Source organism: Flavobacterium sp. ZB4P23 (assembly GCF_003970375.1).
In the GTDB taxonomy this organism is placed as follows: domain Bacteria; phylum Bacteroidota; class Bacteroidia; order Flavobacteriales; family Flavobacteriaceae; genus Flavobacterium.
Map to the genome: position 1 here is coordinate 576714 of NZ_RYDK01000001.1, position 57671 is coordinate 634384.

Annotated in this window: 57 protein-coding genes and 1 pseudogene (2 of these 58 cut by a window edge); 39 read left to right on the forward strand and 19 right to left on the reverse strand. The window is 34.7% G+C overall.

The features are described from left to right. From EKL99_RS02360 to EKL99_RS02375, 4 genes and pseudogenes are all read right to left on the reverse strand, one after another. A protein-coding gene (locus tag EKL99_RS02360) for a DNA translocase FtsK (protein ID WP_126462757.1) crosses the window boundary here: on the reverse strand, nucleotides 1–872 show its beginning. The gene continues 1576 nt to the left of window position 1, outside the view; the window shows 872 of its 2448 coding nt (coding positions 1–872); its start codon is at nucleotides 870–872; its stop codon lies off the left edge, out of view. Nucleotides 873–889: 17 nt separating this feature from the next. Continuing rightward, nucleotides 890–1264 (reverse strand): diacylglycerol kinase family protein, encoded by a 375-nt coding sequence (locus EKL99_RS02365; protein WP_126462760.1) that lies wholly within the window; start codon nucleotides 1262–1264, stop codon nucleotides 890–892. Nucleotides 1265–1274: 10 nt separating this feature from the next. Continuing rightward, complete coding sequence (tpx, locus tag EKL99_RS02370; protein ID WP_126462763.1) at nucleotides 1275–1772, reverse strand: thiol peroxidase; 498 nt, start codon at nucleotides 1770–1772, stop codon at nucleotides 1275–1277. A 186-nt stretch (nucleotides 1773–1958) separates the two neighbouring features. Beyond that, nucleotides 1959–2156 (reverse strand): annotated as a pseudogene (locus EKL99_RS02375) (hypothetical protein). Nucleotides 2157–3166: 1010 nt separating this feature from the next. Between EKL99_RS02375 and EKL99_RS02385 the strand changes: the two are divergent. From EKL99_RS02385 to EKL99_RS02440, 12 genes are all read left to right on the forward strand, one after another. Next, the gene (locus EKL99_RS02385; RefSeq protein ID WP_126462766.1) at nucleotides 3167–3964 is read left to right on the forward strand and encodes a sulfite exporter TauE/SafE family protein; all 798 of its coding nucleotides are present in this window, start codon (nucleotides 3167–3169) and stop codon (nucleotides 3962–3964) included. Nucleotides 3965–4321: 357 nt separating this feature from the next. Next, nucleotides 4322–5722 carry a rhodanese-like domain-containing protein gene (locus EKL99_RS02390; RefSeq protein ID WP_126462769.1) on the forward strand — a complete coding sequence of 467 codons (1401 nt, stop codon included), beginning with the start codon at nucleotides 4322–4324 and terminating at the stop codon, nucleotides 5720–5722. Between the two features lie 11 nt (nucleotides 5723–5733). Next, nucleotides 5734–6051, forward strand: a complete 318-nt coding sequence (locus tag EKL99_RS02395; protein WP_126462772.1) for a rhodanese-like domain-containing protein — start codon at nucleotides 5734–5736, stop codon at nucleotides 6049–6051. Between the two features lie 273 nt (nucleotides 6052–6324). Next, nucleotides 6325–6633 (forward strand): DUF202 domain-containing protein, encoded by a 309-nt coding sequence (locus EKL99_RS02400; RefSeq protein ID WP_126462775.1) that lies wholly within the window; start codon nucleotides 6325–6327, stop codon nucleotides 6631–6633. Between the two features lie 67 nt (nucleotides 6634–6700). Next, nucleotides 6701–7915 (forward strand): MFS transporter, encoded by a 1215-nt coding sequence (locus tag EKL99_RS02405; protein ID WP_126462778.1) that lies wholly within the window; start codon nucleotides 6701–6703, stop codon nucleotides 7913–7915. A 60-nt stretch (nucleotides 7916–7975) separates the two neighbouring features. After that, nucleotides 7976–8545, forward strand: coding sequence for a TlpA disulfide reductase family protein (locus tag EKL99_RS02410; protein WP_126462780.1), 570 nt, complete (start codon nucleotides 7976–7978; stop codon nucleotides 8543–8545). Between the two features lie 102 nt (nucleotides 8546–8647). Beyond that, nucleotides 8648–9211 (forward strand): YeeE/YedE family protein, encoded by a 564-nt coding sequence (locus tag EKL99_RS02415; RefSeq protein WP_126463080.1) that lies wholly within the window; start codon nucleotides 8648–8650, stop codon nucleotides 9209–9211. Nucleotides 9212–9221: 10 nt separating this feature from the next. Continuing rightward, the gene (locus tag EKL99_RS02420) at nucleotides 9222–9719 is read left to right on the forward strand and encodes a DUF6691 family protein (protein ID WP_126462783.1); all 498 of its coding nucleotides are present in this window, start codon (nucleotides 9222–9224) and stop codon (nucleotides 9717–9719) included. A gap of 6 nt (nucleotides 9720–9725) precedes the next feature. Then, entirely contained in the window at nucleotides 9726–10817 is a 1092-nt protein-coding gene (locus EKL99_RS02425; RefSeq protein ID WP_197037197.1) for a c-type cytochrome, read from the forward strand. Next, nucleotides 10814–11239, forward strand: coding sequence for a DsrE family protein (locus tag EKL99_RS02430; RefSeq protein ID WP_126462786.1), 426 nt, complete (start codon nucleotides 10814–10816; stop codon nucleotides 11237–11239). The genes EKL99_RS02425 and EKL99_RS02430 overlap by 4 nt, the downstream gene beginning before the upstream one ends. 85 nt (nucleotides 11240–11324) lie before the next feature. Then, complete coding sequence (locus EKL99_RS02435) at nucleotides 11325–13019, forward strand: bifunctional UDP-sugar hydrolase/5'-nucleotidase (RefSeq protein ID WP_126462789.1); 1695 nt, start codon at nucleotides 11325–11327, stop codon at nucleotides 13017–13019. A 136-nt stretch (nucleotides 13020–13155) separates the two neighbouring features. Continuing rightward, nucleotides 13156–14586 (forward strand): OprD family outer membrane porin, encoded by a 1431-nt coding sequence (locus tag EKL99_RS02440; RefSeq protein ID WP_126462792.1) that lies wholly within the window; start codon nucleotides 13156–13158, stop codon nucleotides 14584–14586. 434 nt (nucleotides 14587–15020) lie between these two features. Here EKL99_RS02440 and EKL99_RS02445 read toward each other — a convergent pair whose 3' ends face one another. Further along, nucleotides 15021–15467: a tellurite resistance TerB family protein gene (locus EKL99_RS02445; protein ID WP_126462796.1), complete on the reverse strand. Its 447-nt coding sequence runs from the start codon at nucleotides 15465–15467 to the stop codon at nucleotides 15021–15023. Between the two features lie 400 nt (nucleotides 15468–15867). Between EKL99_RS02445 and katG the strand changes: the two genes are divergently transcribed. After that, nucleotides 15868–18120, forward strand: a complete 2253-nt coding sequence (gene katG, locus EKL99_RS02450; protein ID WP_126462799.1) for a catalase/peroxidase HPI — start codon at nucleotides 15868–15870, stop codon at nucleotides 18118–18120. 77 nt (nucleotides 18121–18197) lie between these two features. On the opposite strand, the gene EKL99_RS02455 is transcribed toward katG, so the two are convergent. From EKL99_RS02455 to glyA, 7 genes are all read right to left on the reverse strand, one after another. Further along, entirely contained in the window at nucleotides 18198–18626 is a 429-nt protein-coding gene (locus EKL99_RS02455) for a DoxX family protein (RefSeq protein ID WP_126462804.1), read from the reverse strand. A 319-nt stretch (nucleotides 18627–18945) separates the two neighbouring features. Next, complete coding sequence (locus tag EKL99_RS02460; protein ID WP_126462807.1) at nucleotides 18946–19443, reverse strand: GNAT family N-acetyltransferase; 498 nt, start codon at nucleotides 19441–19443, stop codon at nucleotides 18946–18948. Between the two features lie 20 nt (nucleotides 19444–19463). Further along, entirely contained in the window at nucleotides 19464–21260 is a 1797-nt protein-coding gene (locus EKL99_RS02465) for an ATP-binding protein (protein WP_126462809.1), read from the reverse strand. Nucleotides 21261–21270: 10 nt separating this feature from the next. Next, nucleotides 21271–21723 carry a response regulator gene (locus EKL99_RS02470; protein ID WP_231507360.1) on the reverse strand — a complete coding sequence of 151 codons (453 nt, stop codon included), beginning with the start codon at nucleotides 21721–21723 and terminating at the stop codon, nucleotides 21271–21273. Between the two features lie 29 nt (nucleotides 21724–21752). Further along, complete coding sequence (locus EKL99_RS02475) at nucleotides 21753–22313, reverse strand: AraC family transcriptional regulator (protein WP_126462812.1); 561 nt, start codon at nucleotides 22311–22313, stop codon at nucleotides 21753–21755. A 195-nt stretch (nucleotides 22314–22508) separates the two neighbouring features. Then, nucleotides 22509–23102, reverse strand: coding sequence for a tRNA-(ms[2]io[6]A)-hydroxylase (locus EKL99_RS02480; RefSeq protein WP_126462815.1), 594 nt, complete (start codon nucleotides 23100–23102; stop codon nucleotides 22509–22511). Between the two features lie 124 nt (nucleotides 23103–23226). Continuing rightward, nucleotides 23227–24501: a serine hydroxymethyltransferase gene (glyA, locus tag EKL99_RS02485; protein ID WP_126553685.1), complete on the reverse strand. Its 1275-nt coding sequence runs from the start codon at nucleotides 24499–24501 to the stop codon at nucleotides 23227–23229. A gap of 109 nt (nucleotides 24502–24610) precedes the next feature. Here glyA and fahA point away from each other — a divergent pair, with 109 nt between their 5' ends. The 13 genes from fahA (at nucleotide 24611) to argH (ending at nucleotide 38054) form a co-directional block, all read left to right on the forward strand. After that, nucleotides 24611–25894 carry a fumarylacetoacetase gene (gene fahA, locus EKL99_RS02490; RefSeq protein WP_126462821.1) on the forward strand — a complete coding sequence of 428 codons (1284 nt, stop codon included), beginning with the start codon at nucleotides 24611–24613 and terminating at the stop codon, nucleotides 25892–25894. A gap of 219 nt (nucleotides 25895–26113) precedes the next feature. Then, nucleotides 26114–26407, forward strand: coding sequence for a hypothetical protein (locus tag EKL99_RS14850; RefSeq protein WP_370453897.1), 294 nt, complete (start codon nucleotides 26114–26116; stop codon nucleotides 26405–26407). Nucleotides 26408–26532: 125 nt separating this feature from the next. Beyond that, a complete protein-coding gene (locus EKL99_RS14855) occupies nucleotides 26533–26721 on the forward strand; it encodes a hypothetical protein (RefSeq protein ID WP_143392182.1) in 189 nt (62 codons plus the stop codon). A 471-nt stretch (nucleotides 26722–27192) separates the two neighbouring features. Continuing rightward, nucleotides 27193–27810, forward strand: a complete 618-nt coding sequence (locus EKL99_RS02500; protein WP_126576337.1) for a GNAT family N-acetyltransferase — start codon at nucleotides 27193–27195, stop codon at nucleotides 27808–27810. A 132-nt stretch (nucleotides 27811–27942) separates the two neighbouring features. Continuing rightward, a complete protein-coding gene (locus tag EKL99_RS02505; RefSeq protein ID WP_126576338.1) occupies nucleotides 27943–29136 on the forward strand; it encodes an argininosuccinate synthase in 1194 nt (397 codons plus the stop codon). A 223-nt stretch (nucleotides 29137–29359) separates the two neighbouring features. After that, on the forward strand, nucleotides 29360–30337 hold the full coding sequence (gene argC / locus EKL99_RS02510) for an N-acetyl-gamma-glutamyl-phosphate reductase (RefSeq protein ID WP_126576339.1): 978 nt from the start codon (nucleotides 29360–29362) through the stop codon (nucleotides 30335–30337). Between the two features lie 128 nt (nucleotides 30338–30465). Beyond that, the gene (locus EKL99_RS02515; RefSeq protein ID WP_126576340.1) at nucleotides 30466–31602 is read left to right on the forward strand and encodes an aspartate aminotransferase family protein; all 1137 of its coding nucleotides are present in this window, start codon (nucleotides 30466–30468) and stop codon (nucleotides 31600–31602) included. An 85-nt stretch (nucleotides 31603–31687) separates the two neighbouring features. Beyond that, nucleotides 31688–32884, forward strand: a complete 1197-nt coding sequence (locus tag EKL99_RS02520; RefSeq protein ID WP_126576341.1) for a glutamate-5-semialdehyde dehydrogenase — start codon at nucleotides 31688–31690, stop codon at nucleotides 32882–32884. A gap of 45 nt (nucleotides 32885–32929) precedes the next feature. Continuing rightward, entirely contained in the window at nucleotides 32930–33691 is a 762-nt protein-coding gene (gene proB / locus EKL99_RS02525) for a glutamate 5-kinase (RefSeq protein ID WP_126564238.1), read from the forward strand. Nucleotides 33692–33786: 95 nt separating this feature from the next. Continuing rightward, nucleotides 33787–34734 carry an N-acetylornithine carbamoyltransferase gene (locus tag EKL99_RS02530; RefSeq protein WP_126564237.1) on the forward strand — a complete coding sequence of 316 codons (948 nt, stop codon included), beginning with the start codon at nucleotides 33787–33789 and terminating at the stop codon, nucleotides 34732–34734. Nucleotides 34735–34759: 25 nt separating this feature from the next. Further along, nucleotides 34760–35563 carry an acetylglutamate kinase gene (argB, locus tag EKL99_RS02535; RefSeq protein ID WP_126564236.1) on the forward strand — a complete coding sequence of 268 codons (804 nt, stop codon included), beginning with the start codon at nucleotides 34760–34762 and terminating at the stop codon, nucleotides 35561–35563. A gap of 87 nt (nucleotides 35564–35650) precedes the next feature. Next, nucleotides 35651–36718, forward strand: a complete 1068-nt coding sequence (locus tag EKL99_RS02540; protein ID WP_126553672.1) for a M20 family metallo-hydrolase — start codon at nucleotides 35651–35653, stop codon at nucleotides 36716–36718. A 55-nt stretch (nucleotides 36719–36773) separates the two neighbouring features. Then, nucleotides 36774–38054 carry an argininosuccinate lyase gene (gene argH / locus EKL99_RS02545; protein ID WP_126576342.1) on the forward strand — a complete coding sequence of 427 codons (1281 nt, stop codon included), beginning with the start codon at nucleotides 36774–36776 and terminating at the stop codon, nucleotides 38052–38054. A 104-nt stretch (nucleotides 38055–38158) separates the two neighbouring features. Here argH and ytxJ read toward each other — a convergent pair whose 3' ends face one another. Then, complete coding sequence (ytxJ, locus tag EKL99_RS02550) at nucleotides 38159–38548, reverse strand: bacillithiol system redox-active protein YtxJ (protein WP_126553668.1); 390 nt, start codon at nucleotides 38546–38548, stop codon at nucleotides 38159–38161. Nucleotides 38549–38691: 143 nt separating this feature from the next. Here ytxJ and clpB point away from each other — a divergent pair, with 143 nt between their 5' ends. Then, nucleotides 38692–41286: an ATP-dependent chaperone ClpB gene (gene clpB / locus EKL99_RS02555; protein ID WP_126576343.1), complete on the forward strand. Its 2595-nt coding sequence runs from the start codon at nucleotides 38692–38694 to the stop codon at nucleotides 41284–41286. 155 nt (nucleotides 41287–41441) lie between these two features. Here the strand turns inward: clpB and EKL99_RS02560 are convergent, their stop codons facing one another. Beyond that, complete coding sequence (locus EKL99_RS02560) at nucleotides 41442–41909, reverse strand: OsmC family protein (protein ID WP_126462860.1); 468 nt, start codon at nucleotides 41907–41909, stop codon at nucleotides 41442–41444. A gap of 199 nt (nucleotides 41910–42108) precedes the next feature. On the opposite strand from EKL99_RS02560, the gene EKL99_RS02565 reads away from it, so the two are divergent. Then, nucleotides 42109–42978, forward strand: coding sequence for a DUF808 domain-containing protein (locus tag EKL99_RS02565; protein WP_126462863.1), 870 nt, complete (start codon nucleotides 42109–42111; stop codon nucleotides 42976–42978). A 133-nt stretch (nucleotides 42979–43111) separates the two neighbouring features. On the opposite strand, the gene EKL99_RS02570 is transcribed toward EKL99_RS02565, so the two are convergent. Continuing rightward, the gene (locus tag EKL99_RS02570) at nucleotides 43112–43393 is read right to left on the reverse strand and encodes a hypothetical protein (protein WP_126452385.1); all 282 of its coding nucleotides are present in this window, start codon (nucleotides 43391–43393) and stop codon (nucleotides 43112–43114) included. A gap of 325 nt (nucleotides 43394–43718) precedes the next feature. On the opposite strand from EKL99_RS02570, the gene EKL99_RS02575 reads away from it, so the two are divergent. Further along, the gene (locus EKL99_RS02575) at nucleotides 43719–44606 is read left to right on the forward strand and encodes a carbon-nitrogen hydrolase (RefSeq protein WP_126462866.1); all 888 of its coding nucleotides are present in this window, start codon (nucleotides 43719–43721) and stop codon (nucleotides 44604–44606) included. Between the two features lie 74 nt (nucleotides 44607–44680). Here EKL99_RS02575 and EKL99_RS02580 read toward each other — a convergent pair whose 3' ends face one another. Continuing rightward, on the reverse strand, nucleotides 44681–46207 hold the full coding sequence (locus EKL99_RS02580; RefSeq protein ID WP_126576344.1) for a choice-of-anchor I family protein: 1527 nt from the start codon (nucleotides 46205–46207) through the stop codon (nucleotides 44681–44683). A 185-nt stretch (nucleotides 46208–46392) separates the two neighbouring features. Between EKL99_RS02580 and EKL99_RS02585 the strand changes: the two genes are divergently transcribed. Further along, nucleotides 46393–47433 carry an agmatine/peptidylarginine deiminase gene (locus EKL99_RS02585; protein WP_126576345.1) on the forward strand — a complete coding sequence of 347 codons (1041 nt, stop codon included), beginning with the start codon at nucleotides 46393–46395 and terminating at the stop codon, nucleotides 47431–47433. Between the two features lie 210 nt (nucleotides 47434–47643). Here the strand turns inward: EKL99_RS02585 and EKL99_RS02590 are convergent, their stop codons facing one another. Beyond that, complete coding sequence (locus EKL99_RS02590; RefSeq protein WP_126576346.1) at nucleotides 47644–49911, reverse strand: M1 family metallopeptidase; 2268 nt, start codon at nucleotides 49909–49911, stop codon at nucleotides 47644–47646. Nucleotides 49912–50084: 173 nt separating this feature from the next. On the opposite strand from EKL99_RS02590, the gene EKL99_RS02595 reads away from it, so the two are divergent. From EKL99_RS02595 to EKL99_RS02605, 3 genes are all read left to right on the forward strand, one after another. Continuing rightward, nucleotides 50085–50936 carry an aldose 1-epimerase family protein gene (locus tag EKL99_RS02595; protein WP_126553656.1) on the forward strand — a complete coding sequence of 284 codons (852 nt, stop codon included), beginning with the start codon at nucleotides 50085–50087 and terminating at the stop codon, nucleotides 50934–50936. Nucleotides 50937–50946: 10 nt separating this feature from the next. Beyond that, on the forward strand, nucleotides 50947–51498 hold the full coding sequence (locus tag EKL99_RS02600; RefSeq protein ID WP_126568472.1) for a GNAT family N-acetyltransferase: 552 nt from the start codon (nucleotides 50947–50949) through the stop codon (nucleotides 51496–51498). A 138-nt stretch (nucleotides 51499–51636) separates the two neighbouring features. After that, on the forward strand, nucleotides 51637–52188 hold the full coding sequence (locus tag EKL99_RS02605; RefSeq protein WP_126462884.1) for a DUF3575 domain-containing protein: 552 nt from the start codon (nucleotides 51637–51639) through the stop codon (nucleotides 52186–52188). A 2-nt stretch (nucleotides 52189–52190) separates the two neighbouring features. Here EKL99_RS02605 and EKL99_RS02610 read toward each other — a convergent pair whose 3' ends face one another. After that, on the reverse strand, nucleotides 52191–52421 hold the full coding sequence (locus EKL99_RS02610) for a VF530 family DNA-binding protein (protein ID WP_126568471.1): 231 nt from the start codon (nucleotides 52419–52421) through the stop codon (nucleotides 52191–52193). 49 nt (nucleotides 52422–52470) lie between these two features. Here EKL99_RS02610 and EKL99_RS02615 point away from each other — a divergent pair, with 49 nt between their 5' ends. The 3 genes from EKL99_RS02615 (at nucleotide 52471) to EKL99_RS02625 (ending at nucleotide 54578) form a co-directional block, all read left to right on the forward strand. Further along, nucleotides 52471–52950 (forward strand): phosphoglycerate mutase family protein, encoded by a 480-nt coding sequence (locus EKL99_RS02615; RefSeq protein ID WP_126576347.1) that lies wholly within the window; start codon nucleotides 52471–52473, stop codon nucleotides 52948–52950. A gap of 40 nt (nucleotides 52951–52990) precedes the next feature. After that, nucleotides 52991–53443: an SsrA-binding protein SmpB gene (gene smpB, locus EKL99_RS02620; protein ID WP_091204586.1), complete on the forward strand. Its 453-nt coding sequence runs from the start codon at nucleotides 52991–52993 to the stop codon at nucleotides 53441–53443. A gap of 85 nt (nucleotides 53444–53528) precedes the next feature. After that, complete coding sequence (locus EKL99_RS02625) at nucleotides 53529–54578, forward strand: Fic family protein (protein WP_126462893.1); 1050 nt, start codon at nucleotides 53529–53531, stop codon at nucleotides 54576–54578. A 48-nt stretch (nucleotides 54579–54626) separates the two neighbouring features. On the opposite strand, the gene EKL99_RS02630 is transcribed toward EKL99_RS02625, so the two are convergent. Beyond that, a complete protein-coding gene (locus EKL99_RS02630) occupies nucleotides 54627–55268 on the reverse strand; it encodes a protein-L-isoaspartate(D-aspartate) O-methyltransferase (protein ID WP_126462896.1) in 642 nt (213 codons plus the stop codon). A 144-nt stretch (nucleotides 55269–55412) separates the two neighbouring features. Here EKL99_RS02630 and EKL99_RS02635 point away from each other — a divergent pair, with 144 nt between their 5' ends. From EKL99_RS02635 to EKL99_RS02645, 3 genes are all read left to right on the forward strand, one after another. Further along, complete coding sequence (locus tag EKL99_RS02635) at nucleotides 55413–56378, forward strand: Gfo/Idh/MocA family protein (protein WP_126462899.1); 966 nt, start codon at nucleotides 55413–55415, stop codon at nucleotides 56376–56378. A gap of 40 nt (nucleotides 56379–56418) precedes the next feature. Beyond that, entirely contained in the window at nucleotides 56419–57306 is an 888-nt protein-coding gene (locus EKL99_RS02640) for a 3-hydroxyacyl-CoA dehydrogenase family protein (RefSeq protein ID WP_126553648.1), read from the forward strand. A gap of 86 nt (nucleotides 57307–57392) precedes the next feature. Next, nucleotides 57393–57671 carry the beginning of a DUF1015 domain-containing protein gene (locus EKL99_RS02645; protein WP_126462905.1) on the forward strand. It continues 942 nt past the right edge of the window, so 279 of the gene's 1221 nt are visible here — the first part of the coding sequence; the start codon lies at nucleotides 57393–57395; its stop codon lies off the right edge, out of view.

Below are 57671 nucleotides of genomic sequence, written 5' to 3' on the forward strand. Positions count from 1 at the left end.
ATTACAAAAGTATCAATTGGAGCTGCTAATACCTCTGGTTTTGCTATTGGTGTGATTTCCATAGCGAGAGGCTTGGCAACAGGTTCCCGGTTAATATTCGATGCGTTGCTTATTGTAGGTTTTAATGCTTCTTTGTTAATTTCAAATTGATTACCATTGGTTTTCAAATGAATACTGTCCTCTTCTTCGGTTACGGCAAACTCTTCTAAATTATAACCACTGTTCTCCTTTTTGATGGGACTGGCTGTTGCTAAATCAGTCTTTAATTCTTGTTTTGTTTGATCAAAAAAGGATTGGATTTTTTCTGGTGAAATTTTAATTTTGAAAATTACATATATAATTAACCCAAATAATAAAATCAATAAAGTGCCTGTTTTTCCAATGTAATCTTGTGAAAAAGAATTCAATTCATAACCAATTACACCTCCTAATTCAGGTACTGAAGTAGCAAAAAAACCAAACAAAACTGATAAAACGACGCTCACAAATAAATCCCAAAACCAAATGTTTTTTAGTTTTTTTAAAGGTAATCCTACTATTAAATATATTCCAGTTAAGAAAAATAACCGGACAAATATAAATGCAGCAACTCCAAAACCGTTATAAATTAGCAAATCAGCTAAAAAAGCGCCAAATTTCCCCAACCAATTTTGAACAATTTCCGTACGATCCGCAATCGCATGAACTGCGCTTTGATCTTCTTGACCGTAAATGTAAAAGGAAACAAAAGCAAATAATAAAGCAATTGAAAACAATACTAACAGTGAGCCAAAAACAATTTTATGTTGTTTAGTCACCCTCCAAGGACTATTCTCCGGAGTTTTAGAATCATTTTTTTTGTTTAAAGGAGGTATTTTTGTTGTTTTTGCCATTCGAGTTGTACTAATTCTTACAGGAATTTTGGTGTATAAATAATTAAACCGATTGTTATTGCTGTTAAAGCAGCAAAAAAGACCGCTCCTGCGGCAATATCTTTAATAAACCCAATTTTTTCATTATAATTGGGATGGATAAAATCAGCTACTTTTTCTACAGCCGTATTCAATCCCTCAATGCTAAGAATTAATCCTATTGCCAGAGTTTGAAACAGCCATTCTGTTTTAGTAATACTAAAATAAAATCCAGCAATAGTCAACAGTATGGCTATTGAAACCTGAACCATTATACTGTGTTCTGTGCGGATCAATTTTAAAGCGCCCTTAAATGCATAAGTGACGCTTTTTAATCTTCCCGTAATGAAAGTGGTATCTTTTTGAAACTCCATTAAGATGAAATTAAAGTACAGCTAAAGCCGCTTCATAATTTGGCTCGTCTGCAATTTCAGCCACTTGTTCCGTATGGGTAACTATTCCGTTTTGATCAACAACAATGATTACTCTGGAATGCAATCCGGCCAGAGGGCCATCAGTGATTTCTAAACCATTTACTTTGCCAAATTCACCACCTTGAAAATCAGATAAATTAATGACATTTTCAAGTCCTTCAGCACCACAAAAACGTTTTTGGGCAAAAGGCAAATCTCTAGAAACACATAATACAGTTGTATTTTCTAAAGTACTGGCACTTTCGTTAAATTTTCTCACGGAGGCTGCACACGTTCCTGTATCTATACTTGGAAAAATATTTAAAACTAGTTTTTTACCTTGAAAATCACTAAGCGAAGCTACAGAAAGATCTGTTTTAACTAATTTAAAATCAGCTAATTTAGTCCCTATTTTTGGTAATTCTCCTGAAGTGTGTATTGGATTTCCTCCTAATGTTATTAATGCCATAATTTTGTTTTTTTAATAAGGTTCAAAAGTATGAAAATTATTTAAGAATAAGACCTCAAACAGGTGTTTAAAGTTTCCATTTTTACCTCTTATGATAAACCCGCAGGTACTGCTGTATTCTCTTTTATTGAATAAAACACACACACATTGTTAAGTACGTTTTTAAAATATTGAATATGATTTATTTTATTTGTCGATAGAATCTAGTACTCGTTTCATGAAAGTATTTAAAGCTTCTTTTTTATCAGTTCCGGTTTTTACCAGTTTGCTCATCTCTAAAGCACCTTACATAGTAGAAATTAATTCGCCTATCACATCTAGTTCTTTGTATTTCAAGAATGAAATTTCAGTCATTGCCTCAAGAACTTCTATAGTTTCAATGATATAATCTTCATCATTTTCTGAAGCTAATTTTTTAAATTTTGGTAATTAAATCCTGTAATGTATCTTCGGTTAATTCGATTAAAATAAGTTTGTTTTTTAAGGTTGAAAGAGGCAAAGGTTCAAAGCGACAATGCATGAATTTGTGCAACAAAAAACCTTTGTTGCTCTGAATCTCTGAACCTTTATATCTTTATTTGAATTAATTTAGTACACAACAAAAACATATATTATTGAAATTCAACCAAATAAAGGTCCTGTAATTTGCTGAAAATACTGATATTTCGTGCGTTATAGAATTATCACCACATAATTTTTATAGTGAAGAATACCAGTCTTGAGGGTAAAGACACAGAGCTTATTTCAGTTTTACAAGATCATTTCAAAGGAGAACTCAATTTAGCAAGGGTCAAGCTCATTTGTTTATTCATTACGGCTTTATGCAAAATAAAGACAATCAATTATGATAAGTTAGCATCTGGATTTGCGACAACTGCTACTAAAAATAGCTCTTATAGAAGAGTGCAATGATTCCTGAAGGAATTTGTCTTTCCCATGAAAATAGTTTCTTCTTTGATATTCAATTTATTACCAGCTAAATCCGATTTGGTATTGGTGCTAGATAGAACCAATTGGAAGTTCGGATTTTTGATTAATGATTCTTGATTTCAGATGTGGTAGAACCCTTAAGATCAAATTTATCTCTTTTATTTACTTTATAAATAATACCATTTGCTAAACTGTTTTTATTTTCTCCTATTTGAATCATTCAGAGCGCTACCTACATAGAAAACAAGAAAAAAATTGCTCAAGAATAAAGACAGCTATGCTTTTATTTCGTCTGTAGCCTGTTGATACTCTCCCGTTCCGGAACTGTAAACAATCCATAAGAAATTGTCATTATAATTACCCTAAAGGAATTTGAATTTTAGAAAAAAATTTTTTATATGTGATAAATGTTACTGAATGCAAAAATTTAACAGACAATCTTTGCAATCATAAATTTTACAATTATGGAATATATTGGTTATTTTTCGTCAATACTCATTGGAGTTGCATTAGGGCTCATTGGCGGTGGAGGCAGCATTCTTACCGTACCTGTTTTAGTCTATTTATTTACAGTTGAACCCGTGATTGCAACTGCATATTCATTATTTATTGTTGGCTTGACAAGTGCGGTAGGAAGTGTTGGCTATTTCAAAAAAGGTTTGGTTAGCATAAAAACAGCTATTGTTTTTGGTATCCCATCAATTATCTCCGTTTTTACAACAAGAGCAATAATAGTTCCTGCAATTCCTAAAGAGCTGTTTTCTGTGGGAAATTTTATCTTGACTAAAGACCTTTTTTTAATGCTGTTTTTCGCTGTTATAATGATTATTGCTTCTTATAGCATGATTAAAAAAGACAAAAAACTCGCTTCTGAAGAACCACACGAACAAAAATTCAATTATCCGCTTATACTTATAGAAGGAACACTTATAGGAATAATTACCGGACTTGTAGGAGCTGGCGGTGGTTTTTTAATTATACCGGCTTTGGTTATTTTGAGTAAACTTCCTATGAAAGAAGCGGTTGGGACTTCATTAGTAATCATTGCTGCAAAATCTTTAATCGGTTTTTTCGGAGAAGGTGGAGAAAACGTTATTGATTGGCAATTCTTATTTACCATTTCAGCATTTGCAATTGTTGGAATTTCTATTGGCACAGCATTATCCAAAAAAATTAATGGCAACAACCTGAAACCCGCTTTTGGCTGGTTTGTTTTAGTGATGGGGATTTATATTATTACTAAGGAGTTATTTCTAAAATAAAATTATTGTATAACAAAAGTCACGTTGATACAGAAGCAATTTAAATAAATTTATCTTCTTATTACTAAAACAAATCCAAAAACAAATGGCTAATCAATATCAAATATTAATAATCAAAGGTCGAGGTAATTCAGTACTTTTTGTTACTCCACAATTGCTTATTAAAAAAATTTAATCAACCAAAATCAAATTATACAAGAGAAGCGGCAAAAATTGTATCTACGCGCCACGACATTCATATTAATAAAATACTACAATTACAGTTATAAAATACTTGTGTAACATATGTCACCATTTTTAATAAATGTAATCTGTAATTTTGGTTTCAAATGAATAATAAACTTAAAAATAAACGATATGTATTTTCAACACATTTACGACAAGAGTCTTGCTCAGGCAAGTTATTTTATTGGCTGTCAAAAAGCAGGTGTAGCCGCAGTTATCGATCCTAAAAGGGATGTTGACACCTACCTTGAAATTGCCAAGCAGAACAATATGAAAATTACTCATGTTTTAGAAACACACATTCATGCTGATTTCCTCGCTGGTTCCAGAGAATTAGCAGCTTTGACGGGAGCAGAAATGTACCTTTCAGCGGAAGGCGGATCCGATTGGAAATATGAATTCCCTCATGTTGGCATTAAAGATGGTGATGTTCTGAAAGTAGGAAACTTAAAAATAGAAGTAGTTCATACACCAGGACATACTCCGGAAAGCATCAGTTTTCTGCTAACCGATACGCCTGCCAGCGATGAGCCTGTCATGTTGTTCACCGGTGACTTTGTATTTGTGGGAGATGTAGGAAGACCTGATTTACTTGAAAAAGCAGCAGGAATGAAAGGAACACAGGACATTGGTGCTAAACAAATGTATCAATCCATTACTAAATTCGATGCATTACCTGATTATATTCAAGTATGGCCAGGTCATGGAGCAGGCTCTGCTTGTGGAAAAGCACTAGGAGCCGTTCCAAGCACCACTGTAGGATATGAAAAAATAAGAAACTGGGCTTTTCAGCATAAAAATGATGAAACTGGATTTGTAAAATATTTATTGGAAGACCAACCGGAACCGCCAAAATATTTCGCGATGATGAAAAAACTAAATAAAGTAGATCGTCCGCTTCTTACAACTGTTCCAAAATTAAAACAACTGGATTATAGCGAGTTAACAGCAGCTTTAGAAAAAGGAATCAAATTGATTGATGCAAGAGATAAAACGGAATTTTCTACAGGATTTATTCCGGGAAGCATCAACATTCAAGGGAATAATTCATTTGCCACTTGGGCAGGATGGTTTCTTACGTATGAAGAACCTTTTATGTTGCTTGCCGATGAATCACAATTAGATGATTTGACTAGAAAACTAATGCGAATTGGATTAGACAACATTCACGGGTACATTCCTTCTACGAAAATATGGGAAGAAAATGGCGGTTCTTTGGAGAAAGTAAATCAAATTACAATAGAAGAATTTAAAGCCTTACAACAAGAAAAAGATGTTCAAGTTGTTGACCTTCGTGGTGTTGCAGAATACAATGCAGGTCATATCAAAGAAGCTGATAATGTATTTGTAGGTACTTTAGTAAATAATCTGGACAAAATAAGTAAGGATAAAAAAGTATTAATCCATTGCCAAGGTGGTGACAGGGCAGCAATTGCCTATTCATTATTAGCGCGAAATGGGTATAAAAATGTGCTCAACTATTCTCCTGGAATGAATGAGTGGATGAGCCAAAATAATCCTATTGAATACTAAAAACCTCAATTATGTTCGGAATTTTTAAAAATCTGTTTTCAAAAAAAGACACCACACAAATGGAAAAATTAATAAACGAAGGTGCTTTCTTAGTAGATGTTCGCACACCGTCAGAATTCGCAGAAGGTCACGTAAAAGGTTCAACCAATATTCCTTTGGATCAAGTGGCGAGCCAATTGGAAAAATTCAAAGAAAAAGATCATATTATTGTTTTCTGCCGTAGCGGTAATCGCAGCGGTCAAGCCAAAATGATTTTGGAACAAAATGGTTTCAAAAACGTTACAAATGGCGGTACTTGGCAAGATGTAAACGAAGCGATAAGCAAATAAACAGCTGTTGTTTTAAAAATAGTGTATGCAGTTTAAAACAAGAAAAGTAGTTGTTTTAAACTGCATATTTATTTATTCAGCAATGAAAATTAGAGGACAATAAAAACACTTTGATTTTATTCTACTTATAAAATACTGAAAAAACATTTGATTTTTCAAATTCATTTAAATAAAGAAGTAAATTTGATAGTGCTTTTAGAAAAAATTTTCATTTTTACTCTTCTACGAAACAAATACAACTAAACTACTTTTTGCACTTAATTATAAAATAATATGGAAACAAAAAAAGCAGCAAACAAAGACTTAATTTTAAGAGAAAAATTAGCATTGCAACGGACTGTATTGGCCAACCAATCTACTTTTCTTGCCTTTTTGAGAACGTCAATGTATTTTTTGATTGCAGGTTTAAGTTTGAGAAATCTGCTCAAAATTGAAAATAGTTTACTGATTGAAATCGCACTTTTTATCACTTCATTTATCATTTTTGTTTTTGGGACAATCAACTATTTCAAGCATAAAAAATCCATCCTAGAAAATAAAAAACACATAGGTGACTACCAATTAGAATATTACAAATTATAAGAACTTATACTTTTTTATTCCTAACTTCTTTTTCAAACGAAGATTTTAAATTCATAAATTACATCAATTGAAAACAAATACAACCAAACTTGGACTGAAAGAAAATTGGAAACAATTTACTATTTTGGTTATTGTCAATGCCTTTGTCGGCGGGATGATAGGAATGGAACGAACCATTATTCCAAAATTTGCTGAGATTGAATTTGGCATTGCTTCAAAAACGGCTATTCTCTCTTTCATCATTGCCTTTGGAATTACAAAAGCCATTACCAATTATTTTACGGGCAAACTGGCGAACCGTTTCGGAAGAAAAAATTTGCTTTTATTCGGTTGGATTCTAGCCATTCCAATTCCTTTTATTTTAATTTATGCAGAATCTTGGAACTGGGTGATTTTTGCCAATATTTTATTGGGAATTAGTCAAGGACTTACCTGGAGCAGTACAGTGGTGATGAAAATTGATTTGGTTGGAGAAAAAGATCGTGGACTTGCGATGGGACTCAACGAGTTTGCCGGTTATTTTGCCGTTGGATTAGTTGCTTTTCTGTCAGGCTATATTGCACAAAAATATGGCATTACGCCCTACCCTTTTTACTTGGGAATTGGGATTTCGATAATTGGTTTTTTATTGACTTTGTTTTTTGTGAAAGACACCAGAGTATTTGTTCAAAAAGAAAACACAACGAATAAAACTGAAAAATTAGATAATATTTTTCTCGAAACCACTTTCAAAAACAAAACATTAAGCACCATAACACAAGCAGGATTAGTCAATAACCTGAATGACGGCATGATTTGGGGACTTTTACCTATTGTGTTGCTTTCTTTGAATTATGATTCACAGAATATTGGAATTATAACCGCCATTTATCCTACTGTTTGGGGTTTTGGACAATTGGTAACCGGAAAAATGTCTGATGTTTATTCGAAAAAAAAGATGTTGTTTTGGGGAATGTTACTTCAGGGAATAGCGATACTTTTTATTCCTTTTGCTGCAGCATTCTATCAGTTGGCCGCAATTTCAGCATTTTTGGGTTTAGGAACGGCGTTAGTCTACCCCACCTTTTTATCTGCCATCGCACAAGCTACAACTCCACATCAAAGAGCTGAAAGCATTGGCACATTCAGACTTTGGAGGGATTTAGGATATGCGATAGGCGCCATTATTTCAGGAATAACAGCCGATTTATTTGGTGTAAATTATGCCATTGTTCTAATCGGTGTCATCACCATTGTATCATCACTAATTATTGAAATCCGAATGCCGAAAGACTCTTTATAAAAAACAACCCGCTAATTTTAATCTAAAATCATCTCTTTTTAGAGAATAATAATTAAAAAAATGGAGCCAAAAAAATCAAAAAAATCGACTGTTCAAAATATTGTTTTTATCGTATTAATAGCACTACTTCTGTTCAGTCCGTTGGGCACTTTTGTAAAAGTAGAACTGAATCGATTAATTGCTTTTTCGCCTAAAACAATTGCCGTTATGGATCAAAAAGAACTGTCAACTTATCAATGGCAATTAAAAGACGCCACCGGAAAGACGGTGTCATTGGACGCATACAAAGGTAAAATAGTATTCATTAATTTCTGGGCCACCTGGTGTCCACCTTGTATTGCCGAAATGCCAAGCATTCAAAAATTATATGTTGATTATCAAGACAAAATAGTCTTTTTGTTTGTGACAACGGATTCCTTCGAAAAGGCAAATGCTTTTATGATTAAAGAAAATCTGACGCTTCCTGTGTATCAATCGGTAACCAATCCTCCATTAGAAATGGAATCGGCGACAATTCCGGCAACCTATATTATTAATCAATCAGGAAATGTAATCGTAGCCAAAATTGGAACAGCAAATTGGAATAGTGATTCGTTCCGAGAAATGCTAGACGAGTTATTAAAAAAATAAAATTATTGTCATTTTTTACTTTTTTTTTCTTGTGTGACAAAAGTAACACAACTACTCATTTATAAATATAACCTTTGTTGTAATAAAAAAATAAATATGGAAATTTTAGAATTAATCAAAGAACCTTGGCCTTGGTACATTGCAGGTCCATTAGTTGGACTTACGGTTCCGGCTTTGTTAATCATTGGAAACAAATCATTTGGTATTAGCGCCTCTCTACGCCACACTTGCGCCATGTGCTTACCGGCAAATATTACGTTTTTCAAATATGACTGGAAAAAAGAAATTTGGAATATGTTTTTCGTTTTCGGTATTATATTAGGTGGTGTGATCGCGTACAGCTTTTTGTCAAATCCAAATCCAATTACTATTGATGGAAATCTAAAAACCGAATTGGCAGGCTACGGTATAACTGAAATTTATGGAATGTTACCGGAACAATTGTTCTCGTGGGAAAGTTTATTTACACTCAAAGGCTTTTTTATGATGGTTATTGGTGGCTTTTTTATTGGTTTTGGTTCTCGCTATGCGGGAGGTTGCACCAGCGGTCATTCTATTTCTGGTTTGTCTAATTTACAAATGCCATCGCTTATAGCAACATGTTGTTTCTTCATTGGCGGATTGATTATGGCAAATGTTATTTTACCATTTATTCTTTCACTTTAAATTACAAATTATGAACATTAAAGATCAAAATACAGATTTCGAAACGCGTTCTTTAGATACGGTTTGTATCAACGAGAGCCAATTAGAACACAAATGGCATCACAATTTGAAATACTTAATCATAGGTGTTTTGTTTGGTATTGTATTTATAAAATCCGAGGTAATCAGCTGGTATCGCATCCAGGAAATGTTTCGTTTCCAATCTTTTCACATGTATGGTATCATAGGAAGTGCTGTAGTGGTGGGGATAATTTCCGTTTTCATGATAAAAAAATTCAATATTAAAACCATTTATGGCGAAAAAATTGAATTTCATGACAAAACTTTCAACAAAGGCCAAATTTATGGTGGCCTTATCTTTGGATTGGGTTGGGCAGTAACAGGAGCTTGTCCTGGACCATTATTTGCACAAATTGGAACGGGTGCCACAGTGATGATTGTTACTCTGTTTTTTGCAATAGTGGGAACTTGGGTATATGGTTATTTTAGAGACAAACTGCCTCATTAATACCCTATGAATCCAGAAAAACAAAATATCATTCCATTTAAATCGCTCGTAAAAAGGCTAATCTATCTGTTTATAACCATTATCTTCCTGGTAATGGTTTTCTTCGTCGGTTTGTTTTTCAATACCACAATTACCGCTTCGTTTCAAAATAATGATTCAAATCTCGATTCTCTTTATATCGATGCAAAGAAAAAAGTGATTTTGCAAAATGAAACGGCAAAATTCTGGAAAGCGGCTGACATCGCTCTGATTAAAGATTCAACTTTAAAACAGGAAGTAGAATATGGCAAAGATCTAATTGCGCATACGGCAAAATATTTGGGTCCAAATGGCAGTGTCAAACCAATTACTAATGGAATGAATTGCAACAATTGCCATCTGGATGCCGGTACAAAGCCTTGGGGAAACAATTATGGTTCCGTATATTCGATGTATCCAAAAATGAGAGCCCGAAGCGGGCAAGTAGAAGATCTTTATAAAAGAGTCAACGATTGCATCGAGAGAAGTTTGAATGGTCAGCCTCTGGAAAGAGATGAAAAGGAAATGAAAGCCATGATCGCGTACATTGAATATATTGGCAGTAATGTACCTAAAGGGAAAGAATCGAATGCCTCGGGAATTTATGATCTGGAATATTTAAATCGTGCTGCCGATCCCCTAAAAGGAAGCGCATTGTATAATAAAAAATGTGCCAGTTGCCATCAAATGAATGGTCAGGGAATTTTGGCCGAAGATAAAAAGGAATACACCTATCCGCCACTTTGGGGCAAAAATTCATATAATAACGGCGCAGGATTGTTTAGAATCAGTCGGTTTGCCGGCTATATAAAATACAATATGCCATTGGGTGCATCTTATGAAAGACCTCAATTATCCGATGAAGAATCTTGGGATATTGCTGCTTATGTAGAAAATCTGGAAAGACCGTCGAAAGATTTAAGTCAAGACTGGCCCAATATTACCAAAAAACCGGTGGATCATCCTTTTGGTCCATTTTCAGATTCATTTACGGAAACCCAACATAAATTTGGACCTTTCAAACCAATAAAAGCCGAAAAAACGAAAAACAAAAAAAACAATCTTAAAACTCCATTATGAAAAACCTAACGCTTTCATTTATCCTGGTATTTATCATGATTTCCATTGGCACATTGGCACAAAAAAAAGCGCAAAACCACAAAATCGTTTTTCAGTTTACCAATGCTACTGATACTTTGCAACAAAAAGCAATTGTAAACCAACTAAAAAATCTAACGACATATTGGCCAAATGCCAAATACGAAGTAGTAATTCACAGTATGGGTTTACCATTTGTAATGACTGCAAAATCAAAACAATTAGAATCCATAAAAGCGCTACGGGCAAAAGGAGTTCGTTTTTTAGTATGCGAAAACACAATGAAAAGTCAGAAAGTAACCAAAGACCAATTAATCTCCGAAGTAGAATATGTGCCGGTTGGAATTGCTGAAATTGTAGAAAAACAAGAGCAAGGCTGGAGCTATATAAAGGGAGGATTTTAAATACCAGTACCGATTATTTTTAGCAAAATAAAATGAACTACCGTATCAAAATCTGTTAAAAAACAAACCTAAAAACCTAAAAAAGATGAGCAATAACCGAAGAAATTTCCTGAAATCAGTAGGAACTTTAAGTCTAGGCGCAGTGATTATTTCACCTATTTCCGTTATTGCAAATACAACTGAGCCCACAGAAAAAAACTTGAATATAGCAATCGATGGTACTAAACCGCAAACAATTACTATTCTTCAAACCACTGATGTGCATTGTCAGATTCATCCGCATGATGAGTTATTTTGGGAAAATGGGAAAGCTGTTTTTAGAAAAACGGGCGGTTATGCCTACATGGCAACTTTACTGAAACAACTCAAAAAGAAAAACCCAAATACGTATACCATTGACACCGGCGACATGTTTCAAGGTAGCGAATTAAGCGTAGAAACTACCGGTGAAGCTTTTGTTCCCATTTTAAATGCATTGAATTACGACTTATATCTTCCCGGAAATTGGGAGGTGATTTATGGAAAAAGAAAGATGCAAACGTTATTAGGTTCCCTTGATGCACCAAAAATTTGTACCAATATGTATCATGACCTGGGCAATGGAAAACGTGGGGAACTTATTTTTCAACCGTATACTATTTGGCATGTTGCCGGAGCAAAAATTAGTTTTTTAGGATATACTGATCCATTAGTACCGCTAAGACAAAGTCCCAATTACAGCAAAGGTATTATCTATACTGATCCTGAAGAAAATCTGGCGCATTATGTGGATGTCCTTAGAAATCAGGAACAATGCAGCTATGTACTTATAATTGCACACTTGGGCCTGTCCCAACAAATAGCATTGGCAAACCGACCGGAATGTGAGGGTGTAAACTACATTTTGGGTGGCGATACACATGAAAGAGTGCGCAAACCAATTGTTTGTAAGTATTCAAAAGTGGTTGAACCGGGAGCTTTTGGTTCGTTTATTGGAAAATTAGATTTAACCATTCTCAACGGAAAAGTCATTGAGGACAACTATGAACTACTGGAAGTTGACTCTCCAAAAATAAAACCGGATGCAACAATAGAAAAATTATTAATAGAAAAAGAATTCGTTTATCAGGAACAAATTAATACCATTATTGGATACAGCACGATTCCTTTGTACCGCTATTTTGTAGTAGAAAATCCAATTGACACAATGATCCTGAATGCCTTACACTGGAAATTTCCAGATATTGATATTAATCTTTCGAATGGATTTCGCTTTTGTCCACCAAAAACAACACCGGATCAAACCGGAAACATTCCTATTACAAACGGATTTATCTTTGATATGTTACCAGTTGACAGCACAGTAAGAACAGCCAAAGTTACCGGAAAGCAATTGAAAAACTGGCTGGAAAAAGAATTAAACAATGTTTTTGCTGATGACGCTTCTAAACGCTTTGGTGGATGGGTAGTTAAGTTCAAAGGAATGGAAGTCCGCTTTAATGCTTTTGCCGAAATGGACAAAAGAGTTCAAAGTATTACGATGAAAAATACGCCATTAGATCCTGATAAATTGTATTCAATCATGGCCTGTGAGCGTGACGGAGATCCTGTGGACATGCTTTGCAGGATGAAAGGCGTCATGGATGCTAAAAACACTAATGAAACCTTGCATTCGGTGATGAGAGATTATTTAAAACAAAATTCTCCTGTTACACCTACACCGCAAAAAAACGCAATAATTCTTGATGCTCCTGAAACACTCTTAACTCAAGTTACCGGTGTTGATTATACTTTCAGATAATAATTAAGTCGTAAAGTCAAAAGTCATAAAGTCGAATGTTTAAACATTCGGCTTTATTTTTTGAGCCAATGTGATAAAAGTTACCTCCCATTTATAGGACTCCGATTATTTTTGTAAAAAAATTAAAGACTTACAAATGAAATCTTTTTTCGCTATATTAATCTCAACTTTTTTACTTTTAATTAGTTTCCATTCCTCGGCACAATATCAGGAAGTTTCGAATAAGCCAGCCGTTTGGAAAGAGAAAAATAATAAAAAAATTGATTCCACCTCGATTTTAAATGCTTTCAAAAACGGAAACTTCATCGGCCATTTTCGCTATTTTTTTATGAGTACCAACAATGAAAGTGGCTTATCTGATTATTATGCCAATGCTGTTGGTGGCGGTGTAAAGTTTGAAACGGCTAAATTTCATAATTTTCAATTTGGGGTCAGTGGCTATTACATTTATGATATCGGTTCTTCTGATTTTTCTAAAAAAGATCCGGTAACAAATTTATCCAATAGATATGAAGTAGCGCTTTTTGATTTTCAAAACGTATCAAGTAAAGACAATTTAAGCCGGTTAGAAGAATTATTTTTAAAATACAACTACAAAAATTCTAATGTAACCCTTGGAAAACAACTACTGAATACGTCGTTCATAAATCTGCAGGACGGCAGAATGCGGCCTACTGAAGTCGATGGAATATGGATCGATTTTAATGAACTCAAAAAAACTAAAATAAATGTAGGGTACCTATACGGAATTTCGCCACGAAGTACCATGAAATATTTCAGAATTGCAGAATCCATAGGGATTTACCCAACTGGCGTGAATCCCGATGGAACAAAATCCGATTATGCAGGGAATTTAGACAGTAACGGAATTTATATTGTAGGCATACAAAATGAATCGATAAAGAATTTAAAAACACTTATATGGAACCAATATGCTGAGAATATATTCAATTCGGCGCTATTGCAAATGGACTACAAATACAATTTAAATCCAAACTCGAAACTGCTTTTTGGTTTTCAGACGATTTACCAAAATGCCTTGAATTTCGGCGGAAATAAAAATCCACGCAAAACCTATTTTGAAAAAAATGGCAATTCACAAACTTTTGGTGGAAGATTAGGCTGGCAGAATAAAAAAATAGAAATTACTTTAAATTACAATCGAATAACTGCTAAAGGAAGGTATTTAATGCCACGAGAATGGGGACGAGACCCGTTTTACACCTTTATGGCCAGAGAACGGAATGAAGGTTTTGGAGATGTGCATGCGGTAATGACCAAAATACAATATACGAATCCTAAAAAAATATTCAAATCGCATTTGGCTGTAGGTTATTTTGATTTGCCAGACGTGAAAAATGTTTCCTTAAATAAATACGAATTGCCTTCTTATTTGCAGACCAATGCTGATGTTCGCTACCAATTTCAGGGGATGTTAAAAGGGTTTGATGCGCAATTATTGTATGTACACAAGTTCAATGCGGGTGAAACCTATGCTAACAAAAATTATATTTTAAATAAAACGAATATGAGTACTATTAGTTTTATACTCAATTTCAATTTTTAAAATATGGCTTTTTTTTTTAATCCAAATAATAAAATTTCATGATCAGATAGTGCAGCACTAAATACAGTAAAGTTCCCACTATGATTAATGTAACTAGACAACTGATCAAATTGAGTACAACATTAGGGATAAACTTCAGTCTGGGATGCGTGATTATGGGTTCCCTATGAAGTTTTTTGTGAATACTTTCCTTTGCTATTTTGATTTTCTTTTTGATGGTCAATAGTTTTTTTTAAAACAACAGTCGCGAATAATTCTTGTTGTTTTTGGTTCCGTAATTACAGTATTCTAAAGTACATAATAAATTCAACATAAATAACGCATCAAACCAAAAAAGAGTATTGCAATTCAAAATACTCTTCTAATTGTTAGTCTTACAAAATCAGTGTAGATCAAACCTCTTTTATATTATGACACGGTTTACATTGGCCTGTTTATATCTCTTTGTTATTTCCTTTATTTTTCAAGAATATCACTTCAATTATTTTACTGGTCATTGCTGCCTTTATTTGGAGTCGATTAGACAATACTTCAATTATGTTTTTTTCTTCCTTCTCCAATTTTCCATCCGCAAGTAGTACTTCTAATGCAAGTGCAAAAACGGTTTCTTTATCTTCTTTCTGGATCCATTCACAACAGGCAGAAAGATATTTTAATTGCCCCATTTCAATTCTTAAAGTATAGGATTTTGCATAAAGAGGCGCAATATCGATTCCTATAAATTGTTCTTTAGAATGCAATACTCTTGATAATGCTGCTGTTTCCGAATCAGTAATTTGATTGTCCGCAGAAATGCAAGAATATAAAATTCCAACCCAAGCTTCATGAGCTGATACTATCGGATTTTGATCCTTACTTTTTTTATCGTCAAATAAACTCATTTTTTTGTTTTTTGGATTAAAGTTACAGCTAACAGCACCAAGGATGGCTTAGTTTGGGATTAAATTATCATTTATTTTTTAGTTCGCACTAAATTTATCAGTATAAGAAGTGTTATCTCAATTGAGATATTCCATAACCACCTTTGCTATTCCATTTCCTTTATTTAAACATAAATCAGAACTAAAAAAAAGTGGAGCCCAATTCTAGTAAACTAGTGCACTTAAAACCAAAAGAATACCAAGACACAAATGCAGATGACTTTTTAATTGATTATTCTTAATAAATTGATAAATTCAGAATTAATGACAACCACTATAGTTTTTATCTATTAAAAATTAATTTAGGAAAAGTAATTTGTATGTAACTTTGCTTTAAAGAAAATAAAAAACAAATCATACTATGGAAAATAACACAAACCCGAGCTCCAAATCTTACGATGTCAACGGAGAAAACAAATGTCCATTTAATCATGGTGCGAGTGCTGGTACTCCTGCAAAGCATGGTGCTGGTTCAGCTTCCTCAAATCGAGACTGGTGGCCAAATCAGTTAAAATTAAACATTTTACGCCAACACTCTGAACTGTCAAACCCAATGGGGGATTCGTTCAATTATGCGGAAGAGTTCAAGTCTTTAGATTATGCTGCCTTAAAGCAAGATATTATGGATTTATTGAATACTTCACAAGATTGGTGGCCGGCAGATTATGGTTTTTACGGAGGATTCTTTATTAGAATGGCATGGCATAGTGCAGGAACTTATCGTATTGCTGATGGACGCGGTGGTTCTGGAGCTGGTACACAACGATTTGCACCACTAAACAGTTGGCCTGATAATGCGAATCTAGACAAGGCTCGTTTGTTACTATGGCCCATCAAACAAAAATATGGCAGAAAAATTTCTTGGGCTGATTTATTAATTTTAAGTGGTAACTGTGCATTTGAATCCGCAGGATTTAAAACTTTCGGTTTTGCTGGAGGTCGTGAGGATGTTTGGGAACCAAATGAAGATATTTATTGGGGTTCAGAACGGGAATGGTTAGGTGACAATCGTTACAATGAAGAACGCGAATTAGAACAACCGCTAGCCGCAGTTCAAATGGGATTAATCTATGTAAATCCAGAAGGGCCTAATGGAAATCCAGATCCAGTATTGGCCGCTCATGATATTCGTGAAACGTTTGCTCGTATGGCAATGAATGATGAAGAAACCGTAGCGTTAAGTGCCGGTGGACATACATTAGGTAAAACCCACGGTGCTGCAGATCCAAATAAATATGTAGGACGAGAACCGGCTTCAGCCCCTATTGAGGAGCAAAGTAAAGGCTGGAAAAACAGCTTCGGTACCGGAAATGCAGGGGATACAATAACCAGCGGTCTTGAAGGAGCATGGACAACAACACCTGCAAAATGGAGTAATAACTATTTTGAAAATCTCTTTGGATACGAATGGGAATTGACCAAAAGTCCAGCTGGTGCCCATCAGTGGAAACCAAAAGGGGATGCAGGCGCTGGCACGGTGCCAGATGCTCATGATCCTTCCAAAAGTCATCAACCGTTTATGCTGACTACAGATCTTTCATTACGTTTTGATCCTGCTTATGAAAAAATATCAAGACGCTTTCTAGAAAATCCGGCAGAATTTAATGATGTATTTGCCAGAGCATGGTTCAAGCTTACTCACAGAGATATGGGACCAAAAGTACGCTATCTGGGACCAGAAGTTCCTGCTGAAGAACTAATTTGGCAAGATCCAATTCCTGCGGTTACACATCCATTGGTTAATGATCAAGATATAGTTAACCTTAAAACTATTATTCTTGCTTCAGGATTGTCTGTTTCAGAATTAGTTTCAACTGCGTGGGCATCTGCCTCTACTTTCCGTGGTTCTGACAAACGTGGGGGAGCTAATGGGGGTCGCATTCGTCTTGCTCCACAAAAAGACTGGAAAGTGAACAACCCAGCACAACTGGAAAAAGTGCTTAACAAACTTGAGAATATCAAAAAAGAGTTCAATAGTGCTCAATCTGATAGTAAACAAGTTTCAATTGCTGATTTAATTGTTTTAGGTGGTAGTGCAGCGATAGAGAAAGCGACATCAATAGCAGGTCAAACTATCTCAGTACCATTTACACCTGGACGTACAGATGCATCACAAGAACAAACAGATATAGAATCATTTGACGTTCTTGAGCCTCAAGCAGATGGTTTCCGTAACTATGTTAAAACAAAATATACGATATCAGCAGAAGAAATGCTGATTGACAAAGCGCAATTATTGACCTTAACAGCTCCAGAAATGACTGTTCTTGTAGGCGGTATGCGTGCATTAAATTCAAACTTCGATCAGTCTCAAAATGGTGTTTTCACGAAACATCCAGAAACCCTTACAAACGATTTCTTTGTAAACCTACTTGATTTAAGTACCACCTGGAAAGCAGTTTCTGAGTCAGATGACGCATTCGTAGGAAGTGATCGTACAACAGGCGGATTGAAGTGGATAGGAACTCGTGTAGATCTTATTTTTGGTTCTAATACGGAACTAAGAGCCATAGCTGAAGTTTACGGGTATAAAAACGGTCAAGAAAAATTTGTAAAGGACTTTGTAGCAGCATGGACTAAGGTGATGAACCTAGACCGTTTTGACTTACTTTAATTTAGATTTTATAATTTGTTTAAAAAGGTGGTCTGGCAACAGACCATCTTTTTTTATTTGTAATTGGATTTACAAGTTCATTCATTCTTCATCAAAGCTTTATCCACAGACCAAAATCCACTCCCTTTTATTAGTAAATAAAAACTACCTAAAAGCATTGCCCAATCAGTTCTGCTACCATGAAGCAGTTCCCAAAATCCGTTTTCTAAATAAACATCTGATTTTGTTGTTGCAAATGCTACTAGCATAACTATAAGTAAAGGAATACTTGCTAAGCGCGAACACAACCCAATTAAAAGTAAGACGCCACAAATAATTTCAAATGCACCAACAAAACTTCCTAATAAATCAGGTGAAGGCAAACCTATTTTTTCAAATCTCCCAGCTCCGCGAATTGCTGGAAACAAAAACTTTTGAATACCTTCCGATAAAAACACTGCTCCTACTATGAAACGAATGATTATTGTGGTTTTTGAATTGTCTGTATTAATGATTTTTTCTAACATATTATTTTCTTATTAGTGATTCTGTTTGTGGGTGTCTTGATCGTAAAAAAAGGTGCGTTTTCCATTGCATGACATCGGTTACAGTTGATTGTTATATTCTCAAATTCTTTATTAAAGATCAAGGTGTCCTTACTTTGAATACTTTTTTTCATTTCGGGTAAAATAACCGTCAAAAAATGGTCGGCTGATGCTGCTCTTTTGGGACTCCGCTCAAGTCCATTTTTTATGGTGGTGTACTGTCATCTACTTTTATAACTCCGGAAGTATACGCACTCTTCCTAACTTCTCCTGCTGTTGTTCAATAAGCAATTTTTGGTGATTATAGCTTTTTTTCCATTCTGTAGTCTTCCATTTTATACCCGTGCTTTAGTTCAATATCCTCTTCGGAAACAATTTCAAACCCTATTTTTTTATAAAAAGACAATGCGTTGTTGAATTTATTTACGTTCAAAGAGACCGCAACCGAATTATTTTCTCTAGCCAAATTTTCAATTGTATCAATCAATAGCTTCCCTGCTCCTTTTCCTTGTGCTTCTGGAAGCAAATAAATCTTGTGCAGCCGCGTTAGGTTTTGCGCTAAGTAATTATGTGAATAAGAGGCAAAACCAAGGCAAAATTCATCCTGATGTACCAAAAGAAAACGATGTCCTTTTTGGATCAAATTTTCAAGTAATGCGTGTTCTGAATAAAAGAGCTCAAGCATATAGTCAATTTGTTCTTTTGACAATATGGCTCCATAAGTTTGAGGCCAAGTTTTATAGGCAATCTCCTGAATGGTTTTTAAATCTTTCGTAGTAGCTTCTGATATTGTTACCATTCTGTTTTTTAGTAATATAATTAAATCACATCCCCTTTTGGAATAAAAATATAAAATTTAGCCCCTACATTTGGCTTCCCTTTTACTTGTATAAAACCATTGTGGTTGTCTACAATTCTACTGCAAATAGCCAATCCCAACCCGGTTCCTGAATATTTAGAATCAGTTTCCAAACGCTTGAACAAAAGAAATATTTTTTCGGCATATTCCTGTTTAAAACCTATTCCGTTATCAGTAACAACAATCTTATAATACTCGTCTTTATTGCTTATTTTATACTCCCGGACTTCTTTATCCGTAATGTTTTTAGAAGTGATACTTATTTCAGGAGCTGTATCTTCCTTGCTGTATTTAAGTGAATTGGAAATCAAATTAATAAAGAGCTGTTTAATTTGAAAAGGTATTGCAGTAATGGTTGGTAATTTACCTATTTGAATTTCGGCTTTTTTCTCTTCAATATTTGATGATAAATCCTGGAGTATTTCGCCCAAAACTACATTCAAATCCGTTGTTACAAAAACTTTATCGCCTTTTATAGTTCTGGAATAATTGACTAAATCAATTAATAACGTTTGCATTCTGTTAGCTGCCACTCGTACTTTAGAAAAATATTCCTTCCCTTGTCGTGAAATCAAGTCCAATTCTTTTTCTTCCAGTCTGGAAATGAACATTTGAATCTTACGAAGCGGTTCTTGCAAATCATGGCTTACAATGTCATTAAAAGCTTCCAGTTCTGTATTAATATATTTTAGTTCTTTGTTACTTTCTTCTAATTCAAGTGTTTTTTTATATTGATTAGTGATATCATAATTTACCCCAATTTTTATTAAATCTCCTTTTCCATTAGTAGTAAAACTTCCAACACCCATAATATATTTGATATCGCCGTTTGGTGTTAAAAACCGAAATATCATGGAAGTCGACTGGTGATTTATCAAAGAATCCAGGTGTACTTTAGTTACATATTCTAAATCATCGGGATGTATGTATGGAATCGAATTTTCAATATTAGGTTCGAAAGCTTTAGGCTCAACTCCCATTAAACGGAATAAATTATCTGAAAAAGTATACTTTTTTGTTTCTATATTAACCATCCAATGTCCAAAACCTGCTGTTTTTTCTGCAGCGTTGTAGGATTCGTTTAGTAAATTTAATGCGTCATTTGCTTTTTTAAGTTCGTCAATATCAACATTCATTTTTTGAAAGGAAAGCAATAAAATCAAAAGCGAGAGGATGACTAATAAAAAAGCCGTAATTAAGGAGTCCTGCAATTCAAATTGATGGTTGTCATTTTGAAATTTTGTTTTTCTACTTTCCGAAAATATAATTTCGGTCACAAAGGATTTCATTTCTTCAGTGACTTTACTACTTTCGAGTAACTTTGCATTTAAATCAATCGGGCCGGAATTTTTACTTTTAGCAATAATGTAGGTTTGTCTGAATAACTTAAAGCGGTAATCGATGATTTTTTCGAGCTGTTCAATATCTTTATTTCTCAAAGCGTTATTAGCGGTCAACTCTTTTAACTTTTTGATGCTTTCCTCTATTTTTCCTCTGCTCAAAAACCGATTTTCAATATAGCTATCTTCTTTTGTTATGATATAACTCCGCAAACTCGTTTCGTAAATACTAATAATCGACAAAAGTTTCTCTAATTCGATTTGGGTTTCATTTGAATTTGCAATTAATTCAACTGTTGAATCCAGTTTTTCCATTTGAGAATAAAACATTGAAGCAATATAACAAACCACAACAATTGCAATGGCCAATGCTATTTTAAAGACTTGAGAATTTTTATATAGTCCTAAAATTTTCATTTATTCTTTTTTATATGCTAAAGAAAAAAGTTTCTATGTTTAGTCCTGAAGAATGAAATTGCCAATTCATGTGTACAACTTCCTTGATTACTTTTTTCAACATTATAAAGTCATTTGGCTTTTTAATATAAATATTGGCTCCTTTAATAAAAGTATCTTCAATATCTTTCTCTGAGGAAGAAGTAGAATATATTGCAATTGAAACCTCTTTAAATCGGCTGTTGGCTCTAATCTCATTCAAACAATCCAGTCCTGTTTTTCCGGGCATATTCAAATCCAGAAATAAAACATGGGGCAACTTACTCAATGGGTTTTCTAAATAATCCATCAGGTCTTTACCATCTTTAAACAGTGTTAAATCATTATTCATTTTGAGTTCTTGCAAAGCTTCACTAAAAAAAGTGCGATCATCTTCGTCATCATCAGCCAGAAGAATATGCATTGAATCTTGGTGTGCAATCATAAAATAGGGAATTATTTTTTAAATTTTATTTATTCTTTGTTTGATAATTTCCTTCTTTTACCTACAATTCTTTTAAACAAGGAAGGAGTTAATCCGGTTACTTTTTTAAATTGCGTAGACAAATAGGCTACACTGCTATAGTTTAACTCATACGAAATCTCCGTTAAAGTCAGTTTCTCTTCAATTATTAATTTTTTTGCTCTTTCAATCTTTTGAATAATAATGAAATTCTCAATAGAGGTATGGGTATATTCTGAAAAAACATTAGTGATATACCCATATCTGAAGTTCAGTTTGTCTGCTAAATATTGAGATATCGTTACGTCCGGAAATTTATCTTTATCGTACACTATTTCTATAATAGCATCTTTAATTTTTTGAATTAATTGTGCTTTTGGATTATTGATAATTTGAATCCCATATTTTTTTAAAACATCCTGAAGTGCGTTCAAACTCTCTTCTGAAATAGCATCCACAATTTCAATTTGCCCTAAGTCTAAAAGTTGATAATTAATCTCTAATTTTTCTAATTGCTCTTGCAATATAGCCCTGCAAGCTATGTTTCCATCATAATTAAAATTGAGCTTCATAGCAATAGATAATTGTTAGAATTAAATTTAAAAACATAAATATAAATCAAAAAATATAAATTTACAGCAAAAAAAAATAGTTTAGAATTAAAACAGCATTCTTTAAAAAGAAATAAAACACAAATTACTGATTACTAGTATAATTACACGAATATAAATTTATTTAAAATAAAAATAAAAACACATAAATAGATTTTATCCATGAATTGTTTCTTTATTTCCATAATTTGTTATAACATTCTCCTCAAATTCCAGCCATTCTCTCCATCGTTTTTCAACATCGATTCCTACCCCATATTTACGTGCATAGGTTATAAAAGTGGTATAATGTCCTGCTTCGCTTTCCATTAAATTCCTATAAAAAATAGCTAATTCTTCATCGTTGATATTCTCTGAAAGCACCTTGAAACGCTCACAGCTTCTGGCCTCTATCATAGCTGAAAACAATAACCGTTCCACTAAAGCAGAAATCCTGTTTCCGGTAGCGTTTTTTTTCATGTACAGATACAGTTCATTGACATAATCATCCTTACGCTCGCGTCCCAACTTTAGGCCGCGTTTAATGATAATATCATGTACTTGCTCAAAATGATCAAGTTCTTCTTTGGCCAAAGCCAATAAATCCTTCACTAGATCCTGATGCTCCGAGTTATTGGTAATTATTGTAATCGCATTTGTGGCTGCTTTCTGTTCGCACCAAGCGTGATCTGTGAGAATTTCCTCGATATTTTTTTCTACAATATTGACCCATCTGGGATCTGTTGGTAATTTTAATCGTAGTACGGACATTTTTTTAGTCTTAAAGTTAGAAAGTCATAAAGTCATAAAGTCGAAAGCCAAAAACTAAGACAGAATATTAAATTCTAATCAAAGACTTTCGACTTTCGACTTCAAAACCTTTAAGACGTATTTTTTAGTATACGAAGATAGCTCTTTCGCTCATCATTTCGTTTACTTTATTGGCTACTTCTTCGATAATATCTTCATCCGTATGGTTCATTAATACCCGGTCTATTAATGCCACAATGGTTTCCATATCTTCCTCAACCAGACCACGAGTGGTAATAGCTGGAGTTCCTACACGAATACCTGAGGTTACAAATGGTGATTTATCATCAAAAGGTACCATGTTTTTATTCACAGTAATTTCTGCTTTTACCAATGCATTTTCAGCATCTTTTCCAGAAATATTTTTATTTCTTAAATCAATTAGCATCATGTGATTGTCCGTGCCGCCAGAAATGATTTCGTACCCTCTTTTTACAAAAGCATCTGCCATTGCATTTGCGTTTTTTTGCAATTGTAACGCATAGGTGAAAAATTCATCTTTCAAAGCTTCGCCAAACGCGACTGCTTTTGCAGCAATAATATGCATTAACGGACCACCTTGATTTCCTGGGAAAACGGCCAAGTCTAATAAGGAAGACATCATTCTGATTTCTCCTTTTGGAGTGGTTAAACCAAATGGATTTTCGAAATCTTTACCCATCAAAATTAATCCTCCACGAGGGCCACGCAATGTTTTGTGAGTTGTAGTAGTTACAATATGGCAATGGGGCAATGGATCATTCATCAAGCCTTTGGCGATAAGCCCGGCAGGGTGAGAAATATCTGCTAATAAAATAGCGCCAACACTATCAGCAATTACTCTGAATCGCTCAAAATCCATATCACGAGAATAAGCCGAAGCGCCTGCGATGATTAGTTTTGGTTGCTCTTTAGTGGCTATTTCTTGAATTTTATCGTAATTTAACCGTCCAGTTTCTTTGTCAACACCATAAAAAGACGGAGTATACAAACGTCCCGAGAAATTTACAGGAGAACCATGCGTTAAGTGCCCACCATGAGACAAGTCAAAACCTAAAATTTTATCTCCTGGTTTGATACAAGCGTGGTAAACCGCTGTATTGGCTTGAGAACCAGAATGTGGCTGTACATTTGCATATGCAGCACCAAATAATTCTTTAGCTCGATCAATAGCAATTTGTTCCACAACATCAACTACTTCACAACCGCCGTAGTATCTTTTGCCAGGATACCCTTCAGCATATTTGTTAGTTAAAACAGACCCAGCTGCTTCCATTACTTCATCACTTACGAAGTTTTCCGAAGCGATAAGTTCTAATCCGTGAATTTGTCTTTCTTGTTCTTCCAGAATAAGGTCGAAAATTTGTTCGTCGCGTTGCATTTCTTTGATTTTCGTTAATTTTGATGCAAAAATACAAAAAAACGTTTGGTTAATAGTTAGATTATAATATATTTGATGAGTAATTTTTTAACAAAATAATTAACAAAATATGCCGATAACAGCTAACGATACCAATAGAAAGTCCTGGCTAGAAGTACCATTCAATAGTGATTTTCCCATTCAAAATATTCCTTTTGGTGTTTTTTTAACCAAAGAAAACATCGTAACAGTTGGAACTAGAATTGGAGATTTCGCAATCGATTTGGGTGCTTTACAACAATTAAATTATTTTGAAGGTATAGAACTGACCGATGATATGTTCATGCAGGACACTTTAAATGATTTTATTTCAGACGGCCAAAAAACCTGGCGTTTGGTTCGAAACCGAATTGCTGAAATTTTTGACGAAAAAAATCTGAAATTACAAGATAATACCAAAGACAGAGATATAATCATCTTTGAAATGGAAGATATAGAAATGCAGTTACCCGTATTAATTGGCGATTATACGGATTTTTATTCAAGCAAGGAACACGCTACAAATGTAGGGAAAATGTTTCGCGATCCTGAAAACGCATTATTGCCCAACTGGCTTCACATTCCTGTAGGATATCATGGACGAAGTTCTACCATTATTCCTTCCGGAATTCCTGTACACAGACCTATGGGACAAACCTTACCTAATGGTGAAACCACACCTGTTTTTGGGCCTTCCCGTTCTGTTGATTTTGAACTGGAAACCGCTTTTATCACTACGGATGTCAATATCATGGGAGAAAATATTGCAGTATCCGAAGCCGAAGATTATATTTTCGGAATGGTTTTATTGAATGACTGGAGTGCTCGCGATATTCAAAAATGGGAATACGTGCCGCTAGGCCCCTTCTTAGCAAAAAACTTTGCCACTTCTATTTCACCCTGGATTGTTACTATGGATGCTTTGGAACCCTTTAGAACAAGAGGACCCAAACAAGAACCGACGCCACTTCCCTATTTGCAACAAAAAGGAAAACATTCTTTTGACATTAATTTAGAAGTAGCCATACAACCTGAAAAATCAGAAGCAACTGTGATTTCACGTTCGAATTTCAAATATATGTATTGGACCATGAGCCAGCAATTAGCACACCATACCTCTAATGGTTGCCGTGTAAATTCTGGCGATATGATGGGCTCTGGCACCATTTCAGGCCCTACACCGGACAGTTACGGTTCCATGTTAGAATTATCATGGGGCGGGAAAAATCCTATAAAACTAAAGGATGGAACTGAACGTAAATTCATCAATGATAATGATACTGTTATTATGAAAGGATATTGTCTAAACGGACAAGTACGCATTGGCTTTGGTGAAGTTTCCAGCAAACTGCTCCCTCCTTTTGTTCGCAAATAAAAAATAAAATACTCCTCCAAAAACCTAACAATTGTACTCTTTTTGTTGGGTTTTTTTATGGCTTTTTTTAAGCATTAAACTAAAAACAAAAAAAAATCCACTTAAAATAAACTGCCGGAACAACACCATTATTTAATACTAAACCACAGGGAAAAAATCACCTTTTTATTCTCCTTTTTTGTACTACTCTCCTCATGTGGCGTAAAGCAAACCCAAAACTTGTTAAGCTCCGGAAATTACGATCAGACAATTGATAATTCGAATTTGAATATCAATAAAGACAAAAAAAGCAAGCAGGAATATGTTTATTTGCTGGATGAGGCTGAATTTAAAGGTTTTGATTATGTTTCGGTTTTCACTAAAAACGAAACGAACATGATTATTCCGGTTCGTCTTCAAAATGATTTGTTGGACTTCTGCACATTGGGATTAAACGATAAATGGACTGTTTACCTCAGCAACAAACAAAAAGGAATTGGGTATGATTATGGAATGGCAATCCATTTTAGATAAATTTATATTTCGCCAGAGCAAATTAAAGAAAGATAATTTGTAAAAGAACGCATCATCAAAGACAGTGTCAAAAAACTGATTGATACTAATGGGAAAGAAGTTTTAGACGAAAAAGGAAAGTTGTTATGGTGGATAACCTCAAAACTATAAATGCCACTTACAAAGGAGACCGACTCGCCACTGATGATAATTATTCTTATTTTGACAGAAGTCCAATTCCTTTTCCTAGTAGCGAACAAATGGTTTATGACACTGGAGAAGATTTAAAATCTAAAATTAAAGAAATTATCAACCAAAACAAGTTTAGAAACTGATGTTTTAAAGACTTTACTATTCGATAAACGCCTTGATACTTATGCCTGTAAATGCGTTTTTCTTGGATTAAAAAAAACAACAATCTATTAAAACTTTGTTACAAAAGACAAAAGTAGCGTTGTGTTATAAAAATATGTGTACTTTTGTATCAATGAATACAATAAGTGTACATATAACTTCTTTGTCACGGAAAAACAGACCTTCTACTTCTCCCGAAGTACGGATGCTATCGATATAGTACCCAAAAGCTGTTTCGTATCTTTATTCATTTTATTTTTTTGTTTTGAAATTACCGCTATTTTTCACTGGATCAATCTATCCACAAATTAAAACTAAGGCATCATTAGTGCACTTTAATTCATTTTATTGTACTGCCCTGACCCGTTTTGAAAAAACAATAGATTTTAGAAAAAATGCATTTCAAAAAAGACCCCTAAATCATTTTATAACTCAAAAATCCAGCTTTTGACATGAACATTTCTATCATAACAACTCAGGAAGAACATTATAAATATTCGCAGGAAATATGCGAAACCATAGAATTATCCGCACTATTGAGAGGTACGGGAATTGCTAAAAGAACTCCTGAATACATCCAGAAAAAAATGGAAAACAAAGACGCCGTTATCGCATTAGACAACGGGAAATTTGCCGGTTTTTGCTATATCGAAAGTTGGCAACACGGAAAATTTGTAGCACATTCCGGGTTGATTGTACATCCGGATTACAGAAATCTAGGCTTAGCAAAAAAAATTAAATCATTTGTTTTTGACTATTCGTTAAAAAAATATCCAGAGGCTAAAGTTTTTGGAATCACCACTGGTTTAGCGGTAATGAAAATCAATTCCGATTTGGGGTATAAACCTGTTCCTTTTTCAGAATTGACGAGCGATCAAAGTTTTTGGAAAGGATGTCAAACCTGTACCAATTATGAAATTCTAAAAAGTAAAGACAACAAAATGTGTTTATGCACCGGAATGCTTTATGACCCAAAAGAAAAGCCTAAAGATCCGCCTAAGCACCCCTTTAATGTCAAAATATCAAACCGATTAAAATCAATTAAAGAAGCGCTTTTCTTAAAAAAATAACCCCCTCCCCAGCCCTCCCCGAAGGGGAGGGAGCCAAAGAGAAAAATAAAATAATCATAACAAAAAATTCCCCTTTGCCAGTTTCGGCTCCCCCTCCTTCGGAGGGGCTGGGGGGAAGAAAAAACAATAATTATGAAAAAAGTTGTATTAGCTTATAGCGGAGGATTAGATACCTCATATTGCCTAAAATATTTAAAAAACGAAAAAGGATATGAAGTTCATACCGTTCTTATAAATACAGGCGGATTTGATGATGCCGAACTAGCCGCTATTGAAGCAAGAGCTTACGAATTAGGAAGTGCGCAGCATACAAATCTTACCATCGTTGATAAATATTATGACAAAGCCATTAAATATTTGATTTATGGAAATGTATTAAAAAATAATACCTATCCATTATCAGTAAGTGCCGAACGTGTTTTTCAAGCTATCGAAGCGATTAAATATGCAAAATCTGTGGGTGCCGAAGCAATTGCCCACGGAAGTACTGGTGCAGGAAATGATCAAATTCGTTTTGATTTAATTTTCCAAACCATCGCTCCCGAAATTGAAATCATAACTCCTATTAGAGATTTAAAATTATCAAGACAGGAAGAAGTGGATTATTTATCTAAAAATGGAGTTCATTATTCTTGGGAAAAAGCACAATATTCCATCAATAAAGGATTGTGGGGAACAAGCGTAGGCGGTAAAGAAACATTGACGTCAAATCAAACTTTACCAAGTGAAGCGTACCCTTCTCAATTGCAAAAAACTGGAGAAGAAAAAGTGACTCTACAATTTGAAAAAGGACAACTAGTAGGCATCAACGGAACATTGGACATCCCAACAAAAAACATCGTTGCCTTAGAAAAACTGGCAAATGCATATGCTATAGGTAGAGACACGCACGTAGGCGACACCATTATTGGAATAAAAGGAAGAGTTGGTTTTGAAGCCGCTGCGCCTTTAATCATCATCAAAGCACACCATTTATTAGAGAAACATACGCTGGGTAAATGGCAACAATACTGGAAAGAACAATTAGGAAACTGGTACGGAATGTTGTTTCATGAAGGACAATTCTTGGATCCTGTAATGAGAAACATCGAGGCTTTTCTGGAAGATACCCAAACCACTGTAAACGGTACCGTTATCGTTTCGCTAAAACCATATCACTTTACATTGGATGGTATTGAATCTGAAAATGACTTAATGAATACCACGTTTGGTCAATACGGAGAAATGAACAACGCATGGACCTCTGATGACGCCAAAGGATTTATCAAAATTCTGGGGAATGCCCAAAACATATTTTCATCTGTAAATAAACTAACCCATGATTAATTGAAATTCTGAATTAATCAATAAATATAAAATTTAACCACATAGAAACATAGAAAAAAGAACTTATATAGACCAATTCTTGGTTACACAAAGCTATATTTTACTCCAATAAGTGAAACGCTATATAAAATTAATAAAATCTATGTATCTATGTGGTTAAAAAATAATACAAATCGAATTACTCCAATAAGGATTAATTCTAGTACGTTTAAAAAATAAGATTATGATTAATATTGGAATAATTGGCGGTTCAGGTTATACTGCGGGTGAACTCATCAGAATATTGATGTTTCATCCCAATGCTACACTTGATTTTGTGTACAGCACGACAAACGCCGGAAAACCACTTCATGTCGCGCATCATGATTTGATGGGCGATATCGAAATGAACTTTACCGATACTGTAAATCCAAATGTGAATGTAGTTTTCTTGTGTTTAGGTCATGGTAAATCAAAATCGTTTTTAGAACAAAACCAATTTGCGAGTCATACCAAAATCATCGATTTAGGAAATGATTTCAGATTAACAAAAGACAAAGAATTTAACGGAAAAACTTTCGTTTACGGTTTGCCCGAATTAAACAAAGCGAATATAAAAAATGCCCAATTTATCGCTAATCCAGGTTGTTTTGCAACAGCAATTCAATTAGCGTTATTACCATTGGCTAAAAACGAAATGCTTACGACTGATGTTCATATCAACGCCACAACCGGAAGCACGGGAGCTGGAGTTTCACCTTCGAAAACAACACATTTCAGTTGGAGATCGAACAATATGTCGCATTATAAAGCTTTTGAGCACCAACATTTAGGCGAAATAAACCAAAGTGTCAATCAATTGCAGGCGGATTATACCAGTGAATTGATTTTTGTTCCCAACAGAGGTGATTTTGCCAGAGGGATTTTCGCAACATTATACACAACAATCGAAGAAAACCTGGAAGATATAGTGGCTAAATATGAGGCTTTTTACAAGGACCACCCTTTCGTAACTATTACCACCACTGGAATCAACATGAAACAAGTAGTTCAAACGAATAAATGTATTATTAGTTTGATGAAAAAAGGAAACCGGCTATTGATTACTTCAGTAATTGATAATTTAACAAAAGGAGCTTCAGGACAAGCCATTCAAAACATGAATTTAATGTTTGGACTGGATGAAACCACAGGATTGCATTTGAAACCAAGCGGATTTTAATCCCCTCCCCAACCCTCCCCGAAGGGGAGGGAGACGAAATGCAAAAAATAGTATAAATATAAAAACAACACCCCCCGTTGCAAGTTTTTATTCCCCCTCCTTCGGAGGGGGTTAGGGGGAGGATTATTATGAACTTATTTGACGTTTACCCATTATACAATATCACACCTGTTAAAGCACTAGATTGTACTATTACAGATGAAAAAGGTGTGGAATATTTAGATTTATATGGCGGTCATGGTGTAATTTCCATTGGACACACCCAACCGGATTATGTTGCCTCACTAAAAAATCAATTGGATAATATTGGTTTTTATTCCAATGCGATTCAGAATCCATTGCAAGTAGAATTAGCAGAGAAATTAGGGAAACTCTCCGGATTGGAAGACTACTCTTTATTCTTGTGCAGTTCTGGTGCTGAAGCCAATGAAAACGCATTGAAATTAGCCTCTTTTCACAACACTAAAACCAGAGTAATCGCTTTTGATAATTCCTTTCATGGAAGAACTTCGGCGGCAGTTGCAGTGACAGATAATAAAAAAATTGTTGCGCCAATCAATGCGCAACAAATTGTTACTTTCTTGCCATTGAATAATATTGAGTTGGTAGAAAACGAACTAAAAAAAGGCGATGTTTCTTCTATTATTATCGAGGGAATTCAAGGCGTTGGCGGTTTAGACCAAGGAACTACTGAATTTTTTCAGGCATTAGAAAAAATGTGCAAGGCTTACGATGTAGTTTTGATTTTGGACGAAGTGCAATCAGGATATGGAAGAAGCGGAAAGTTTTTTGCACACCAACATCATGACATCAAAGCAGATATTATTTGTCTGGCGAAAGGAATGGGCAACGGATTTCCTATTGGAGGCATCATGATTTCTCCAAAATTTACAGCGAGTTATGGATTATTGGGAACTACTTTCGGTGGAAACCATTTGGCTTGTGCCGCTGGAATTGCTGTTTTAAATGTAATTGAAAGTCAAAAATTAATGGATAACGTAAATGATGTTTACGCCTATTTTTTAGAAGCAATCAAACAAGTTCCTGAAGTGATCCAAGTAAAAGGAAGAGGATTAATGCTAGGGGTAGAATTTGATTTTGACGTAAGTGATCTTCGTAAAAAAATGATTATCGACAAACATATTTTTACAGGAAATGCGAACAATAAAAACTTATTAAGAATTCTTCCTCCATTGACAATCAAGAGAGAAGCAATCGATACCTTTATTATAGCTTTAAAAGAAACATTGGCAGAATTAAAATGATTTTTTAAACATATAAATCTTCTAAGCTCTTAAACTTATGTAACTTATATCCTTAGATTTTTTTAAAATAGTAAACCAAAAACTAATGAACCACGTATTAGCAATAGAAAAACGAAATGCCGTTTTAAGCCATATGGCTAAACTTCTTGAACTAGAAAGAGCCAACCTTAAAAGGGTGAATCAACAGGATATCAATAATTATTCTGGGGATGATTTGGCTATGGAAAAACGTTTACTCGTTGATGACGCCAAAATTGACGGTATGATTTTGTCCCTGCAACAATTAGCAAGTCAGGAAGATCCTATTGGCGTAGAACGTTTTAATTTCGACCATGAAAACGGAATGAAAATCATTAATAAAACAGCGGCTTTTGGAACCATAATGATTATTTATGAATCCAGACCCGATGTTACTGTTGAAGCTGGCGGAATCGCTTTTAAATCCGGAAATAAAATTCTATTGAAAGGCGGAAAAGAATCTTTGAAATCCAACTTGAAAATTGTGGAATTATGGCATCAGGCTTTAATAACAAACAATGTATCAAAGGAATGGGTGGAATACTTGAATTACAATCGGGAAGAAACACAAACGTTTTTAGAAAAACCCACACAAAAAGTGGACTTAATCGTTCCTCGTGGTGGCGAGAACTTAATCGCTTTTGTAAAAAAACACGCTACTTGTCCCGTAATAATTAGTGGTCGAGGTAATAATTTTGTGTATGTAAATAAAGAAGCCGATTTAAAAAAAGCGCTAGACATTATTATTAACGGAAAAATCTCTAACATATCTGTTTGCAATGCTTTAGATAAAGTTTTAATTGATACTAATCTTGAAAACTGGGAAGCTTTTGCAAAAAAAATAACTACCGAATTACAACAAAGAAACGTTACGATTTTGGGAGATGAAAGCATTTCCAGAGCAACAGCTGTTCCTCAGATTGAATCGGATTTAATTTGGTACGAAGAGTTTTTGGATTATAAAATTGTTATTGGAACAACCAATTCGGATCAGGAAGCAATTGACAAAATAAATAAATATTGTGGAGGTCATTCGGCTTCTATAATCACAAAAAATGATGCAATTGCCCAGAAATTCATGGAAAATGTAGATACTGCAGCCGTATATCAAAACGCCTCTACCCGATTCACGGATGGAGGACAGTTTGGTTTAGGTGGCGAATTGGCGATAAGCACGGACAAATTACACCAACGTGGGCCAATCGGCTTGCAACATCTAGTTACTAATAAGTGGTATATTTACGGAAATGGACAAATCAGGTAAAAATTAGTAGAGACAAGTTGCGACTTGTCTAAACAAAAAATAAAAATGGCCAAAAAAAGAATTTTATTAAAGTTAGGAAGCAATACATTAACCAAAGAAACCAATCACATTTCGAGAGGAAAGATTGAAGATATTGGAATGCAAATAGCGGTTTTACAAGACGAGTACGAGTTTATCATTGTGAGTTCGGGCGCGATTGCTGCGGCCAAACAATTTGTAAAACTGGACAACCACGACAAAGATGTTTTTGTAAAACAAGCACTAGCTTCGATTGGTCAGCCACATTTAATGCGGATTTATCATGAAAATTTCCGTGATTTAGGATTGCTGATTTCGCAATGTTTACTTTCTTATTCTGATTTTGAAAAAGAACAATCTAAAGTAAATATCGTAAACACCATCAATGTGTTAGTCAAAAATAATTACATCCCAATTATCAATGAAAATGATACCGTAGCAACGGATGAGATCCAGTTTGGTGATAATGATAAATTAGCTGCGCTAACAGCCGTTTTATTAAATGTTGACCTTCTAATTATCGCCACCAATACGAATGGGATTTATACCAAAGCATCCATCCATGATGCCGTTCCTGAAACCATTTCTTTGGTAACTGATTTAAAAGTATTGGAAAAAGAAATCGGCGATTCAAAATCCTCACATGGAACTGGCGGAATGCAGTCTAAAATTGAAGCATCGGCAATCGCCAAAGCCGCTACTATCGAAACCTGGATTGTAAATGGCTTGGAAGACAATTTTATTTTAAAAGCTTTAAAAAACGAAATACCATTTACTAAAATTGTATAAATGTTGATGCGGTTAATCGTTAATTCGGTTAATTGATTAAACACACGAGCAAAGCGAACTGACGAAGTAAATAACCGATTAAACAAATTAAGATAATGAACTACATATCCATACAAAACATAGATTCGCTCGACGAATGGGTGAAACAAGCATTAAAAATCAAGAAAAAACCACTTAAAAATAAAAAACTGGGTAAGAACAAAACCTTAGGAATGTTGTTTTTTAATTCCAGTTTAAGAACACGTTTGAGTACACAAAAAGCAGCTTTGAATTTGGGAATGAACGTCATGGTAATGAATTTCACCAGCGAAGGTTGGACATTAGAATTTGAAGATGGAGCCATCATGAACTCCGGTGCTTCGGAACATATTAAAGAAGCGGCTGCAGTAGTTTCTCAATATTGCGATATTATTGCCATCAGGGCTTTTGCCGGATTGGTAGACAAAGAAAAAGACAATGCCGAAACCGTTCTTATGGGTTTCTTAAAATACGCCACGGTACCGGTTGTCAATATGGAAAGTGCTACAGGACATCCATTACAATCACTAGCCGATGCAATTACAATGGCTGAACACAAAACGGAACACCGTCCAAAAGTAGTTTTGACTTGGGCACCACATCCTAAAGCTTTACCTCAAGCGGTACCCAATTCCTTTGTGGAAATGATGCAATTACAAGAGGCTGATTTTGTAATTACGCATCCTGAAGGCTACGAATTGAATCCTGAAATCACGAAAGACTCCAAGATTGAATACGACCAAGACAAAGCTTTCGAAAACGCCGATTTTATCTATGCCAAAAACTGGAGCAATTATAACGAGTATGGTCAGATTACAAATTCCGACCCAAACTGGACCGTAACTGCCGATAAAATGAAGCTGACCAATAATGCTAAATTCATGCACTGTTTGCCAGTAAGACGTAACGTAATTGTAACGGATGAAGTGATTGACAGTGAAAATTCAATTGTTATCGAACAAGCCAATAATAGAACCTATGCCGCGCAATTAGTGTTGCAGAAGATTTTAGAAAGTGGAAAATAGAGAAAAGATTTTTAAAATATTAAAAATGAGTCCAAAACCCAAAACCCAGAACCTAAAATCCCTTTCAATCATAAAAATTGGTGGAAACATCATTGATAACCCAACGGAATTGTCACAATTTTTATCCGATTTTTCTAAGATTGAAGGCTACAAAATACTCGTTCATGGCGGAGGAAAATCAGCTACCAAAATGGCCGAAAGCATTGGTTTAATTCCACAAATGATTGATGGAAGACGCATCACCGATGCCGCTATGCTTGATGTAGTTGTGATGATTTATGCAGGTCAAATCAACAAAAATATTGTTACCCAATTACAATCAAAATCAACTAATGCGATGGGGTTCTCTGGTGCTGATGGAAATTTAATTCTATCGGATAAAAGAAACCATCCTACAATCAATTATGGTTTTGTGGGCGATGTAAAAAAAGTGAATACGGAATTGTTAGAAACATTACTTTCAACTGGAATAGTTCCTGTATTTTGCGCAATAACACACGATGGAAAAGGACAATTATTAAACACGAATGCCGATACCATTGCTAGCGAATTGGCAATTGCTTTATCAGAATTTTTTGATGTAACTTTGAATTATTGCTTCGAAAAACCCGGCGTTTTACATGATGCCGAAGATGATTCTTCCGTAATTGAGAACATAAATCAAGAATTATATTCTAAATTAAAAGTCGAAGGCGCCATACATTCTGGCATGATCCCTAAATTAGACAACTGTTTCAACAGTTTATCCAAGGGAGTTCAAAAAATAAAAATTGGTCATCACCGAATGTTGAAAGATTCAAAGGCAATTTGCACACGCATCAAATTATAAAAAAAGTTGAACACAAATTTCACAGATTTGCACAAAATTTTTTATTTCAATTAAAAAAAAATCTGTGAATCCGTGGCTAAAATAAGTATGAAAAATATAGAAATCCTTACACAAGAAGCCATTTCGCTATTAAAAGCACTGATTGAAACGCCTTCATTTTCAAGTGAAGAAGACCAAACTGCACTTTTAATCGAAAATTGGTTTACACAAAATAGTATTCCTTTCGAAAGAGAGAATAACAATATTTGGGCTTTCAATAAACATTTTGATACCACCAAACCTACGCTATTACTCAATTCGCACCACGATACTGTAAAACCAAACCAAGGTTATACTAATGATCCATTTGAAGCTATCGTAAAAGACGGCAAATTATTTGGACTGGGAAGCAATGATGCGGGAGGTTGTCTGGTTTCACTTTTAGCCACTTTTGTACATTTTTATTCGAATGAGAATCTGCCTTACAATATTGTGATGGTAGCTTCAGCCGAAGAAGAAAGCAGCGGGAAAAATGGATTAAACAGCGTATTGAAACATTTACCGAAACTTGAATGTGCGATTGTGGGAGAACCTACATTGATGCAATTGGCCGTAGCCGAAAAAGGATTATTGGTACTCGATGTCATCGTAAAAGGTACTGCAAGTCACGCTGCACACAACAATCCTGACAATCCTATTTACAATGCGATACCCGTTATCGAATGGTTTAACAGCTATCAATTCGAAAAAATATCGGAGGTTTTAGGTCCTGTAAAAATGACCGTAACACAAGTCACTGCAGGTAAACAACACAACGTAGTTCCCGCCGAATGTCATTTGGTTGTCGATATCAGAGTGAATGATCGTTATAATAATCAAGAAATATTAGATATTGTAAAAAAACATTTGACTGCCGAAGTCAATCCACGTTCGATGCATTTAAATGCGTCATCAATTCCTGTTGCACACGAATTAGTACAAGCAGGAATAACATTGGGAAGAACCACGTATGGATCGCCTACCCTTTCGGATCAATCGGTTTTGAGTTGTCAATCCTTGAAATTAGGACCTGGTGAAACCCTGCGGTCACACTCGGCAGACGAATTTATATTTATAAACGAAATAGAAGAAGGAATTCAATTGTATATCAAAATACTAACTGATTTTTTTAAATAATAATAATCTGTAGGGACAAGTCGCGACTTGTCCCTACGAAAAAAAAATAAAAATCATGAAACTTTGGGAAAAAGGAATACCAACAGATAAACAAATAGAACATTTCACCGTTGGTAACGACAGAGAACTGGATTTAGTGCTGGCAAAATACGATGCTTTAGGTTCTATAGCACATGCAAAAATGCTTGGACAAATTGGTCTTCTAACAGACTCCGAAACCGTTTCTCTGGTTTTGGCTTTGGAAGAAATTATAAGAGACGTTGAAAACGGTAAATTCGAAATCGAAGACAGTTTCGAGGACGTACATTCTAAAATCGAGTATCTATTAACGGTAAAATTAGGCGATGCCGGAAAAAAAATTCATACTGCTCGTTCTCGTAACGATCAAGTATTGGTAGACGTTAATTTGTATCTAAAAGACGTGGTTAAAGAACTAAAGCAACAAGTAAAAAGTCTTTTTGATTTGCTAATGGAGTCGGCCGAAAAACATCAAAATATTTTATTGCCAGGATATACTCACCTTCAAATTGCGATGCCTTCTTCTTTTGGAATGTGGTTTTCTGCCTATGCCGAAACCTTAATTGATGATGTAACGATGCTGAATGCCGCTTTGAAAATTGTAGACCAAAATCCATTAGGTTCGGCCGCAGGTTACGGAAGTTCTTTTCCTATCGATAGAACATTTACGACTAAAGAATTAGGGTTTGAAACCTTAAAATTCAATTCTGTAGCGGCACAAATGAGCCGTGGAAAATCAGAAAAAACGGTTGCTTTTGCCATGAGTAGTGTTGCTGCAACTTTGGCAAAATTTTCTATGGATGTTTGTTTGTATATGAGTCAGAATTTTGATTTCATCACTTTGCCTGCCCATCTTACAACAGGCTCGAGTATCATGCCGCATAAGAAAAATCCGGATGTTTTTGAATTGATTCGTGGAAAATGCAACAAGATTCAAGCATTGCCATACGAAATTACTTTAATTACCAACAACCTTCCTAGTGGTTATCACAGAGATTTACAATTATTGAAAGAAGGTTTATTTCCAGCAATTCAAAACCTGAAAGCATGTTTAGATATCGCTATTTTTGCGATTAAAGACATTAAAGTGAAAAAACACATTTTAGACGATAAAAAATACGATTATTTGTTTACGGTAGATTCCTTAAACGAAATGGTTGTTGCAGGAATGCCTTTTAGAGATGCGTATAAAGCCGTTGCTGAGCAATTAGAAAATGGTACTTTCCAATCTCCAAAAGAAACCAAACATACACACGAAGGAAGTATTAATAATTTGTGTTTAGATCAAATTAAGAAAAAAATGGACGATTCCTACTAATTATTTTTACCGGTTTGTCTAAAAAATAAAACCGCAAATTCGCTAATTTAATACAGTGATTAATTAGCGAATTTGCGGTAAACTATTTAAAACAATCCTATTTACTATACTTTTCTTCCTAACTCCTCCGCATCAATATCACTGTGCGAAACATTATAAATGGCTTTTCCGTCTTTAATTAAAATCAATTGTGGAGATTGATGGGTCACTCCAAAACGATTTACAATTTCATTAGAAATATCGCGATGCGCTATTAAATCTAAAAAATAAGGTGTAACTTTATCTGAACTATTGAACTCATTTTCAAACTGTTTTAGCGCCATTCTACTTATACTGCATCGAGTACTGTGTTTGAAAATGGCTACCGGTTTTTCATTTGAAATAGCGATAATTTCATCCAGTTGTACCAAATCAGTTAATTCATTCCAGTTGATTTTGTTTTCTTTAAAATCCTTGTCGTCTGAACTACTAAAAATATTTTTGAAAAAACTCATAATTGTCTTTTTTTAAGACATTTTGACTTTAAAGTATGATACCAATCATAAATTTTCCGTCAATTTGTCTGTATTATTGTATTGGAATATATATTGAATATAATTCGTAAAGTTAAGTAAAAGCTACAAAACAATGTACCATCATGAACATAAATAAATTTACAATCAAATCCCAGGAAGCCATTCAGCTTTCGCAACAATTGGCACAAAGCTATGGGCAACAACAAATAGAAAATGAACATATTTTTAAAGCTATTTTTGAAGTCGACGAAAATGTGGCACCTTTTATTTTAAAAAAACTGAATGTAAATGTGCCCTTGTTTCTTCAAATATTAAACAGTACAATCCAGAGTTTTCCAAAAGTTTCTGGTGGCGAAATTATGCTTTCCAGAACTGCAAACACCACGCTGAACGAAGCTGAAATTATTGCAAAAAAAATGAATGATGAATTCGTTTCTGTGGAGCATTTAATTTTATCAATTTTTGATTCTAAAAGTAAAGTATCCCAAATATTAAAAGATCAGGGCGTTACCGGAAAAGGGCTAAAAGCTGCTATCGATGAATTGCGAAAAGGAGAACGGGTAACTTCGGCATCTGCTGAAGAAACCTATAATTCCTTAAATAAATATGCCAAAAATCTTAACGAATTAGCTCGAGCAGGGAAACTCGATCCAGTAATTGGTCGTGACGAGGAAATACGCAGGGTATTACAAATTCTAACCCGAAGAACTAAAAACAACCCAATGCTCGTGGGAGAACCAGGAGTGGGAAAAACCGCCATTGCTGAAGGATTGGCACACCGAATTGTAGATGGAGATGTTCCAGATAATTTGAAAGATAAAATCGTTTATTCGCTTGATATGGGAGCTTTGATTGCTGGCGCCAAATACAAAGGAGAATTTGAAGAACGATTAAAATCCGTGGTGAAAGAAGTGACTTCTGCCGAAGGCGATATAGTTTTATTCATTGACGAAATCCATACCCTTGTGGGAGCTGGTGGTGGCGAAGGCGCTATGGATGCGGCTAATATTCTGAAACCGGCTTTGGCTCGTGGAGAACTTCGCGCCATTGGAGCCACAACATTGGACGAATATCAAAAATATTTTGAAAAAGACAAAGCACTCGAAAGACGTTTCCAAAAAATTGTGGTCGAAGAACCGGATACCGAAAGTGCTATTTCTATTTTGCGCGGAATTAAAGAAAAATACGAAACGCATCATAAAGTCCAAATCAAAGACGATGCTATTATTGCCGCTGTCGAACTATCGCAACGGTATATTACCAACCGGTTTCTTCCAGATAAAGCTATTGATTTAATGGATGAAGCCGCTTCAAAACTGCGTATGGAAATCAATTCGAAACCCGAAGAACTGGATGTTTTGGATCGAAAAATCATGCAATTGGAAATTGAAATTGAAGCCATTAAACGAGAAAAAGACGAAAGCAAACTTAAAATTTTGGGAATGGATTTGGCCAATCTCAAAGAAGATCGCAACGAAATCTACGCCAAATGGAAATCAGAGAAAGACGTTGTCGATAATATTCAAGCCGTAAAAACGGAGATTGAAGACTTTAAATACGAAGCTGAACGTGCAGAACGTGAAGGCGATTATGGAAAAGTAGCTGAAATTCGGTATGGTAAAATCAAGGAAGCGCAAGAACGTTTAGCTATTTTACTCAAGGAATTACAAGAAAACCAATCCGGAACTTCGTTGATAAAAGAAGAAGTTACCCGCGAAGACATTGCCGAAGTAGTGGCTAAATGGACCGGAATTCCAGTAATGAAAATGCTTCAAGGCGAACGAGAAAAACTACTGAAACTGGAAGATGAATTGCATCACAGAGTCGTAGGACAGGAAGAAGCCATTGAAGCCGTAAGTGATGCCGTGCGCAGAAGCCGTGCGGGATTGCAGGACATGAAAAAACCGGTGGGAACCTTTCTTTTCCTTGGAACTACGGGAGTTGGTAAAACCGAATTGGCAAAAGCCTTGGCCGAATACCTGTTCGACGATGAAAATGCGATGACCCGTATTGACATGAGTGAATATCAAGAACGCCACAGCGTAAGTCGTTTGATGGGTGCGCCTCCGGGATATGTAGGTTATGATGAAGGCGGACAATTGACCGAAGCCGTACGTAGAAAACCGTATTCTGTGATTTTGTTGGATGAGATTGAAAAAGCCCATCCGGACACGTTTAATATCTTGCTACAAGTCTTGGATGAAGGACGTTTGACAGATAACAAAGGGCGTTTAGCCGATTTTAAAAACACGATTATCATCATGACTTCAAACATGGGAAGCCAGATTATTCAGGAGAAATTCGAAAATCTAAAAGGAAGTGTGGAAGCGGCAACAGAATTGGCCAAGATAGAAGTTCTAGGGTTGCTAAAACAAACGGTGCGTCCTGAATTTATCAATCGTATTGATGAAATCGTAATGTTCACGCCATTGACTACTAAAAATATAGCTCAAATTGTAGGTTTACAACTAAAAAGCGTAAGCAAAATGTTGGCACAACAAGGCATCACGATGGACGCGACTCCGGAAGCTATTGCCTACTTATCAGAGAAAGGATACGATCCACAATTTGGAGCCAGACCCGTGAAAAGAGTGATTCAAAGAGACGTGCTCAATGAATTATCCAAAGAAATTCTATCCGGAAAAATAACAACCGACAGCATTGTGTTGATAGATGCTTTTGATGGAAAACTGGTTTTTAGAAATCAAAGTGAGTGAGTTTCTCAAGTTTCTAGAAACATTTAAACTTATGAAAACACTGGTCGAAAGGCTAGTGTTTTTTTATACTTTACAGTTTTTTTGAAGTAAACCAGCTGATTTGCTTGCCATTTTATAATTAAAATCCACAAAAAAGTAAAAACGACATTCCAACTTTAATTTATACCTGCAACTTCACAAGTTGGAAAGTGTACAATTGGAAAATTACACGAATTGGCTATAAAACAGAGTTTGTTTGCTTTTTTATGCAAGCTAAGTGCCTCTTCTACTTTTTCTTTGTTAGTAATCCGAACTTTTGGATTCAGTTTAATCACAATAAAGCGCCCGCTACCGTCGTCCGAAATTTCCAGAGTTGCCTCTGCCTCGTCCGTATAGGTTATCACGTCGATACCATTTTGTTTACAAACATACAAGTAAGACATCATGTGACAGGATACCACGCTACTCAATAACAGGTCTTCAGGATTGTACAAAGCAGGATCTCCTTTGAAAGCTTTAGCAGCCGAAACATTTAAAACAGTCTTACCATCAATAGTTATGGTATGACTTTTAGTATACGTCGCCGCTTCCTTCTTGGAAAAAAGCCAATCTAATTTAGCTTTAAATACATGTTTAAATTGCATACTTATTTTTATTTCAAATGTAATTAAAAACAGTATCGCTACTACAGAAAGATTTTGGGTGAATATTAACTAAAAATTTACCTGTTTTATAAATAGAGTAAATCAAAAAGTAGTAGCTTCGCATCACTAAACAATCAATATGCGTAGATTAGATTTGGGTACAACAATACCAAAATCCGCGCTGTAAAAAACAATCAAAATGGCATCAGGTTTTTTCGCACTATTAGATGATATCGCAGCAATCATGGATGATGTTGCAGTAATGAGTAAAATTGCAGCCAAAAAAACGGCTGGTATTTTAGGTGATGATTTAGCCGTAAATGCCGAGAAAGCTTCCGGATTTATTTCGTCAAGAGAACTCCCCGTATTATGGGCAATTACAAAAGGTTCTTTCCTAAATAAAGTAATCATTTTACCCATCGCCTTTCTACTGAGTGCATTTTTACCGGTAGCTGTTATCATAATTTTAGTACTTGGCGGACTTTATTTAGCTTACGAAGGCGCCGAAAAAATATACGAATACTTCTTCCCCCACGAACATGCAAAACACGAAATTTTAATGGAACTGTTGACCGAGGAACAAATTTTAGCTTTCGAAAAAGAAAAAATCAAATCAGCTATAGTAACCGATTTTATTTTATCAGTAGAAATCGTAATTATTGCATTGGGAACTGTAATTGGCAAACCCATTTCATCACAAATAATGGTAGTTTCTATCATTGCAATCATAGCAACCGTTGGTGTTTACGGCATTGTGGCCCTAATTATCCGAATGGATGAAGCAGGTTTAAAACTGATGCAACTGAGTTCCAAAGAGAAAAGTTTTTCAAAAACGTTAGGAAATATTCTGGTACAAGCCTTGCCAAAAGTCATCAAAAGTTTATCCGTAATAGGTACAATCGCTTTATTATTAGTGGCTGGCGGCATATTTGTACATGAAATTCCGTTCCTGCACGACATACTACCACAAATACCGTCCATAATAACTGAATTTATAATCGGCCTTGTATTTGGTGCTATTGTCTTGGGAATTGTAACCCTGTTTAAAAAGATAATTGGCAAAAAGTAAAGACACTTTAGTCTCACTCATGAATATCAACAAAAACTGACTACTATAAATTTGTAACGGCAAGAGCAGAACACTTGCTTGCACAGAAAGTGATCTAAAGAACTGCACCAAAGAATTAAAGAATACCAATATACTAAAACAACTTATATATTCTGTGAATTGGAATCATCACACCTTGCTTTAAGATCACATTTTTGTCTGTAACACCCCAAACCGTTGTGTCAACTATTTTTTTTGATTCGTTATCCTCAAAGTAAATTTTAATTTTTGAATGTTCTAAATTACCCAATGCTAAAGCCCTGTTGATCTCACTTATTCTAGTTTTTATTTCGTCAACATCGTTAAGGACGTCTGTTTGTGGAAATTTAAGAAGAGTTATGTCTTCTTTATCGATGATTTTGAATTCTTCTTTCATAATTGTAAAAATTTAATAAATACTAAATTACAGTATTTTGGTAAAGTAAAAACTTGACCCCTTTTATTTGCTGTAATACTACCTACAAAAATAAAACCTCCTTGTTTTGTTAGTGCCAATTTTATATTAATTTTTCTATGGCTCAAAATCCGGATGTTTAAAGTAAATGTTCTCTATATCCATGTACAAATTCTTTAAAAGTAAGTGTAAATCTAAAAAAACCAATAAATATGAACAACGACTAATTAAAATCCTAAAAAAACACATTATCTCTATTTTCTACTCTTTATAAAATTCACTATTTTTGCAGTCTAAAATTTTAGTCATGCCAAACAAGAAATACAAAATAGCAGTCATCCAATTAAACCTTAATGATATTGCCGAAAACAATCTAAAAAAATGTTTAAGTTGGGTTCGTGATGCAGCAAATCAAGGTGCCGAAGTTATTTCGTTGCCGGAATTATATAGCAGTCATTATTTTTGTCAAAGTGAAGATGTAGATAACTTTGCTTTAGCAGAACCTTTGTATAGTACTTCTTTTATCGCTTTTAGTGCTTTGGCAAAAGAATTAGGAGTGGTAATTATTGTTCCTTTCTTCGAAAAAAGAATGGCAGGAATATACCACAATAGCGCCTACATTATTGATACTGATGGTTCCGAAGCAGGATTATACCGCAAAATGCACATTCCGGACGATCCTCATTTTTATGAAAAATTCTATTTCACCCCCGGTGATTTGGGCTTTAAAACGATTCCAACTAAAAAAGGAAAAGTTGGAACGCTGATTTGTTGGGATCAATGGTATCCGGAAGCAGCTCGTTTGACGGCTCTACAAGGTGCTGAAGTATTGTTTTACCCAACCGCAATTGGATGGCATCCACAAGAAAAAGAACAATACGGTGAAAACCAACATGGCGCCTGGATGAGTGTAATGAAAGGACATGCGGTTGCGAATGGCGTTTATGTTGCCGCAGCAAACCGAATTGGTTTAGAGCAATACTTGCCTGATACGGCGGGAATTCAGTTTTGGGGATCTTCATTTATTGCGGGACCACAAGGCGAAATTTTGGCGCAAGCCTCACACGACAAAGAAGAAATCCTGATTGCTGAAGTAGATTTAGACTTACAGGAAAATGTGCGTCAGAACTGGCCATTTTTCAGAGACAGAAGAATTGATGCTTTTGGTGATATTACAAAAAGAGCCATCGACTAAATCGTCATTATATAATTAAAAAATCCCTGCTAAGAAATTATTCTAAGCAGGGATTTTATTTAAAACTTCTACTTTTAATTTAAATCTGGTTGAAATATTTTAACGGTACCGTCACCTTCACTGCTCACCACTACTAAACTTCTTTTGGTTGGACTTTTCGAAGCTGGAATAAAAAGTAACCCTTCTGGTGCATCACCTGTTTTTAAAATCTGTAAAAATTTTGGAGTTGCTGGAATAGTGACATCATACACCATAAGAGCATCTGCTCTTTCCAATCCAACGAAAAGAATAGTTTTTTGTCCCATTTTAGCAACAACAACTGATTCTGGTTCTACTGATTTATCATCACTTCGATTGTCATCATAGACACCAAACTCTTGCGCTTTCTTGTCTAATTCATTTTTACTATCATAAACCATTTCTCCTGTGTTTCCATTCCAAATAGAGAACGAACGGGCTCCAAAAGAAACTAATTCATCAAAATCACCATCGCCGTCCGTATCACCCATTTTGGTATTGATATTCAATCTTCCCATACTTGCCTCAGCTTTTAAAGCCGCCGCATTAGGAAACGCTAATGGATCCAGAACAACCGAAGAGCTGCTAATTCTTTTTACATCAACAAAAGCACTATATTCTCTAGCATCTCCTTCATTTGCAGTAACAAAATAAGGAATATTATTTATTTCAAAATTACTAATTGCATCGGGTTGAAACATTCCTTTAACTTTCCATGTATTAGCCAAAACACCTCCATCTTTATCACTAATGTCAATAGCATTTTCGGCAAGATTGTAGTCTTTAAAACCTAAAGGAAAAATAGTAGTGATCGTTTTGGTTGCCAAATCAATTTTAGCTACTCCGTTATTTTCCTGTAAAGTCACCCAAGCCGTTTTTGAATCAGCAGAAATCGTGATGTATTCCGGTTCAATATCTGAGGCAAAATTATTAGTTGGACTTGCAATTCTGAATCCTTTGGTTTTCAATGTACTCAATTGATTGCTAAAACTTCCGAAATTTAAAGTCGTCACTGCATAATTATTATTGACTGCGATAATCGAAACAGAACCGTCGGGATCTATAGAATACGTATCATTTGGCTCACCTTCATTGGCAGTCATGATATAATTTCCGTCAGGAGAGAAAGTAATCATATCCGGTAAAGCACCAACCGTAATTTCTTTGATGACACTGTACTTAGCCGTATCAAGAACGACCACCTTTCCTGCATCTTGCTTATTTGGTTTTGCTTCTAATGCAACTGCTAATTTACCATTAAAAGTTGCAACGCTATTTGAAGTTCCATTAAACGGCGTTAAATCGATACTTGCTACAAAAACCGGACTTGATGGATTAGATAAGTCGATAACATCAATTCTATTCGTATTACTGTTGTTTACGGTAAATAACTTTTTAGAAACCTCATCATACGCACTTATTTCAGCAGCTCCAGCACCACCAATCACAATTGAACCAATTTCTTTGAAAGTGGCAGCGTTTTCATTGATCACCAACTCAGGAGATCCCTCTTTATCAGAGTCCTTTTCGCAACTTGACAATATCATAATTGCCGCTAATAGTGTAATCCCATATTTCTTCATAAGTGTATTTTTAATTTTTATCAAAAATAACTAGCTGAAGACCAACAAGAATTAACTAAATATTATATAATCATTACCAAAACTATTCTTATAAATTTATGAAATATCGGAAATGAATGGTTGCAAACTATTTTAAAATCCTACTGAATGTTTATATTTGCAGACTTTAAAATTAGATACGCTGTATGACTACAAATAATAGAAGATTTCCAGCTGAATGGGAAAAGCAACAAGGTATTTTACTTTGTTTTCCGCATAACGGTAAAGACTGGCCTGGGAAATACGAGACTGTTCAATGGGCTTTTGTAGAATTCATTAAAAAAGCAGCTTCTTTTGAGCAAGTCTTTTTAGTAGTTGCTGATGAAAACCAAAAAGAGAAAGTCAATACGATGCTGGAAACAGCTCATGTTGTGCTAACAAATGTTTCCTACATCATTCATAAAACCAACAGAAGTTGGATGCGTGATTCAGGTCCGATAATTGTCAAAAACGGAGCCGAAAGAGAAGCTTTGAACTTTAATTTTAATGGTTGGGCAAAATATAAAAACATTCAATTAGATAAATTTGTTCCTGCCAAAGTGGGAGAATTTCTGAATATTCCTATTACTCAAGTTTTATACAAAGGAAAACCGGTAATTTTAGAAGGCGGTGCGATTGATACTAACGGAAGAGGAACTTTATTGACTTCAGAAGAATGCTTGATGCATCCGGATATTCAGGTTCGGAATCCCAATTTCACTAAAGCCGATTACGAAGCCGTCTTCAAGGAATATCTTGGGATAACCAATGTAATTTGGTTAGGCAATGGAATTGAAGGTGATGATACGCACGGCCATATTGATGATTTATGCCGATTTGTGAATGAAGATACTATTGTGACTATTGTAGAAACAGATCCAACGGATAATAATTACAAACCGTTGCAAGACAATTTAAAACGCTTGCAAAATGTCAAACTAGAAAATGGAAAATCACCTATAATTGTGACTCTACCAATGCCAAAACAGCTGGAATTTGATGGCTTGCGATTGCCTGCCAGTTATGCCAATTTTCTAATTTTGAACAATTGTGTTTTGGTACCTACTTTTAACGACAGTAACGACCGAAAAGCATTGAACATCCTTGCAGAATGTTTTCCTGATCGAGAAATCATTGGGATCAGTGCTACTGATTTAATTTGGGGTTTTGGAACATTGCATTGCCTAAGCCAGCAAATTCCTGAGTAAATTTAGAACAAAAAAATATAACACATAAAAAAGACTTGTGGATTTAATTCCTACAAGTCTTTTCTTTTTTTAATATTTTATGACTATTTATGTAATAACCATGGTATAATGTCGTATTTTAAAATCAGGATAAAATTATGTAACAATCTGATTTAAAGCTATTTTACTCAAAGTTAATTCTTTTGACTTTACGACTTTTAAACTTTCGACTTACTTATCTCTTGTAAACGGTATTTTTTGCCCATCAGGAATCAACATATCAAATCCCATTAGACTGTCATTAAATTCAAATTTAAGTCCCGCAAGTTTCGATGCAAACGTATTTTTTCCAGTTGGCTCCACGGAAAAGCTTGGATAATTGGTAATCAAAACATTTAACAACCCATTTTTCTCTGAAAAAACAATTTTTATAGGCGCCATTGATGTAGAAAAAGTTCCTAAATACCCATCCAGAATCACATCTTTTTCAATCAATCCTTTGTCTGCTGTCCAGGTGTTATTTGCTGTGTTGCTGTCCGGTAAAACATGATCCGGATCTAGTGTGATACTTTCGATTTCTTCCGTCGAATTGTGTTTAAAAGACCACGCTTTATTTTTTTGCCAAACTTCTACCGGCAATTGAACGCGCGTTATTTTTTCGCTTTTCGTTTTTACGTCTAAACTTACCGGCATAGCCATTTTTTCGAAGTTTTCAATCGAAATTACAACTCCTTGTTTTGGATCGTTTTTCACGTATTTGATTGAATTAATCCCTTGGTCTAAACGCCAATTGTATTGAAACCAACCACGCCAGAACCAACTCAAATCTTCTCCAGCAACATTTTCTATTGTTCGAAAGAAATCGTCCGGTTGCGGATGTTTGTATGCCCAACGCTCAATATAAGTTTTCAAAGCCAGATCAAATCGTTCCGGCCCAAGAACTTGCTCTCTTAAAATCACTAATCCTGAACTTGGTTTCGAATACGCCAAAAGACCTATATTAGACTCTTTCATGTTATCCGGAGAACTCATTATGGTTTCCAGATTTGGACTCGTGTACACTTCCGCCCTTTGATGCATATCCGCACGCGGCTCTTTATATTCCCCATTATTAAAATCTACTGAACTCAATGAATTAATAAAAGTATTAAAACCCTCATCCATCCAAGCGAACAGTCTTTCATTGGATCCTACAATCATAGGAAACCAAATATGACCAAATTCATGATCTGTAACACCCCATAAATCTGCTCCTTTTGACTCCCAGCTACAAAAAACAATTCCTGGATATTCCATTCCGCCTTCATTTCCGGCAACATTTGTAGCCGCTGGATACGGATATTCTAACCATCTTTTTGAATAATTTTCTATAGTAGCCTTTGTATATTCTGTGGAACGTCCCCATGCGGCATCTCCGGCACTTTCTATCGGATAAACGGAAATTGCCAATGATTTTTTGCCGCTAGGTAAATTGATTTTTGCTGCGTCTAAAATAAATGCTGCTGAAGAGGACCAAGAGAAATCACGGGCATTTGTGATTTTGTAATTCCACGTTTTAGTAGTTGCAGTAATCATTTTTGATGAATTTTCAACTTCGGCAGCAGTACGGATAAAAACTGTTTTATCACTTTGTTTTGCTTGCGCTAAACGCTTTTGCTCTTCGGTAGAATAGACTGTGGCAGGATTCAGTAATTCGCCGGAAGCCACCACAATATGATTGGATGGTGCTGTAATACTGACATCAAAATCACCATATTCTAAATAAAATTCCGACGCTCCAAGATACGGATTCGTATTCCAGCCTCGTACATCATCATACACACACATACGCGGATACCACTGTGCTATGGTGAAAATTTTTCCGTTTTTAGTTTCCAAAATCCCCATTCTGTCTGATCCTTCAAAAGGAGCTATAAACGAAAAGTCAATTTTTATTTTAACAGAACCGCCTTTAGCATTTAATACTTGCGGGAGAAATACCTGCATTCTAGTATCCGTAATAATGTACTTAACTTCTGCTTCAGTTGATTTTCCTTTTACAGTAGTAATTACTTTGACTGATTTTATTTTATGTCCGCCATCAAAAATTTGGCCTTGAGCCCCATTTCTACTTCCTGTAATTGGAACAACTGCATTTCCACGGGAATCCGCTTTGAATAAATTCTGGTCTACATTCATCCAAACAAAAGCCATTTTATCCGGACTGTTGTTCGTATAGGTGATGATTCCTGTACCCGAAATTTCGTTACTTTTTTCATCCAGTTTTGCCGTTAATTTATAATCAGCGCTATTTTGCCAATATTCAGCTCCAGGCTGACCACTAGCAGATCGTGTACTTGTTCCGTTTTTGGAATAAAAAAACGGAGCAAAAGCATCATGATAATCGTAGTTAGAAACTGCATTACCGGATGCATTTGCTGGGGTTTGCTGTGCCCAAATAGATGTAAATCCCAATAATAAAGCCAAATGCAGCATGACTCCGCGACGAATTTTTTTCATTTTCTAATTGTTTATATCACAAATTAATGAAAAAAAAGAGGATTTTGAACTATTGAGATCGAATTGATTCCATTATAAATCAATAAAATCATGTTTAAAGCGTATCAGAATTAAAAATTATAAAATATATTTACGCCAGAAAACCATTTTTAAAGTAACCCGAAAAAATAATTTTGACAACTCTAATTAAAAACTCGAATCTCACTGCAGAAATTAAACATTTTGGAGCTGAATTAATTTCTTTAAAAACAAACCACGATAGAGAATACATCTGGGAAGGAAATCCGGTATTTTGGGGCAAGCACGCTCCTGTTTTATTCCCAATTGTTGGGACTTTAAAAAATAATTCCTTTCACTATAATGCAATGGAATATCATTTATCGCGACACGGCTTTGCCAGAGATATGGAGTTTGAATTGATCAATGCAACAGAAAACAGTGCTGTTTTCTCCCTACACTCTTCTGAAGAAACTTTAAAAGCATATCCGTTTGACTTTGAATTGCAAATCATTTACACATTACACGGGCATAATTTATCGATTGCATATAAAGTAATCAACAACGGAAAAACTGCAATGCCGTTTGCTATTGGCGCACATCCTGCTTTTGCTTTGCCAAATCAATTCGAGAGTTATGCTATTGCTTTTGAAAAAGAAGAACCATTGAAATATTATCTTTTGGAGGATGATTTAATTTCAAATAAAACGAAGAAATTAGACGTTCTTAATAAATATATTCCGCTGACGTATGAGTTGTTTGAAAACGATGCTTTGATTTTCAAAACATTAAAATCCAATTCGTTGACTATTTTAGAAAATAAAAATCCAATTCTAAAAATACATTTTGATGATTTTCCAAGCTTAGGAATTTGGACCAAAATAAATGCGGCATTTATTTGTATTGAACCTTGGTTTGGTTATTCGGATACCAATGAAAGTTCCGAAAATCTATTTGAAAAAGAAGGCATTCAAATTCTAGAAACCAAGGAAACGTTCCAATCAAAATACAGTATCGAAATCCTTTAATTACTAAGATATGTTAGCTATAAATTTTAGTCCATTTCCTGATTTAGAAACCGAACGCTTGCTTTTGAGAAGAGTAAACACGAATGACATTAAAGAGATTTTCGCATTGCGATCCAATCCAGAAACTATGAAATATATTCCAAGACCTTTAGTAAAAACGAACGAAGATGCCTTGGAACACATTGCAATGATCGATACAAAAATTGAAGCTAATGAAGGTATCAATTGGGCTATTACGTTGAAAGACAACCCAAAACTTATTGGAGTTATTGGTCATTACAGAATAAAACCCGAACATTATCGTGCCGAAATTGGCTATATGTTATTACCTGAATATCATGGAAAAGGAATTGTATCTGAAGCAGTGAAAGAAGCTGTTAATTATGGTTTTCAAATCATGAAATTGCATTCCATTGAAGCGATGATTGATCCTGATAACGATGCATCTGCAAAAGTTTTAGAAAAAAATGGGTTTGTAAGAGAAGGACATTTAAAAGAAAATGAATTTTTTGATGGTCGTTTTTTTGATACTCTAATTTATTCTCTTTTGAACAAATACTAATTTTATGTCCTTTTTATTTAAAATTTAGTTGCGTGACTAATAAAAATTAAAAACATAAAAACCTTACAGATAAATATTTTACATTTGTCTTTGATTTTCTCCAATAAGCCATTGGTCTAAATAATAGAAAACACTTTTATGAAAAAATTATTTATTGTTTCTTTTTTTCTCTTCTGTATTGTATCCCAAAGTCAAACGTATATAAAAGCAAATGCTATGACTACTTTATTGACCATTCCTAATGTAGGTATTGAAACCAGCATTGGAAAAAAATCTACTTTTCAATTTGATATTACAGCCTCTTTATGGAAATCAATAAATGGTAAACCTAGAGAGTTTTATACTTTCACACCTGAATATCGTTATCATTTCAAAGAAAAATACAATGGTTTTTATGCAGGAGCACATATTGGGGCAAGTATATTTAATTTCCAAAAATGGAATTATATAAATACTACTTTGTATGAAAAAGGCGTTGGATATTTTATAGGTGCAACAATTGGATATCAAATAAAAATAAATGATAAATTTATGTTAGATTGTTTCTTAGGCGGTGGTTCGCATCAAGGTTTTTATAAAGGATATGACTTAGCTACGGGAGAACGATATGAATCGGCGAAAGGGTACAATAAAAGTGGCGAATGGTTGCCCTACAGAGGCGGTTTTATGGTTTCCTATAAATTAAACTAGATTTATTTGGGCAATTTAGCTTCTGATTTTATATACAAATCTTCCACTTGTTTTCGTGCCCAATCTGTTTTTCGTAAAAAAGTCAAACTGGATTTTACACTTGGTTTATCTGTAAAGCATTTTACTTTAATGAGTTCCCCCAAAGTATCAAATCCGTAATGATCCACTAGCTGCTCTACTATTTTTTGGAGTGTAATTCCGTGAAGCGGATCTTTCGATTTTAAGTATTCCATTTTGCAAAGATATTAAAATCCCAAATACTTTTTTTTAAAATTGATTCAAATGAAAAAATTTCTCGCACTGTTTACACTGTTATTTTTAAATATCAGTTTTGGACAAAGCACCACCTATTATTTTATTCGTCATGCCGAGAAAGTAGATAATTCACAAAATCCAGATTTATTTGAAAAAGGGTTGAAAAGAGCTGAAAAATGGAATACAATATTCTCAGAAATTAGTTTTGATGAAATCTATTCAACGGATTACAAAAGAACTTTACAAACTGCAAGTCCAACCGCGACAACAAAGAAGATGAAGGTTAAGCTGTATGATCCTAAAAATATACCTATTGAAGTTTTCAAAAAAGAAACGATAGGAAAAAAAATTTTAATTGTGGGACATAGTAACACAATACCAAATTTTGTCAATCAAATGATAAATCAAAACTCATTTACTGACATTCAAGATAAAACTTTTGGTAATCTTTATATCGTAACTATGGTTGATGAAGCAATCACATTCCAATTGCTGAAATTGGACTAAATAATTGCTAAACCTTTAATTTTTGTTACCTTTGCACGCTATGTTAAAAACAATAAATATATTCAATAAGAGAGCCCGATTTGACTATGAAATAATCGAAACCTTCAATGCAGGAATTGTTTTGGCTGGAACGGAAATCAAATCCATTAGATTAGGAAAAGCAAACATCACAGAAAGTTTTTGTGAATTTAGCAATAACGAACTTTTTGCAATAAATACCTATATTGAAGAATATACTTTTGGTAATCAGTTCAACCACAAGGCAAGAAGCGAGCGCAAATTACTTTTAAAAAAAAAGGAATTAAAAGGTTTGCTGAAAAGTGTTCAAGCAAAAGGATTGACAATAGTTCCTTTGAAATTGTTTACTAATGAAAAAGGACTGGCCAAACTCCAAATTGGTCTTTGCAAAGGAAAGAAAACCTATGACAAACGTGAATCTCTCAAAGAACAAGATACGAAACGGGATCTAGACCGAATCAAAAAATCATTTTAAATTAAGAAAGTAATGTATTAATTATTATTTATATTTATAAAAAATGACTAAATTTGTCAAGACAATTTAAAGCTTTTTTTTTAAAATGAAAACACTACTCAAAAACGCAAGAGAACAAAAAGGACTCAAAACTAGAGAAGTCGCACAACTTTTAGCAATTGATCAAGCCTTAATCAGTAAGTTTGAAAGTGGAACTAGAAAACCTACAAGAGACCAAGTCGTAAAATTAGCATCTTTACTAGAAATAGATTTAGAAACAATCATGGTCGCTTGGCTTAAAGAAAAAATTCTTTATGAAATTGGTCAGGATGAATTTGCTCTAAAAGCATTATTGGTTGCAGAGCAAGAAATTAGATATCAAAGCAAACCAATAAAGAAAAAATTATCGGTAACTCTTCAGAAAATTTTAGATGAAATAGATACTTTGAAGATACAACTGGATGGGTTTCGCCAATTTGACAGCTATCGGATTGCACAAGCATTAGAGCTAGAATATACGTTTGAAAGTAATCGCATCGAGGGAAACACAATGACTTTACGCGAAACGGATTTAGTTATCAATGAAGGTTTGACGATTTCTGGAAAAAGTATGCGGGAACATCTGGAAGTCATTAATCATCAGGAAGCCATTGCTTATATCAAAGATTTAATGCAAAAAAATACTGCTATAAAGGAACGAGAAGTTCTTTCTATCCACAATCTTATTTTGAGAGGAATTCAACCCGAAGATGCAGGTAGCTATAGAAAAGTCCAGGTGATGATTCAAGGAAGCAGTTACGTGCCTCCACAACCTTTTTTAGTCGCCAAAGCAATGGAAGATTTTTTTATTTGGTATGAAACTAATAAATCAACCTTACATCCGATAATTTTAGCTGCCGAAATGCATGAACGCTTGGTTACTATTCATCCCTTTATTGATGGAAATGGCAGGACTTCGCGCTTAGTCATGAACTTGGTTTTATTGCAGCATGGTTACATAATTGCCAATATAAAAGGGGATTATGAAAGTAGAATGCGCTATTATCAAACACTGGAAACTGCACAAACTAAAAACAACAAAGAAGATTTTTTGTTATTCATTGCTCAAATAGAAAAAGAAAGTTTAGAGCGGTATTTAACCATTATTGGTCAATAAAATTCATCTTCTGCTCCCTTCCCCTTGGGAAGGGTTGGGGATGGGATTTTAATTTTTATCTTCTAATAAAGGAACAAATCGAAACTCTCCAAACTCATGTTTCTCAAATTGAGTTTCATTTTTTCTGATTAATAAGGTCATAATCTGCACCTCTGTACCTAGTGGAATAACTAGCCTTCCTCCTATTTTGAGTTGCGCCATCAACGGTTGCGGAATAAACGGAGCGCCTGCAGTTACTATAATACTATCAAAAGGAGCGTAATTTGGTAATCCTTTGTATCCATCTCCAAAAGAGAGATATTTGGGCCTAATATTCAGTTTTGGAAATAAAATTGAGGTTTGCTTAAACAATTCTTTCTGTCTTTCTACACTAAATACTTTGGCACCTAAAAGACATAGAACAGCTGTTTGATACCCTGAACCTGTTCCTATTTCTAAAATTTTGTGTTCTTTTTTGACTTCTAATAATTGGGATTGAAAAGCAACAGTGTACGGTTGCGATATCGTTTGGCCTGCAGCAATAGGAAATGCTTTGTCTTGATAGGCATAATCTTCAAAACTGGAATTTAAAAATAAATGTCTTGGAATCTTTTTTATCGCCTCCAAAACACTTTTGTCAGTAATTCCTTTTTGCTCTAAAACGCTTACTAATTGATTCCGAAGTCCTTGATGTTTGCCTGTGTCTTTCAAAGTTTATTGTTTTATTTTGGTAAAAATAGAAAACAATTTCTGAATTCAAATGTTGGATTTTAAATTTTAAATTAACTGAAGAATTGTCCGGTATCAATAATAGATTAATCATTTTATTGTTATTTTTGTAAAAATTACATCATTATGCTGAAAATTGGAGTATTAGGTGCTGGCCATCTAGGAAAAATACATTTGCGTTTATTACAACAATCTAAAAAATATGAATTAGTGGGATTTTATGATCCAAATCAAGAAAACGCCGAAAAGGTTTCTAAAGAATTTGGATACAAACATTTTAGCACAATTGCCACCCTTATTCATGCCGTTGATGTAATCGATATTGTTACCCCAACCCTTTCTCACTACAAATGTGCCAAAGTAGCCATCAAATCCGGTAAGCATGTTTTTATTGAAAAACCTATTTCAAATACGGTCGAAGAGGCCGAAGAAATTATCGCTTTATCAAAAGAATATAATGTTAAAGGTCAGGTGGGGCATGTGGAACGTTTCAATCCAGCATTCATCGCTACCAAAAACATGATCGAAAACCCTATGTTTATTGAATCGCATCGTCTGGCTGAATTCAATCCTCGCGGAACTGATGTTCCTGTAGTCTTAGATTTGATGATTCATGATATTGATGCCATTTTGAGTGTTGTACAATCAAAAGTAAAAAATATTAGTGCTAGCGGTGTTTCAGTTATCAGTGATACACCGGATATTGCCAATGCAAGAATAGAGTTTGAAAACGGTTGTGTTGCTAATTTAACAGCGAGCCGAATTTCGATGAAAAACATGCGTAAATCTCGTTTTTTCCAGAAAGACGCTTACATCTCCGTAGATTTCTTAGAAAAGAAATGTGAGGTTGTAAAAATGAAAGATGCTCCGGAAGTTCCAGGCGATTTTGATATGATTTTACAAAATGCGGAAGGTGTAAAAAAACAAATCTACTTTTCCAATCCAGATGTAGAACAAAACAATGCTATTCTGGATGAACTGGAATCATTTGCAGATGCCATAAATACTGATTCAACACCAATTGTGACATTGGAACAAGCCTCTGAAGCGCTTCGTGTTGCGTATCAAATTATTGATTGTTTTAAAAAATAATTTTTACATAAATATTAAACTATTTTAATCCAAAATAAGAATGAAAACAATTGCCGTAATCGGAGCAGGAACAATGGGGAATGGAATTGCTCACACCTTTGCACAAAGTGGTTTTACCGTAAAATTAATAGATGTTTCAGAACAATCATTGGATAAAGGAATGGCCACTATCGCCGCTAATTTAGACCGAATGATTGCAAAAGGAAGTATCACCCAAGAAGACAAGGCTAAGACGATTACTAACATAATCACCTATACGGATATCAAAGATGGCGTTGTAGGGGTTGATTTAGTGATTGAAGCGGCCACTGAAAATGTAGCATTAAAACTGAATATCTTCAAGCAATTGAACGAAGCTTGTTCTCATAATACAATTTTGGCAACTAATACTTCTTCTATCTCAATTACTCAAATTGGAGCCGTTGTGGCACATCCGGAACGCGTTATCGGTATGCACTTTATGAATCCGGTGCCAATAATGAAACTGGTGGAAATTATTCGTGGTTATAATACTTCTGATGAAGTGACAAAAATCATCATGAATCTTTCCGAGAAGTTAGGAAAAACGCCTGTTGAAGTCAACGATTATCCTGGTTTTGTTGCCAATAGAATCTTGATGCCCATGATTAACGAAGCGGTCGAAACTTTATACAACAAAGTGGCTGGTGTTTATGAAATTGACACGGTGATGAAACTTGGAATGGGACACCCGATGGGACCTTTGCAACTAGCAGATTTTATTGGTCTTGATGTATGTTTAGCCATTTTGAACGTGATGTACGACGGTTTTAAAAACCCAAAATATGCACCTTGTCCGTTATTGGTAAATATGGTTCGTGCCGGAAAAATGGGTGTGAAATCAGGGGAAGGTTTTTACGATTATTCTGGAAGCAAAAAAGCCGAGAAGATTTCTAAACAATTTATATAATTGTAATGTTTAAAAATTGAGGGCCTAAAGTTAATACCTTTAAATTCTCAGCTTTTCACTTTTCACTTTTCACTTTTTATATTATTATGGCTAAAATTGTCCCTTTCAAAGCTGTTCGTCCCACTCGTGATAAGGTTTGCCTTGTTACTTGCCGTTCGTATGAAGAATATGTAAATGCGGAATTAGCGGCGCAATTGGATTTCAATCCGTTGTCTTTTTTGCACATACTAAAACCTGCTTACACCAATCAGGAAACTGTTTCTTTTGAAAAAAGATACCGCCAAGTACATCAAAAATATGAGGATTTCAAAAATGAAATAATTTTAGTAAAAGACAAAAAACCCGCGATTTATATTCATAAAATT

Excerpts from the sequence above, each read along its gene's own strand:
- EKL99_RS02520 (WP_126576341.1), top strand. The coding sequence starts at position 31,688 with ATGAACCACGTATTAGCAATAGAAAAACGAAATGCCGTTTTAAGCCAT.
- EKL99_RS02445 (WP_126462796.1), bottom strand. The coding sequence starts at position 15,467 with ATGAGTTTATTTGACGATAAAAAAAGTAAGGATCAAAATCCGATAGTA.
- EKL99_RS02580 (WP_126576344.1), bottom strand. The coding sequence starts at position 46,207 with ATGAAGAAATATGGGATTACACTATTAGCGGCAATTATGATATTGTCA.
- EKL99_RS14855 (WP_143392182.1), top strand. The coding sequence starts at position 26,533 with ATGGTGGATAACCTCAAAACTATAAATGCCACTTACAAAGGAGACCGA.
- katG (WP_126462799.1), top strand. The coding sequence starts at position 15,868 with ATGGAAAATAACACAAACCCGAGCTCCAAATCTTACGATGTCAACGGA.
- EKL99_RS02365 (WP_126462760.1), bottom strand. The coding sequence starts at position 1,264 with ATGGAGTTTCAAAAAGATACCACTTTCATTACGGGAAGATTAAAAAGC.
- EKL99_RS02565 (WP_126462863.1), top strand. The coding sequence starts at position 42,109 with ATGGCATCAGGTTTTTTCGCACTATTAGATGATATCGCAGCAATCATG.
- EKL99_RS02635 (WP_126462899.1), top strand. The coding sequence starts at position 55,413 with ATGCTGAAAATTGGAGTATTAGGTGCTGGCCATCTAGGAAAAATACAT.
- EKL99_RS02500 (WP_126576337.1), top strand. The coding sequence starts at position 27,193 with ATGAACATTTCTATCATAACAACTCAGGAAGAACATTATAAATATTCG.
- EKL99_RS02540 (WP_126553672.1), top strand. The coding sequence starts at position 35,651 with ATGAAAAATATAGAAATCCTTACACAAGAAGCCATTTCGCTATTAAAA.
- EKL99_RS02605 (WP_126462884.1), top strand. The coding sequence starts at position 51,637 with ATGAAAAAATTATTTATTGTTTCTTTTTTTCTCTTCTGTATTGTATCC.
- EKL99_RS02440 (WP_126462792.1), top strand. The coding sequence starts at position 13,156 with ATGAAATCTTTTTTCGCTATATTAATCTCAACTTTTTTACTTTTAATT.
- EKL99_RS02435 (WP_126462789.1), top strand. The coding sequence starts at position 11,325 with ATGAGCAATAACCGAAGAAATTTCCTGAAATCAGTAGGAACTTTAAGT.
- EKL99_RS02610 (WP_126568471.1), bottom strand. The coding sequence starts at position 52,421 with ATGGAATACTTAAAATCGAAAGATCCGCTTCACGGAATTACACTCCAA.
- EKL99_RS02475 (WP_126462812.1), bottom strand. The coding sequence starts at position 22,313 with ATGAAGCTCAATTTTAATTATGATGGAAACATAGCTTGCAGGGCTATA.
- EKL99_RS02570 (WP_126452385.1), bottom strand. The coding sequence starts at position 43,393 with ATGAAAGAAGAATTCAAAATCATCGATAAAGAAGACATAACTCTTCTT.
- EKL99_RS02430 (WP_126462786.1), top strand. The coding sequence starts at position 10,814 with ATGAAAAACCTAACGCTTTCATTTATCCTGGTATTTATCATGATTTCC.
- clpB (WP_126576343.1), top strand. The coding sequence starts at position 38,692 with ATGAACATAAATAAATTTACAATCAAATCCCAGGAAGCCATTCAGCTT.
- EKL99_RS02515 (WP_126576340.1), top strand. The coding sequence starts at position 30,466 with ATGAACTTATTTGACGTTTACCCATTATACAATATCACACCTGTTAAA.
- EKL99_RS02640 (WP_126553648.1), top strand. The coding sequence starts at position 56,419 with ATGAAAACAATTGCCGTAATCGGAGCAGGAACAATGGGGAATGGAATT.
- EKL99_RS02505 (WP_126576338.1), top strand. The coding sequence starts at position 27,943 with ATGAAAAAAGTTGTATTAGCTTATAGCGGAGGATTAGATACCTCATAT.
- EKL99_RS02390 (WP_126462769.1), top strand. The coding sequence starts at position 4,322 with ATGTATTTTCAACACATTTACGACAAGAGTCTTGCTCAGGCAAGTTAT.
- smpB (WP_091204586.1), top strand. The coding sequence starts at position 52,991 with ATGTTAAAAACAATAAATATATTCAATAAGAGAGCCCGATTTGACTAT.
- EKL99_RS02400 (WP_126462775.1), top strand. The coding sequence starts at position 6,325 with ATGGAAACAAAAAAAGCAGCAAACAAAGACTTAATTTTAAGAGAAAAA.
- EKL99_RS02575 (WP_126462866.1), top strand. The coding sequence starts at position 43,719 with ATGCCAAACAAGAAATACAAAATAGCAGTCATCCAATTAAACCTTAAT.
- EKL99_RS02625 (WP_126462893.1), top strand. The coding sequence starts at position 53,529 with ATGAAAACACTACTCAAAAACGCAAGAGAACAAAAAGGACTCAAAACT.
- EKL99_RS02600 (WP_126568472.1), top strand. The coding sequence starts at position 50,947 with ATGTTAGCTATAAATTTTAGTCCATTTCCTGATTTAGAAACCGAACGC.
- ytxJ (WP_126553668.1), bottom strand. The coding sequence starts at position 38,548 with ATGAGTTTTTTCAAAAATATTTTTAGTAGTTCAGACGACAAGGATTTT.
- tpx (WP_126462763.1), bottom strand. The coding sequence starts at position 1,772 with ATGGCATTAATAACATTAGGAGGAAATCCAATACACACTTCAGGAGAA.
- EKL99_RS02460 (WP_126462807.1), bottom strand. The coding sequence starts at position 19,443 with ATGGTAACAATATCAGAAGCTACTACGAAAGATTTAAAAACCATTCAG.
- EKL99_RS02470 (WP_231507360.1), bottom strand. The coding sequence starts at position 21,723 with ATGATTGCACACCAAGATTCAATGCATATTCTTCTGGCTGATGATGAC.
- fahA (WP_126462821.1), top strand. The coding sequence starts at position 24,611 with ATGCCGATAACAGCTAACGATACCAATAGAAAGTCCTGGCTAGAAGTA.
- argC (WP_126576339.1), top strand. The coding sequence starts at position 29,360 with ATGATTAATATTGGAATAATTGGCGGTTCAGGTTATACTGCGGGTGAA.
- EKL99_RS02590 (WP_126576346.1), bottom strand. The coding sequence starts at position 49,911 with ATGAAAAAAATTCGTCGCGGAGTCATGCTGCATTTGGCTTTATTATTG.
- EKL99_RS02585 (WP_126576345.1), top strand. The coding sequence starts at position 46,393 with ATGACTACAAATAATAGAAGATTTCCAGCTGAATGGGAAAAGCAACAA.
- EKL99_RS02530 (WP_126564237.1), top strand. The coding sequence starts at position 33,787 with ATGAACTACATATCCATACAAAACATAGATTCGCTCGACGAATGGGTG.
- EKL99_RS02480 (WP_126462815.1), bottom strand. The coding sequence starts at position 23,102 with ATGTCCGTACTACGATTAAAATTACCAACAGATCCCAGATGGGTCAAT.
- argB (WP_126564236.1), top strand. The coding sequence starts at position 34,760 with ATGAGTCCAAAACCCAAAACCCAGAACCTAAAATCCCTTTCAATCATA.
- EKL99_RS02420 (WP_126462783.1), top strand. The coding sequence starts at position 9,222 with ATGAACATTAAAGATCAAAATACAGATTTCGAAACGCGTTCTTTAGAT.
- proB (WP_126564238.1), top strand. The coding sequence starts at position 32,930 with ATGGCCAAAAAAAGAATTTTATTAAAGTTAGGAAGCAATACATTAACC.
- EKL99_RS02425 (WP_197037197.1), top strand. The coding sequence starts at position 9,726 with ATGAATCCAGAAAAACAAAATATCATTCCATTTAAATCGCTCGTAAAA.
- EKL99_RS02395 (WP_126462772.1), top strand. The coding sequence starts at position 5,734 with ATGTTCGGAATTTTTAAAAATCTGTTTTCAAAAAAAGACACCACACAA.
- EKL99_RS02455 (WP_126462804.1), bottom strand. The coding sequence starts at position 18,626 with ATGTTAGAAAAAATCATTAATACAGACAATTCAAAAACCACAATAATC.
- EKL99_RS02385 (WP_126462766.1), top strand. The coding sequence starts at position 3,167 with ATGGAATATATTGGTTATTTTTCGTCAATACTCATTGGAGTTGCATTA.
- EKL99_RS02560 (WP_126462860.1), bottom strand. The coding sequence starts at position 41,909 with ATGCAATTTAAACATGTATTTAAAGCTAAATTAGATTGGCTTTTTTCC.
- EKL99_RS02465 (WP_126462809.1), bottom strand. The coding sequence starts at position 21,260 with ATGAAAATTTTAGGACTATATAAAAATTCTCAAGTCTTTAAAATAGCA.
- glyA (WP_126553685.1), bottom strand. The coding sequence starts at position 24,501 with ATGCAACGCGACGAACAAATTTTCGACCTTATTCTGGAAGAACAAGAA.
- EKL99_RS02615 (WP_126576347.1), top strand. The coding sequence starts at position 52,471 with ATGAAAAAATTTCTCGCACTGTTTACACTGTTATTTTTAAATATCAGT.
- EKL99_RS02410 (WP_126462780.1), top strand. The coding sequence starts at position 7,976 with ATGGAGCCAAAAAAATCAAAAAAATCGACTGTTCAAAATATTGTTTTT.
- argH (WP_126576342.1), top strand. The coding sequence starts at position 36,774 with ATGAAACTTTGGGAAAAAGGAATACCAACAGATAAACAAATAGAACAT.